The following is a 56434-nucleotide window of genomic DNA, read 5'->3' on the forward strand; positions in this document are numbered from 1 at the left end:
GGGTGACCAGCACCGTGTCGCCGACGCGCACCGAGACATTGCCGGAGGTGCCGACCACCAGTCCGTCCGCCACCGTCCGCCGGGCCGTGGCGACGAGGGCCTCCCAGGCCTCGGCCACCTCCTGGTCCGCCCGTCCGCCCGTCGATCGCGTCACAGTCACCAGCTCCTCCCCGCAGGCCTCGTGCACTCCTGCCGTCCCGTCGACGGCCGATCCCCGGCGATCCTGCCAGGCACGTCTCCGCAGAGCATCGGCGCGGGCACGGAGCGGAAGGTGGTGTCCCTCGTTCCGGTCACTGTGGCGCCCTTCCCAGTTCATCTTCCGTTCACTCTGGTTACCTACGTTCGACCAGCCAATGACCTCGAACGATTGCCTGGGTAAATGGAAAGCTTCTCGCTGATCCTCGCGATTGTGGTGGTAACCGCACTCGCGTTCGATTTCACGAACGGTTTCCACGACACCGCGAACGCGATGGCAACGACCATTTCGACCGGTGCGCTCAAGCCCAAGGTGGCGGTGGCGATGTCCGCCGTCCTCAACCTTGTCGGCGCCTTCCTCTCGGTGGAGGTCGCCAACACGATCTCCAAGGGTCTCGTCGACGAGACCGGCATCCGTCCCGAGGTCATCTTCGCCGCCCTCGTCGGCGCGATCCTCTGGAACCTGCTGACCTGGCTGGTCGGGCTCCCGTCCAGCTCCTCGCACGCCCTCATGGGCGGCCTGATCGGTGCCGCCGTCGCCTCGGCCGGCGTCGGCGCGGTGCACGGCGACGTGCTCGTCACCAAGGTCCTCCTCCCGGCGATCGCCGCCCCGCTCGTCGCGGGCATCGCGGCGATGCTGGGCGCGCGGCTGACGTACCGGCTCGGCCGCAAGGCCGACGGCAAGGCCGCCGCGAAGGGGTACCGCGCCGGGCAGATCGCCTCCGCCGGCCTCGTCTCGCTGGCCCACGGCACCAACGACGCCCAGAAGACGATGGGCATCATCACCCTGGCCCTGGTCGCGGGCGGCGCCCTCGCCCCCGACTCCGACCCGCCCATGTGGGTCATCCTGTCCGCGGGCATCGCCATCGCGCTGGGCACCTACCTCGGCGGCTGGCGCATCATCCGCACGATGGGCAAGGGTCTGACCGACCTCCAGCCGCAGCAGGGCTTCGCCGCCCAGACCAGCGCCGCCACGGTCATCCTGGCCTCCTCGCACCTCGGCTTCTCCCTCTCCACCACGCACTCGGTCTCCGGTGCGGTGATGGGCGCGGGTCTCGGCCGCAAGGGCGGCGTGGTGCGCTGGTCCACGGCGACCCGGATGTTCGTCGCCTGGGGCCTGACCCTGCCGGCCGCGGCCCTGGTCGCCGCGATCGCCGAGTGGGTCTGCGGCCTGGGCGACTGGGGCACCGCCGTCGTGGCCGTCTTCCTGGTCGCCTCCAGCGCCGCCATCTGGAAGATCTCCCGGCGCGAGGTCGTCGACCACACCAACGTCATCGACGAGCCCGAGCCGTCCGGTGTGGTGACCACGGCGATGGCCGCGGTCTCCCCGCCGCCGACCGGGGCGGCCGAGGAACTGGCCGTCGCCGTCCCGGCCGCCGCGACCGACGCCAAGTCCCCGTCGGCCACCACCACCGTCTGAGCCCGCCCCCGGGTACGAAGGAAGAAGCGAACCTCCATGAGCATCGACTGGGCAGCTCTAGGCTCCGTCTTCGGAGTCAGCCTCGTGTCCACCGTGGTCCTGGTGGGCCTGTTCACGCTCGGCATCGCCGGCCTCTCCCGCCAGGAGCGGGCCACCGCCCAGGGCGGCTCCGCGGCCCTCGCGGTCACCGGCGCGTACGCGTGCTTCGCGGCCTGCGCGGCGGCGGTGGCGTACGGCATCTACCTGATCGTCGCCTGAGCGTCGCGCGAACGATCACCGCACACCCGTGAGGCGGGGTGCGGGACGGACACCCACCGTCCCGCACCCCGCCTCTTCGCGTGCCGGCGCACACCACCCGCGTGTGGGGCTTCGCACACTCCCCCGTCGCAGGTCAACGCCAGGTTGACGGGTGTTCGCGGGCCGTGGTGGACTGCCGGAGCCATTACGGCGGCAGGAGAGGAAGCCCGGTGCGATTCCGGCGCGGTCCCGCCACTGTGACCGGGGAGCCCCTCCCCGGAAGCCAGGAACTCTCACCGCCGGTCTCTTCCAGCCAGGGCGCGGACACCCTGAGTGAGGACGTATCGCCATGCGCGGCTGCCGTTCCAGGTACACCGGCGACTCCGGGTGCCCCAGCGACACCCTCCCCCGCCCCGCGGCCGGCTGAGCCGTGCGCGCCGAACGCGTCTTCGCGTACGGCGCCGCCGCCGGCCTCCTCGGCGACCTCCTCCTCGGCGATCCGCGCCGCGGGCACCCGGTCGCCGCGTTCGGCCGTGCCGCCGGTGCCGTGGAACGGGTGCTGTGGCGTGACCACCGGGGCCGGGGCGCGCTGCACACCGCCCTGTGCGCCGGTGGCGCCGCCGCCCTCGGGGCCTCCGCCGCACGCGCCGTACGCCGCTCCCCCGCCGCCTCCGTCGCACTGACCGGCGCGGCCACCTGGGCCGTCGTCGGCGGGACCTCGCTCGCCCGGGAGGCCCGCTCGATCGGGCAGGCCCTGGAGGCCGGTGACGTCGAGGCGGCCCGGGCGCGGCTGCCGCACCTGTGCGGACGGGACCCGCAGGCCCTGGACGCCGACGGGATCGCCCGGGCCGTCGTCGAGTCCGTCGCCGAGAACACCTCGGACGCGGTGGTGGGCGCCCTGGTGTGGGGCGCCGTCGCCGGAGTGCCCGGACTGCTCGGCTTCCGCGCGGTGAACACCCTGGACGCCATGGTCGGCCACAAGTCCGCCCGGTACCGCCGGTTCGGGTGGGCCTCGGCCCGGCTCGACGACCTCGCGGGCTGGCCCGGCGCCCGGCTGACCGCCGTCCTCGCCACCGTCGCCGGCGGCGATCCGCGGGGCGCCGTGCGGGCGTGGCGTGCCGACGCCGGGCGGCACCCGAGCCCCAACGCCGGCCCCGTGGAGGCGTCGTTCGCGGGCGCCCTCGGCGTGCGGCTCGGCGGGACGCTCTCCTACGGCGGGCGGGTGGAGCACCGGCCCGTCCTCAACGGGGCCGCCGGCCGCGCCGTACGGGCCGGTTCCGGCGACATCGACCGGGCCGTCCGGCTCTCCCGGCGCGTGGGCTGGCTGGCGCTGGGCGTGTGCGCCGGCGCACGGCTGCTCGCACGCCGGGCACTCACGAAGGGACGTGACTCATGAGCGGTGGCCTCCTCGTCGCCGGCACCACCTCCGACGCCGGCAAGAGCGTCGTCACCGCCGGGATCTGCCGCTGGCTGGTGCGGCAGGGCGTCAAGGTCGCGCCGTTCAAGGCGCAGAACATGTCGCTGAACTCCTTCGTGACCCGCGAGGGCGCGGAGATCGGGCGGGCGCAGGCCATGCAGGCGCAGGCGTGCCGGGTGGAGCCGACCGCGCTGATGAACCCGGTGCTGCTCAAGCCGGGGGGTGAGCGCAGCAGCCAGGTCGTGCTGCTCGGCAAGCCGGTCGGCGAGATGAGCGCCCGCGGCTACCACGGCGGGCGCCAGCGCCGGTTGCTCGGCACGGTGCTGGACTGCCTGGCCGAGCTGCGGGGCACGTATGACGCGGTGATCTGCGAGGGGGCGGGCAGTCCGGCCGAGATCAACCTGCGCCGGACCGACATCGTGAACATGGGGATCGCCCGGGGCGCCGGGTTCCCCGTGCTGGTCGTCGGCGACATCGACCGCGGGGGCGTCTTCGCCTCCTTCTTCGGCACGGTGGCCCTGCTGTCGTCCGAGGACCAGGCGCTGGTCGCCGGGTTCCTCGTCAACAAGTTCCGGGGCGACGTGTCGCTGCTGGAGCCCGGCCTGGACATGCTGCACGGCCTCACCGGGCGGCGTACGTACGGTGTGCTGCCCTTCCGGCACGGCCTCGGGATCGACGAGGAGGACGGACTGCGCGTGTCCCTGCGCGGGACGGTGCGGGAGTCGGTCGTCGCGCCGCCGGTCGGCGAGGACGTGCTGCGGGTCGCCGTGTGCGCCGTCCCGTTGATGTCCAACTTCACGGACGTGGACGCGCTCGCCGCCGAACCCGGTGTCGTGGTGCGGTTCGTGGACCGGCCGGAGGAGCTGGCGGACGCCGATCTCGTGATCGTGCCGGGCACCCGCGGGACGGTCCGGGCCCTGCGGTGGCTGCGGGAGCGCGGGCTCGCGGACGCCCTCGTCCGCAGGGCCGCAGAGGGCCGCCCGGTGCTCGGGATCTGCGGGGGCTTCCAGGTGCTCGGCGAGCACATCGAGGACGACGTCGAATCGCGCGCCGGGCACGTGGACGGGCTCGGAGTACTGCCCGTGCGGGTGCGGTTCGCCCGCGAGAAGACCCTCACCCGGCCGGTCGGCGAGGCCCTCGGCGAGCACGTCGAGGGGTACGAGATCCACCACGGGGTCGCCGAGGTGACCGCTGGCGTCCCTTTCCTGGACGGCTGCCGGGTCGGGCAGACCTGGGGCACGCACTGGCACGGCTCGCTGGAGTCGGACGGCTTCCGGCGGGCGTTCCTGCGCGAGGTGGCCGCCGCCGCGGGCCGCCGCTTCGTGCCGGCCCCCGACACCTCGTTCGCCGCGCTGCGCGAGCAGCAGCTCGACCTGCTCGGCGACCTGATCGAACACCACGCGGACACGGACGCGCTGTGGCGGCTCATCGAGTCCGGCGCGCCGCAAGGACTGCCCTTCATTCCACCGGGAGCACCCGCATGAGCACTGTGTTGTTGTTGTCGACCGCCGACACGGACCTGCTGGCGGCCCGCGCCTCCGACGCCGGCTACCGGATCGGCAACCCCACCCGGGTCGACGTGCGGGAGGAACTGCCCGCGCTCGTCGAGGGCGCCGACCTCGCCGTCGTACGGCTGCTGGGCGGCAAGCGGGCCTGGGAGGACGGGCTCGCCGCGCTGAAGACCGCCGGCGTCCCGACCGTCCTGCTGGGCGGCGAGAGCGTGCCGGACGCGGAGCTGATGGCCGAGTCCTCGGTACCGGCCGGCGTGGTGGCCGAGGCGCTGCGCTACCTGGTCGAGGGCGGCCCCGACAACCTCACCCAGCTCGCCCGGTTCCTCTCCGACACCGTGCTGCTGACCGGCGAGGGCTTCGACGAGCCGCGGAAGATGCCGGAGTACGGCGTCGACGGGGAGCGCCCGTTCACCGAGGGCCGCCCGACGGTCGGCGTGCTCTTCTACCGCGCCCACCAACTGAGCGGCAACACCGCCTTCGTGGACACGCTCTGCGACGCGATCGAGGCGCACGGCGCCAACGCGCTGCCCGTGTACTGCGGTTCGCTGCGCGGCGCGGACGCCGGGCTGTACGAGCTGCTGGACCGGGCCGACGCCCTGGTCGCCACCGTCCTCGCGGCGGGCGGCACGCACGCCTCCGAGGCCTCGGCGGGCGGCGACGACGAGGCCTGGGACATCGGCGCGCTGGCCGACCTGGACGTCCCGGTGCTGCAAGGGCTCTGCCTGACCACGTCGAGGGCCGCCTGGGAGGCCTCGGACGCCGCCCTCTCGCCCATGGACGCGGCGATGCAGGTCGCGATCCCGGAGTTCGACGGGCGGCTGGTCACCGTGCCGTTCTCCTTCAAGGAGCAGGGGCCCGACGAGGTTCCCGTCTACGTCGCCGACCCCGAGCGGGCCGGACGGGTCGCCGGGATCGCCGTGCGGCACGCGGCGCTCGGGCACAAGGCGAACGCCGACAAGAAGCTCGCGCTGGTCTTCACCGCGTACCCGACCAAGCACTCCCGCGTCGGCAACGCGGTCGGCCTCGACACGCCGGCCTCGGCGGTGCGGGTCCTGGACGCGCTGCGGGAGGCGGGGTACTCGCTCACCGACTACCCCTCCGGTGGTGACGAGCTGATCCACCGACTGATCGAGGCGGGCGGCCACGACGTCGAGTGGCTGACCGAGGACCAGCTCGCAGCGGCGCCCGCACGGGTGCCGCTGGCCGACTACCGGGCCTGGTTCGGGACGCTGGACCCCGCGCTGCGGGACGCGATGACCGAGGCGTGGGGCGAGCCGCCGGGTTCGCTGTACGTCGACGGGGACGACATCGTGCTCGCCGCGCTGCGGTTCGGGAACGTCGTCGTGATGATCCAGCCGCCGCGCGGCTTCGGCGAGAACCCGATCGCGATCTACCACGACCCCGACATGCCGCCGTCCCACCACTACCTGGCGGCCTACCGGTGGCTCGACCACACCTTCGGGGCCGACGCGGTCGTGCACATGGGCAAGCACGGCACGATGGAGTGGCTGCCGGGCAAGGGCCTCGGCCTGAGCGCGGGCTGTGCGCCGGACGCCGTGCTGGGCGACCTGCCGCTGATCTACCCGTTCATCGTCAACGACCCCGGTGAGGGCACCCAGGCCAAGCGGCGCGGCCACGCCACGGTGGTCGACCACCTGGTTCCGCCGATGGCGCGGGCCGACACCTACGGCGACCTGGCCAAGCTGGAGCAGCTGCTCGACGAGTACGCGCTCGTCTCCGACCTGGACCCGGCCAAGGCGCCGGCGGTCCGCGCGCAGATCTGGACGCTGGTGAAGGCCGCCGAGCTCCACCACGACCTGCACGTGGACGACCAGCCGGACGACGACGCGTTCGACGAGTTCGTCATGCACATCGACGGCTATCTGTGCGAGATCAAGGACGTGCAGATCCGCGACGGCCTGCACGTCCTCGGCGGTGGCCCGGTCGGCGAGCCGCGCGTGAACCTCGTCCTCGCGGTGCTGCGGGCCTCGCAGGTGTGGGGCGGGCAGGCCAACGCGCTGCCGGGCCTGCGGGCGTCCCTCGCCGAGCACTTCGGCCTGGTGGAGAAGGAGCTGCTGGCCGAGCCGGGCGCCCCGGTGAAGGTGCCGGTGGAGCTGACCGACCTGGTGGACGGTCCGGCGCGCTCGGCCGCGGACGCGGTGGACCTGCTGGAGCAGCTGTGCCGGCGGTGCGCGGAGGGGATGGAGTCCCGGGAGTGGGACGTGGCCGCCGTACCGGCCCTGGTGCGGGAGGTGCTGCGCACCGAACTCCCCGAGGCGGTGCGGGTGCTGGAGTTCGCGTGCCGGGAGGTCGTGCCGCGGCTCGCCCGGACGACGGACGAGATCGACCACATCCTGCGGGCCCTGGACGGCGGTTACGTCCCGGCCGGGCCGTCCGGTTCGCCGACCCGCGGGCTGGTCAACGTGCTGCCGACGGGACGGAACTTCTACTCCGTCGACCCGAAGGCCATCCCCTCCCGGCTGAGCTGGGAGGTCGGCCAGTCCCTCGCGGACTCCCTGATCCAGCGCTATCTCCAGGACACGGGTGAGTACCCGAAGTCCGTCGGCCTCACGGTGTGGGGCACGTCGGCGATGCGCACCCAGGGCGACGACATCGCCGAGATCCTGGCGCTGCTGGGCTGCCGTCCCGTCTGGGACGACGCCTCGCGCCGGGTGACCGGCTTCGAGGTCGTGCCCCCGGCCGAGCTGGGCCGGCCGCGCGTCGACGTCACGGTGCGCATCTCGGGCTTCTTCCGGGACGCGTTCCCGCACGTCGTGGGGTTGATCGACGACGCGGTGCGGGCGGTGGCGGAGCTGGACGAGCCCGCCGACCAGAACTACGTCCGCGCGCACGCCGACGCCGACACCGCCGAGCACGGCGACCGGCGCCGGGCCACGGCCCGCATCTTCGGCTCCAAGCCGGGCGCGTACGGCGCCGGTCTGCTGCCGCTGATCGACGCCCGCAACTGGCGCTCCGACGCGGACCTCGCCGAGGTGTACGCGGTGTGGGGCGGCTACGCGTACGGGCGCGGGCTCGACGGGCGGGCGGCGCGCGGGGACATGGAGACGGCGTTCCGGCGGATCGCGGTGGCGGCGAAAAACGTCGACACGCGCGAGCATGACATCGCGGATGCTGACGACTACTTCCAGTATCACGGCGGCATGGTCGCCATGGTGCGGCACCTGACGGGGGCCTCCCCCGAGGCGTACGTCGGGGACTCGGCCACCCCGGACCAGGTGAAGACGCGGACGCTGGGCGAGGAGACGCACCGGGTCTTCCGCGCGCGCGTCGTCAACCCGCGCTGGATGAGTGCCATGAGAAGGCACGGCTACAAGGGTGCATTCGAGATGGCGGCGACCGTGGACTATCTCTTCGGCTACGACGCCACGGCCGGGGTCGTGGACGACTGGATGTACGAGAAGTTGTCGGCCGAGTACGTGTTCTCGCCTGAGAACCAGGAGTTCATGCGGAAGTCCAACCCCTGGGCCCTGCGCGGCATCACGGAAAGGCTCCTGGAGGCGGCGGACCGCGGGCTGTGGGCGGAGCCGGACCAGGAGACCCTGGACCGGCTTCGGACGATCTACCTCGAGCTCGAGGGAGATCTGGAGGGAGACTCGTGATCTCCCAATGGATCCCCGCAACGGCGGGGAGCAGTCGACAAGCTCGTGCTCTCGGGTGTCGACGTTCGGACCATCCCCGCGTCTGCGGGGAGCGCTTCTTGACCATGCCAGTTCGACAGCCAGCGCTTGCCGCGCCCTGGCATGAATCACCCGGAGGAGTGATCACTGCATGAGCACGCCCTATCCCTTCACTGCTGTCGTCGGCCAGGACGACCTGCGCTTGGCTCTGCTCCTCAACGCTGTGAGCCCTGCGGTCGGCGGTGTGCTCGTCCGTGGTGAGAAGGGCACGGCGAAAAGTACAGCGGTGCGCGCCTTGTCGTCCCTATCGCCGGAGGTCACGGTCGTCCCCGGATGCCGCTTCTCCTGTGATCCCGCATCCCCCGACCCCGCCTGCCCGGACCGGCCGCACGGGACGGGGGCGTCTCAGTCGCGGCCGGCCCGGATGGTGGAGCTGCCCGTCGGCGCCTCCGAGGACCGGCTGGTCGGCGCCCTCGACATCGAGCGAGCGCTTGCCGAGGGCGTGAAGGCGTTCGAGCCGGGGCTGCTGGCACAAGCGCATCGCGGGATCCTCTACGTCGACGAAGTCAACTTGTTGCATGACCACTTGGTCGACCTCCTGTTGGATGCTGCCGCGATGGGCGCCTCGTATGTCGAACGCGAGGGTGTCTCCGTGCGTCACGCGGCCCGCTTCCTGCTCGTCGGGACCATGAATCCCGAAGAGGGCGAGTTGCGCCCCCAACTGTTGGACCGCTTCGGGCTGACGGTGGAGGTCGCCGCCTCGCGCGAGCCCGACCAGCGCGTGGAGGTGGTACGGCGCCGGCTGGCCTACGACGACGACCCGGCCGGCTTCGCCGCGCGCTGGGCCGACGAGGAGGCCGCCGTACGGGCGCGGATCACGGCGGCGCGGGAACTGCTGCCGTCGGTGCGCCTCGGCGACGGGGCGCTGCGGCAGATCGCGGCGACCTGTGCCGCCTTCGAGGTGGACGGCATGCGAGCCGACATCGTGATGGCGCGGACGGCGACGGCTCTGGCGGCCTGGGCCGGGCGCACCGACGTGCTCGCCGAGGACGTGCGGCAGGCCGCGCTGCTGGCCCTGCCGCACCGGCGGCGGCGCAATCCGTTCGACGCGCCGGGGCTGGACGAGGACAAGCTCGACGAGACGCTGGAGGAGTTCGCCGGGCCGGGCGACCACGGCGGGGAGGGCGACGACGATCCGGACCCGGGTCCGGACGGCCCCGGCGGCCCCGGCGGGCAGCCCGAGCCCGACGACGCCCCGCAGGGCGACGGTGACACCGCCGCGCGCCCCGAGGCCGGGGAGGGCGGGGAGCCGCAGCCTTCCGGTGGTGCCGGTGAGCAGTCGCCGGCGCGGGCCGCCGAGCCGTTCCGCACCAAGGTGCTGAGTGTGCCGGGGCTGGGCGAGGGCGCCGCCGGTCGGCGGTCGCGGGCCAGGACCGAGCACGGGCGGACCACCGGGGCCCGGCGGCCCCGGGGGGCGCTGACCAAGCTGCACCTGGCCGCCACCGTGCAGGCCGCCGCCCCCCACCAGCGGGCGCGCGGCCGGTCGGGGCGCGGGCTGGTGGTGCGCCGGGACGACCTGCGGCAGGCGAGCCGGGAGGGCCGTGAGGGCAACCTCGTGCTGTTCGTCGTGGACGCCTCCGGGTCGATGGCGGCGCGGCAGCGGATGAGTGCCGTGAAGGGTGCCGTGCTGTCGCTGCTGCTCGACGCCTACCAGCGGCGGGACAAGGTGGGGTTGGTGACCTTCCGGGGTGCGGCCGCCGACGTCGCGCTGCCGCCGACCTCGTCGGTGGACGCGGCCGCGGTGCGGCTGGAGTCGCTGCCGACGGGCGGACGGACGCCACTGGCGGCGGGGCTGCTCAGGGCGCACGAGGTGTTGCGGGTCGAGCGGCTGCGGGACCCGGCGCGGCGGGCGCTGGTCGTGGTGGTGACGGACGGACGGGCCACGGGTGGCCCGGAGCCGGTGGTGCTGGCCGGGCGCGCGGCGCGGCTGCTCGCGGCCGAGGGCACCGCGTCCGTGGTCGTGGACTGCGAGTCGGGGCCGGTGCGGCTCGGGCTGGCCGGGCGGCTCGCGGGTGAGCTGGGCGGGACGGCGGTGACGCTGGACGAGTTGCGGGCTGACTCGATCGCCGGGCTGGTCAAGGACGTTCAGGGCAGCAGGAGGGCCGCGTAATGCCGCAGGGACAGCCGAGTGTGATTCCGGACGACGGGCTGACGACCCGTCAGCGCCGCAACCGCCCGCTGGTCGTGGTGCACACGGGCGTCGGCAAGGGCAAGTCCACCGCCGCCTTCGGGCTGGCGCTGCGCGCCTGGAACCAGGGGTGGCCGATCGGGGTGTTCCAGTTCGTCAAGTCGGCGAAGTGGAAGGTCGGCGAGGAGAACGCGCTGCGCGTGCTGGGCGCCTCCGGCGAGGGCGGGTCGGTCGACTGGCACAAGATGGGCGAGGGCTGGTCCTGGGTCCAGCGCGACGCGCAGATGGACAACGAGGAGAAGGCCCGGGAGGGCTGGGAGCAGGTCAAGCGGGACCTGGCGGCCGAGACGTACAAGCTGTACGTGCTGGACGAGTTCGCCTACCCGATGCACTGGGGGTGGGTCGACACCGACGAGGTGGTGTCGGTGCTGCGCGACCGGCCGGGGACCCAGCACGTGGTGATCACCGGGCGGAACGCGCCGGAGAAGCTGGTGGAGTGCGCCGACCTCGTCACCGACATGTCCAAGGTCAAGCACCCGATGGACGCCGGGCAGAAGGGGCAGAGGGGCATCGAGTGGTGACCTCCGCCGCATCCGCCGTGCCCCGGCTGGTCGTCGCCGCGCCCTCGTCGGGCAGCGGCAAGACCACCGTCGCCACGGGGCTCATGGCCGCGTTCGCCGGGCGCGGGCTCGCCGTGTCGCCGCACAAGGTCGGGCCGGACTACATCGACCCCGGGTACCACTCCCTCGCCACCGGGCGGGCGGGGCGGAACCTCGACGCCTACCTGTGCGGGCCCGAGCTGGTCGGGCCGCTCTTCCTGCACGGCGCGCGCGGGTGCGACATCGCCGTGGTCGAGGGGGTGATGGGGCTGTACGACGGGGCCGCCGGGGAAGGCGAGCTGGCGTCCACCGCGCAGGTGGCGAAGCTGCTCGGGGCTCCGGTGGTGCTGGTCGTGGACGCGTCGTCGCAGTCCCGGTCGGTGGCGGCGCTGGTGCACGGGTTCGTGTCCTGGGACCCGGAGGTGCGGATCGGGGGCGTGATCCTCAACAAGGTGGGCTCGGACCGGCACGAGGCGCTGCTGCGGGAGGCGCTCGACTCCGTCGGGGTGCCGGTGCTGGGAGTGCTGCGGCGGGTGCCGCAGGTCGCCACGCCGTCGCGGCATCTGGGACTGGTGCCGGTCGCCGAGCGGGGGGCGGCGGCGGTCGACGCCGTGGCGGCGATGGCGGCGCAGGTCTCCGACGGTTGTGATCTGGAGGCGTTGGCGGCGCTGGCGCGGGCTGCGGGTCCGCTGCCGGGGGGCGCCGCCCCCTGGACCCCCGGGCCCGGGCCCGCGCCCTCCCGGCACCCGGCTCCATCGGACGGGACGTCACCACCACGCGTCGCCGTCGCCGGCGGGCCCGCCTTCACGTTCTCCTACGCCGAGCACACCGAACTGCTCGCCGCCGCCGGGGCGGAGGTCGTCACGTTCGATCCGCTGCGGGACGAGGAGCTTCCCGAGGGGACCGCGGGGCTCGTCGTCGGAGGCGGTTTTCCCGAGGTGTACGCCTCCGAGCTGTCGGCCAACGAGCCGCTGCGCAAGGCCGTCGCCGAACTCGCGCTGAGCGGCGCTCCCGTCGCCGCCGAGTGCGCGGGCCTGCTGTACCTGTGCCGGGAGCTGGACGGGTCGCCGATGTGCGGGGTGCTGGACGCCTCCGCGCGGATGACCGGGCGGCTGACGCTGGGCTACCGGGACGCCGTGGCCGTGAGCGACAGCGCGCTGGCCGTCGCGGGGACGCGGATGCGGGGCCACGAGTTCCACCGGACCGTCGTGGAGCCGGGGGCCGGGGCGGCTCCGGCGTGGGGGGTGCGGGCGCCCGAGCGGCGCGTCGAGGGATTTGTGGAGCGCGGTGTGCACGCGAGTTATCTGCACACGCACTGGGCGTCCGAGCCCGGTGTCGCCCGTCGGTTCGTGGAGAGGTGCCGGACGTCATGAGCAGCAGGCTGATCGGTGTGGGGGTCGGGCCCGGGGACCCCGAGCTGGTGACCGTCAAGGGCGTCAACGCGCTACGGGCCGCCGACGTCGTCGTGGTGCCCGTCATGGCTGCGTCTGACGGAAAGGACGGCGGGGAGCGGGGGCGGGCCGAGGCGACGGTGCTGCACTACGCGCCCGCCGAGAAGGTCGTCCGCGTCGTCTTCGCGCTGAACGAGCGCGCCGACCGGGCCCGTCGTGAGGCGGCCTGGGACGCGGCCGGGCAGCGGGTGGCCGAGCTGTTGCGCACGCGGGGCACCGTCGCCTTCGCCACCATCGGCGACCCCAACGTGTACTCGACCTTCACCTACCTCGCGCAGACCGTCGGCGAGCTGGTGCCGGGCACTCTCGTGGAGACCGTGCCGGGCATCACCGCCATGCAGGACCTCGCGGCCCGTTCGGGTGCCGTGCTGACCGAGGGCACCGAGCCGCTGACGCTGGTTCCGGTGACCGCCGGAGCCGCCGTGCTGAAGGACGCGCTGAACGGGCCCGGCACGGTCGTCGCCTACAAGTTCGGCCGGCAGGCGGCCGAGGTCGCCGAGGCGCTGCGGGAGACCGGGCGGCTGGACGACGCGGTGTGGGGGTCGGCGCTGGGACTGCCCGAGGAGTCCGTGCGGGCCGCGGCGGAACTGGACGGTGGCCCGCTGCCCTACCTGTCGACGCTCATCGCGCCCGCCCGGCGCGAGGGCGGCCGGGGCGGGAAACTGTGAGCGTCCGCGGTGGGGGCGCCTCATTCGGCGACGCCCACCACCAGCCAGATGAACGCTGCGCCCGCGACCGTGCACAGCAGGGTCGAGCGGGCGGGGTGCCGGTGATGGGCCTCGGGGAGGATCTCGGCCGCGGCGAGGTAGAGCAGGACGCCGCCGAAGAGGCCGAGGTAGGCGCCGAGGGCCTGCTCGGGGATGGTGAACAGCAGGGTCGAGGCCGCGCCGAGCACCGGGGCGCAGGCGTCGGCGAACAGCATCGCCACGGCCCGGCGGCGGGCGTTCCCGTACAGGCTGGTCAGCGTGTAGGTGTTGAAGCCGTCGGCGAAGTCGTGGGCGATCACGGCCATCGCCACCGCCGCGCCCATGCCGCCGCCCACCTGGAAGGCCGCGCCGATCGCCACGCCGTCCATCGCGCTGTGCCCGACCATCGCGGCAGCGGCCGTCAGGCCCACCTGGGGCGAGCGGTGCGTGTGCTCGTCGGCGCCGTGCGCCGCGCGGCGGGCCGCCAGCAGGCGCTCCACCAGGTGTGCCAGCAGGAAGCCGGCGACGAAGAGCAGCAGCGCCTCCGGCACGCCGAACACCTCCTCGCCCGCCGCGTCCAGGGCCTCGGGCAGCAGGTCGAGGCCGACCACGCCCAGCATCAGGCCACCGGCCAGCCCCAGGACCAGGTGGCGCCGGTCGGTCACGCGCTGTGCCGTCCAGCCACCGGCCAGGGTCATCAGGAACGCGCCGAGCGCGACGAAGACCGCCATGGGCCCTTGCTATCGGATCGGGGCGCGTATCCGTGCGCACGACAGCAGCAACCGCAGTAAATATGCGTAGGAGAGGACCGATTCCCATGGCTTCCGAGGACTCCGTGGCACCCGAGGTCTCGGCGGCACCCGCCGCCGCGGCCGGGGACCCCACCGGCAAGGTGACCTTCGTCGGTGCCGGGCCGGGCGCCGCCGACCTGCTGACGTTCCGCGCCGCGCGGGCCATCGCCGAGGCCGACGTCGTGATCTGGGCGGCCAGCCTGGTCCAGGAGGAGGTGCTGGGGCATGCCCGTCAGGACGCGGAGGTCCTGGACTCGGCGACGATGTCGCTGGAGGACGTCGTCGCGGTCTACCGGCGGGCCCGTGCGGAAGGGCTGCGGGTCGCCCGCATCCACTCCGGCGATCCGGCCCTGTGGGGCGGGACGCAGGAGCAGCTCGACCGGTGCGCGGAGATCGGCATCGCGACCGAGGTGGTGCCCGGCGTCTCCGCCTTCTCGGCGGTGGCCGCGCTGGCGCAGCGGGAGCTGACCGTCCCGGAGGTCGCGCAGTCCGTCGTCCTGACCCGGCTCGGCGGCGGCAAGACGCCGATGCCGCCCGGGGAGGAGGTCCGCGAGTTCGCGAAGCACGGCACCACCATGGCGGTCTTCCTGTCGGCGGCCCGCAGCGGCCAGCTGGTGCGGGAGCTGCTGGAGGGCGGCTACCCGACCGAGACGCCGGTCGTCGTCGCCTACCAGGCCACCTGGCCGGAGGAGCTGGTCGTGCGGTGCACGATCGGCACGCTGGAGGAGACGGTCAAGGAGCACAAGCTCTGGAAGCACACCCTGTTCCTGGTCGGCCCGGCCCTCGACGCGCACGGCACCCGCTCGCACCTGTACCACCCGGGGCACTTCCACGGCTATCGCAAGGCCGACCCCGAGGCGCGCCGGGAGCTGCGCACGCGGGGCGCGAGCACGTGATCACGGTGGTGGGCATGGGGGCCGGCGAGCCTCCCGCCGGGGACGTCGCCGCCGGTGCCGCGCTGGTGGTCGGTGGACGGCGCCATCTGGACGCCGTACGGCTGCCGGCGGGGGCCGAGCGGGTCGTCCTCGGGGCGTTGGCGCCGGCCCTGGACACGATCGCGCAGTACGTCGCGAAGGAGCGGCCGGTGGTCGTCCTGGCCTCCGGCGACCCGGGGTTCTTCGGCATCGTGCGGGCGCTGGCCGAGCGGTTCGGGCCCGAGCGGCTCGACGTGCGGCCCGGTGTCTCCTCGGTCGCGGCCGCCTTCGCGCGGGTCGGGCTGCCGTGGGACGACGCCGTGGTGGCCAGCGCGCACGGGCGGGACCTCAGGACGGCGGTGAACGTGTGCCGGGCGCACCCGAAGGTCGCCGTGCTGACCGGGCCCGGGGCGGGTCCGGCGGAGCTGGGCGCCGCGCTGCGGGGCGACGATCGGGTGCTGTTCGTCGCCCGCGCGCTGGGCTCCGCCGGGGAGCGCGTGGAGCGGGTGACGCCCGCCGAGGCCGCCGACCGGGACTGGGGAGCGGCGGTGAGCGTGGTGCTGTGCCTGGACGAGGCGCGGGCGCTCGGGCCGACGCGGACCCTCGCCGGAGCCCGGCCGGGGTGCGCCGGACGGGACGGATGGGCCGGCTGGGCCCTGGACGAGACCGAGTTCGCCCACCGCGACTCGATGATCACCAAGTTCGAGGTGCGCGCGCTGGCGCTGGCCCGGCTCGGGCCGCGCCCCGGTGACCTGGTGTGGGACGTCGGGGCGGGGTCGGGGTCCGTGGCCGTGGAGTGCGCGCGGCTGGGTGCCGCCGTCGACGCGGTGGAGAAGACAGCGGACGGCGCCGAGCGCATCCGCGCCAACGCCGCCGCGCACGGCGTCGACGTCCGCGTGGTGCACGGCACGGCGCCCGGGGCGCTGTCGGACCTGACGGACCCCGACGCCGTGTTCGTCGGCGGGGGCGGGCGCGAACTGCCCGCGGTCGTCGCGGCCTGCGCGCGGCGCGCCCGGCGTGCCGTGGTCGTCGCCCTGGCCGCGCTGGACCGGGTGCCGGCGGCCCGCCGGGCGCTGCTCGACGCCGGGCTGGAGTGCGACGGGGTGCTGTTGCAGTCGTCCCGGCTCGCCCCGCTGCCGGGGGACGTGACCCGGCTCGCGGCGGCCAATCCCGTGTTCCTGCTGTGGGGCGTGAGGCCGCACAGCCGTACCGAAGGAGTTTCCCCTTGATCGGCCTGATCTCCGCCACCGCGGCGGGAGCGGCCGCGCGGGACCGGCTGGCCGCCGCCTGGCCGGACCGCACGCGCGTCTACGAGGGTCCCGTCGCGGACGCCGTACGGACCGCGTTCGCCGAGTGCGAGCGGCTGGTGTGCTTCCTGGCCACGGGGGCCGTCGTCCGGCTCGTGGCACCGTTGCTGGACGACAAGCGGACCGACCCCGGGGTCGTCTGCGTGGACGAGGGCGGACGGTTCGCCGTGTCGCTGGTCGGCGGCCACGGGGGCGGCGCCAACGACCTCGCCGTCGCGGTCGCCGGGGTGCTGGGCGCCGAGCCGGTGGTGACGACGGCGACGGACGCCGTGGGACTGCCGGGACTGGACACCCTCGGGATGCCCGTGGAGGGCGATGTCGCCGGGGTGTCGCGGGCCCTGCTCGACGGTGTGCCGGTCGCGCTGCGCGCGGAGGTGCGGTGGCCCCTGCCGCCGCTGCCCGTCACCGACGAGGGCGCGTACACGGTCCGGCTGACCGACCGTCTGGTGGAGCCCGCCGGGCGCGAGGCCGTCCTGCGTCCGCCGTCCCTGGTCGTCGGCGTCGGCGCCTCCAGGGGGGCGCCGGTCGACGAGGTGCTCGGGCTGGTCGAGGAGGCGCTGCGGGACGCCGGACTGTCCGCCGCGTCGGTCGCCGAACTGGCCACCGTGGACGCCAAGGCGCAGGAGCCCGGGATCGTCGGGGCCGCCGAGCGGCTGGGCGTGCCCCTGGTGACGTACGCCGCCGGGGAGCTGGCGGGCGTCGAGGTGCCCAACCCCTCCGACGCGCCGCTCGCGGCGGTCGGCACGCCGTCGGTCGCGGAGGCGGCGGCGCTCGCGCGGGGCGGCGAACTCCTCGTCCCCAAGCGCAAGTCGGCGTCGAGTCCGGCGATGGCCACCTGTGCCGTCGTACGGCGGCCGGGGCGCGGGCGGCTCGCGGTGGTCGGGCTCGGGCCGGGCGCCCGGGACCTGGTCACGCCGCGCGCGCAGGCCGAGTTGCGGCGGGCTTCGGTGCTGGTCGGTCTCGACCAGTACGTCGACCAGATCCGCGACCTGCTGCGGCCCGGTACCCGGATCCTGGAGTCGGGGCTCGGTGCCGAGGAGGAGCGGGCCCGGACCGCGGTCGAGGAGGCCCGGCGCGGACACGCCGTCGCCCTGATCGGCAGCGGGGACGCCGGGGTGTACGCCATGGCGTCGCCCGCGCTGGCGGAGGCGTCCGACGACATCGACGTGGTCGGGGTTCCCGGGGTGACGGCGGCGCTGGCGGCCGGGGCGATCCTGGGCGCGCCGCTCGGCCACGACCACGTGTCGATCAGCCTGTCCGACCTGCACACGCCGTGGGAGGTCATCGAACGGCGGGTGCGGGCGGCGGCCGAGGCGGACCTCGTCGTGACCTTCTACAACCCGCGCAGCCGGGGCCGGGACTGGCAGCTGCCCAAGGCGCTGGCGATCCTCGCGGAGCACCGGGAGCCGACCACGCCGGTCGGGGTCGTGCGCAACGCGTCGCGCGCCGACGAGTCCAGCCGCCTGACCACGCTCGCCGCCCTGGACCCGGCGGCGGTCGACATGATGACGGTCGTGACGGTGGGCAACACCGCGACCCGGGAGATCGCCGGGCGCATGGTGACCCCGCGCGGCTACCGCTGGCAGGAGCGGGCCGAGTGAGCCCGGTGGCGCCCCCCCCGTCGGGCCGCCCGCCGTGAACGACGAGTCCGAGAGGGGTGGTCCGGCGGTCGCGCCGAACGCCCTGCCGCACCACCCCCTTCCGTCCGAGAAACCCGAGGAGAAACTGTGACCACCCCGCCCGCCCTGCTCATCGCCGGACACGGCACCCGGGACGAGGCCGGAGCCGAGGCGTTCCGCGACTTCGTGCGCGAGCTGGGCCGCCGCCACCCCGAACTGCCCGTCGCCGGCGGGTTCATCGAACTGTCGCCGCCGCCGCTCGGCGAGGCGGTCGCCGAGCTGGTCGAGCGCGGGGTGCGCCGGTTCGCCGCGGTGCCGCTGATGCTGGTGTCCGCCGGGCACGCCAAGGGCGACATCCCGGCGGCGCTCTCCCGCGAGAAGGAGCGCCACCCCGGCATCTCGTACACCTACGGACGTCCGCTGGGCCCGCACCCCGCGCTGCTGCGGGTGCTGGAGCGGCGCCTGGAGGAGGCCGTCGACCCCTCCTGGGACCGGTCCGAGGTGACCGTGCTGCTGGTGGGGCGCGGTTCGACGGACCCGGACGCCAACGCGGAGGTGTTCAAGGCGGCGCGGCTGCTGTGGGAGGGACGCGGGTACGGGGCGGTGGAGACGGCGTTCGTGTCGCTGGCGAAGCCGGACGTGCCGGGCGGCCTGGAGCGGTGCGTGCGGCTGGGGGCGCGGCGGGTCGTGGTCCTGCCGTACTTCCTGTTCACCGGCATCCTCCCGGACCGGGTCCGGCACCAGACCGAGGAGTGGGCCGCGGCGCACCCGGAGACCGACGTGCGTTCGGCGGACGTCATCGGGCCGGAGCCGGAGCTGCTGGACCTGGTGTGGGAGCGGTACGAGGAGGCCGTCGGGGGCGACCTGCGGATGAACTGCGACTCCTGCGTGTACCGGATCGCGCTGCCGGGGTTCGAGGACAAGGTGGGGCTGCCGCAGCAGCCGCACTTCCACCCCGACGACGACGGCCACCACCACCACGGGCACCATCACGGGCATGGACACGCACACTCCCACGCCCACTGAGGGCCCGGCCGTCGACCTCGACCTGCGGCACCACGGGGACGCCGAGGTCCGCGACGACGGCTCGGCGCTGGTGGACCTCGCGGTGAACGTCCGCGCGGACACGCCCCCGGTGTGGCTGCGCGAGCACGTCGCCGCCTCGCTCGGCTCCCTCGCGGCCTACCCGGACGGGCGGGCCGCGCGGGCGGCGGTGGCGGCACGGCACGGGCTGCCGGTGGAGCGGGTGCTGCTGACGGCGGGCGCGGCGGAGGCGTTCGTGCTGCTGGCGCGGGCGCTGAAGGTGAGCCGGCCGGTCGTGGTGCACCCCCAGTTCACGGAGCCGGAGGCGGCGCTGCGGGACGCGGGACACACGGTCGGCCGGGTGCTGCTGAGGGAGGCGGACGGCTTCCGGCTGGACCCGGCCGCGGTGCCCGAGGAGGCCGACCTGGTGGTGGTCGGCAACCCGACGAACCCGACGTCGGTGCTGCATCCGGCGGACGCCGTCGCGGAACTGGCCCGCCCCGGGCGGACGCTGGTCGTGGACGAGGCGTTCATGGACGCGGTGCCGGGTGAGCGGGAGGCGCTGGCCGGGCGCACCGACGTGCCCGGGCTGGTCGTCCTGCGCAGCCTCACCAAGACGTGGGGGCTGGCCGGGCTGCGCATCGGGTACGTCCTGGCGGCCCCGGAGACGATCACGGAGCTGGAACGCGCCCAGCCGCTGTGGCCGGTGTCGACGCCGGCGCTGGCGGCCGCCGAGGCGTGCGTGGCGCCGCGGGCGCTGGCGGAGGCCGCCCACGCCGCGCACCGCGTCGCCGTGGACCGGGCGCATCTCGTCTCCGGACTCACCCGGTTCGCCGCCGGCGGAGTGCGGGTCGTCGAACCGGCCGCGGGCCCCTTCGTCCTGGTCCGTCTCCCGCACGCCGCCGCGGTACGCCACCGGCTGCGCGATCTCGGGTACGCGGTGCGGCGCGGGGACACGTTCCCGGGTCTGGGCGAGGAGTGGCTGCGCCTCGCGGTACGGGACCGGGCGACGACGGACGGCTTCCTGCGGGCGCTGGAGCGGGCGGTGGCGGAACCGGCCTGACCCGGACGGCGGGCGGGGCGCCGACCCCGAAGGACGGCACCGCCGCGCCCCACGTGCGCGGCGGTGCCGCCCGGCCCGGAGGTGCGGCGTGCACGGCACGGCGGTCTCCACGGCAAGGCGGTCTCCACCGCACGGAGGGGGGCACCCCCCGGCGTACGGCCCGCCCCCTCGCCCTCACCCCCGCCCGCGGTCACCCGCCCGGACGGTCACCCGCGCCGGCGCCGGGCCAGCAGCAGGGAGCCGCCGCCCGCCAGGACCAGGGCCGCTGCCCCGGCGGCGAGGTACGGGGTCGCCGAACTGCCCCCCGTCTCGGCGAGGTCGGCCTCGGCGCGGGCGCCCTGGGGCCGGACCTCGGCGGCCGGTTCGGCCTCCTGCTCGGCGGGGGGCTCGTCGGCCTTCGCCGGAGGCTGCTCGGCTTCCGGGGCCGCCGGGGACTCACAGGTCGCCTTCGCCAGGGTCAGGGTGCCGTCGACCTCCGCGACGTTCAGGTCCAGCGGGTCGACGGACACCTTGAGTTCGAGCGCGGTGGCGGCGGCCGTACGGGAGGTGGTCTCCGTCCGGGACAGGTCGAGCCGCACCTCGCCGACACCGGGGACCTCGACCTCCGTCGTCCCGCCGGTGGTCAGGGTGACCTTCTTGCCGAGGACCGTGACCGGGCCCAGCAGGTTCGCGTCGGCGACCGGCTTCTTCCCGGCCTCGCACGTCGCGGTGGAGGTGACCTGCTCGACCTCGACCACCGACAGCAGCGGCAGGCCCGGGACGTGGAGCCGTGCGCGGGCGAGGTTCGCGCGGCCCTCGCTCTTCGCCGCGGTCGCCGTCGCCGCGGACTCGGCCACGTCGGCCCGCAGGACGCTGAAGGCCCTGCCCCCGTCGACGCCGTCCAGCCGCGCGGTCAGCGCGGTCTTCCGGGCCGTCTCGGGCGCGTGCACCTCGTTGAGGGTGACCGCGAGCGGGACGTTCACGGTCTTGTTGAGCAGGGACACGTCCAGCCCGGTACGCAGGACGGTGGCGCTCGCGCGGCCGTGGTCGCCGGTCGCCTGTGCGGTGCCCGCGCCGGCCAGGGCCGCGGGACCGGCGGCCAGGACCGTGGCCGCCGCGACGGTGACGAGACGGCGTGCGGGCATGCGGAAGGTGTTGCCGTTCAAGGTGGTGGGACCCCCAGTGAGACATGCGTGCGGGACACGCATGAGCGACATGCTCGGGACCCGCACAGAATGTCCTCGCGCCCGCCCGACCGTCAGCGATCCCGGGGCACTTCACCCCTTCGTGGGGTTTCCGCCCGCGCTTTCGAATCCTCCGGCACGGGTGTTCCCCGCGTCACCCCGGACGGCTAACCGACCACCCGTCCGTTCAGCACCACCCGGCGCGGAGCGGCGAGCACGCGCACGTCCGCGCGCGGGTCCTCGTCGAACACCACCAGGTCCGCCGGCGCGCCCTCCTCCAGGCCGGGACGTCCGAGCCAGCGCCGGGCGGCCCAGGTCGTCGCGGCGAGGGCCTCCACGGGCGGGATGCCGGCCGTCACCAGCTCGGCGACCTCCGCGGCGGCCAGACCGTGGGCCAGGGCCCCTCCCGCGTCGGTGCCGACGAAGACCGGGACACCGGCGTCGTAGGCGCTCCGCACGGTGTCGTAGCGGCGCTCGTGGAGCCTGCGCATGTGGGAGGACCAGCGGGGGAACCGGGACTCGCCGCCGTCCGCGAGCGCCGGGAAGGTGGCGATGTTGACCAGGGTCGGCACGATGGCGACGCCCCGCTCGGCGAAGAGGGGGATCGTGTCGTCGGTCAGGCCCGTGGCGTGCTCGACGCAGTCGATGCCGGCCTCGACGAGGTCGCGCAGCGAGTCCTCGGCGAAGCAGTGGGCGGTGACGCGGGCGCCCAGGCGGTGGGCCTCCGCGATCGCCGCCTCCACGGCGCCGCGCGGCCAGCAGGCGGACAGGTCGCCGAGGTCGCGGTCGATCCAGTCGCCGACCAGCTTCACCCAGCCGTCGCCGCGCCGGGCCTCCTGCGCGACGTACGCCACCAGGTCCTCGGGCTCGACCTCCCAGGCGTAGTTGCGGATGTAGCGCCGGGTGCGGGCGATGTGCCGGCCGGCCCGGATGATCTTCGGGAGGTCCTCGCGGTCGTCGATCCAGCGGGTGTCGGAGGGCGAACCCGCGTCACGGATGAGGAGGGTGCCCGCCTCCCGGTCGGTCAGCGCCTGCTTCTCGGCGACGTCCTCGGGGACGGCGCCGTGCCGGTCGAGGCCGACGTGGCAGTGGGCGTCGACCAGGCCGGGCAGCGTCCAGCCCGTGACGGTGCGGACGTCGGCCGCACCCGCGGGACGGTCGTAGGAGATCCGGCCGTCGACCACCCACACCTCGTCGCGGACCTCCTCCGGCCCGACCAGCACCCGACCCTTCACGTGCAGCACCGTGCGATCGCTCATGTCCCGCACCCTAGACCGGTGCGGCGGGGTGTTCGAAGGCCGGTCACCGGGCGGCCGCGCGGGCCTGCCGCCCGGCCGCCCGCCGGGCGGCGACCGCGCCCGCCACGGCGGTCAGGGCGAGCACGGCGGCCCCGGGGTTGGCGTAGCCGGGGATGTCGGCGGAGTCGTAGCCGCCGCCGTCCGTGGTCTCGCAACGGAAGCGCAGGGGCAGCAGGGAGGCGTCGTAGTCGATCACCCGCTCGGACAGCTCCTGGGACACACCGGTGCGGCAGGGCCGCATCGGCGAGGAGCCCGTGCCCCCGTCCTCCGCCTCCATCACCGCGAAGCCCACACACAGCGCGCCCCAGGCGTACAGCAGGACGGCACCCGCGCCGGCGACCCCGGCGACGGCACGCCAGGGCGCGCCCGCCCCGGGCCGCCCGGGAGCCGCGGGACGGGCCGCGGGGTAGGGGCGGCGCCCGAACGTGTCGGCGTTTCGGCCGAGGACGACAGCCGTCACCACGGCGATGGCCACGAGCAGCAACAGAACGGACACGAGGCCGAGTTCATCAGGCCGACGATCGTTCCGGCTGTGGCGGAAGCCACAATTCCGGGCGTGAGGGTGTCGCAACGGAAACCCTCCGCGCGAGTGGTGACGCGGGCCATGGTTACTCTCGACTCCGTACGCGCCGTACACCTGCCCGTTACCGAAGAGAGCACCGCCGTGACCCACCCCTTCCTGGACCTCGCCCCGCTGAGCGCCGGCCGTTTCGCCGCGATCGAGGACCGGGTGGCGCGCCTGCTCGGCACCGGACAGGACGTCGTGATCATGCAGGGCGAGGCGCTGCTGCCGCTGGAGGGCGCGATCCGCGCCGCCGCCGGGCCGGGCACCGTCGCGCTGAACATCATCACGGGGCCGTACGGGCAGACCTTCGGGAACTGGCTGCGGGACTGCGGCGCGACCGTGCACGACCTCGCCGTGCCGTTCCACACGGCCGTCTCCGCCGAGCAGGTCCGCCGGGCCTTCGCCGAGCACCCGGAGATCGACTTCGTGTCCCTGGTGCACGCGGAGGCGGCGACCGGGAACACCAACCCGGTCGCGGAGATCGGCGAGGCGGTGCGGGAGCAGGGCGCGCTGTTCTACCTGGACGCCGTGGCCTCGGTGGGCGCCGAGCCGGTGCTGCCGGACGCGTGGGGCGTGGACCTGTGCGTCATCGGCGCGCAGAAGGCGATGGGCGGTCCGGCCGGCGTGTCGGCGGTGTCGGTGAGCGAGCGGGCCTGGGCGCGGATGGCGGCGAACCCGCACGCCCCGCGCCGGTCGTACCTCTCCCTGCTGGACTGGAAGGAGCGCTGGATCGACGGCGGGCGCAAGGCGCTGCTGCACGCTCCGGCGCAGTTGGAGATGCTCGCGCTGGAGGCGTGTGTGGAGCGCATCGAGGCGGAGGGCCCGGAGACGGTGAGGGCGCGGCACGCCTCGGCCGCGGCGGCCACCCGCGCCGGTGCGCTCGCGCTGGGGGGCGGCCTGGAGCCGTACGTGCACGAGGCGAGGGACGCGGCGCCGGTCGCGACGACGCTGCGGGTGCCGGCGGGCACCGACGCGTCGGAGCTGGTGGCCCGTGCCCTGGCCTCCGACCCCACGCTGCCGCTGGCCGCGGGCGGGGGCGCGCTGGCGAAGGAGATGGTCCGGGTCAACCACTACGGCCCGGACGCGACGCCCGGGGCCGTGCAGGGCTGCCTGGCGGCACTGGGTGCCGCGCTGGCCGAGGGCGGGGTCGGGACGGACCTGGGTGCGGCCCGGCGCGCCGCCGAGTCCGCCTGGGAGGCGCGGAGCGGCGCAGGCCTTTTCGGGGCGTGAATTCGCGGAATTTGCCGAAGTCATCAAAAGCGAATTCGGCAATTCTTCGGAGTACAGCCATCCGTGTTCTTCTGCCCGCTTTCCCCGAGCCTAAACTCTAAGATTTCGATAAGTTCGAGACCGGCATTTCGGACACGCGTCGCACAGGTTACATGATTGTGACCCGTTACACATGCTGACCGATTCGCGCCGTTCGTCCAGGTCAAATCATCCCAAAGTGTCGCCGTTTCGCGCGGTGGCACGCGCCCGCGTGATATCACACGACACGTGCATGCGTAACCCCGTCCGGCGATGCAATTTCGATTTTCGCTGGGTAATTTCATTTGCATGACTGCCGCGCAAGCAGACCTGCAAATCGATCGTCCGAGAGTGGCCGACGGCGCCGCCCTGTGGCGGATAGCCAAGGACTCGAAGGTCCTCGACGTGAACTCGTCCTACAGCTATCTGCTCTGGTGCCGTGACTTCGCGGCGACCTCGGCGGTCGCCCGCGACGGGCACGGCGTGCCGGTCGGCTTCGTGACCGGCTACGTGCGGCCCGACCAGCCGGACACGCTGCTCGTGTGGCAGGTGGCGGTGGACGAGGCGTACCGTGGTCGGAAGCTGGCGGCTTCGATGCTCGACGGGCTTGCCGCCCGGACCCTCGCGGAGTGCGGGACGACGACCGTGGAGACCACCATCTCCCCCGACAACACCGCTTCCCAGCGGCTGTTCACCTCGTTCGCCGAGCGCCACGGCGCCCCGCTGGAGCGCGAAGTCCTCTTCGACACGGACGCGTTCCCCGACGGGCCGCACGAGCCCGAGGTCCTGTACCGCATAGGCCCCCTCGGCGGCCCGGCCCGCGGCTGACCGCCCGGCGGGCGCCCTCGCCGCCCGGCCCCCAGACTTCCCGGCCCGGACCGCACCGGTCCCACCGGATCCGTACGACCTTCCTCTCCCACCCTCACCCCACGAGGAGCGATTCGTCGTGACCATCACCCAGCCCGACCTCAGTGTCTTCGAAACCGTCGAATCCGAGGTGCGCAGCTACTGCCGCGGCTGGCCCACCATCTTCGACCGTGCGGTCGGCAGCCGCATGTACGACGAGGACGGCCACGAGTACCTGGACTTCTTCGCCGGAGCGGGCTCGCTCAACTACGGGCACAACAACGCCGTACTGAAACGCGCGCTCATCGACTACCTGGAGCGGGACGGCGTCACGCACGGTCTCGACATGTCGACGACGGCCAAGCGCCGCTTCCTGGAGACGTTCCAGAACACGATCCTGCGCCCGCGCGACCTGCCGTACAAGGTCATGTTCCCGGGCCCGACGGGCACCAACGCCGTGGAGGCCGCGCTGAAGCTGGCGCGCAAGGTGAAGGGGCGCGAGTCGATCGTGTCCTTCACCAACGCCTTCCACGGCATGTCGCTCGGCTCGCTCGCCGTGACCGGCAACGCCTTCAAGCGGGCCGGCGCCGGCATCCCGCTGGTGCACGGCACGCCGATGCCGTTCGACAACTACTTCGACGGCACCGTCGAGGACTTCCTGTGGTTCGAGCGGCTCCTGGAGGACCAGGGCTCCGGGCTCAACAAGCCGGCCGCCGTGATCGTGGAGACCGTGCAGGGCGAGGGTGGCATCAACGTCGCCCGGCCCGAGTGGCTGCGCGCCCTGTCCGAGCTGTGCGAGCGCCAGGACATGCTGCTCATCGTGGACGACATCCAGATGGGCTGCGGCCGTACCGGCGCCTTCTTCTCCTTCGAGGAGGCGGGCATCACGCCGGACATCGTCACCGTCTCCAAGTCGATCAGCGGCTACGGCCTGCCCATGTCGCTCTGCCTGTTCAAGCCGGAACTGGACGTCTGGGAGCCGGGCGAGCACAACGGCACCTTCCGCGGCAACAACCCCGCCTTCGTGACGGCGACCGCCACGCTGGAGGCGTACTGGGCCGACGGGTCGGCGATGGAGAAGCAGACCCGTACCCGCGGTGAGCAGGTCGAGCAGCACATGATCGCCATCACCGAGGAGAACCTCGCCGACGTCAAGGAGTACCGCGGCCGCGGCCTGGTCTGGGGCCTGGAGTTCCACGACAAGGACCGCGCGGGCCGGATCGCCAAGCGCGCCTTCGAGCTGGGGCTGCTCATCGAGACGTCCGGCCCCGAGAGCGAGGTCGTCAAACTGCTGCCCGCGCTGACCATCACGCCCGACGAGCTGGACGAGGGCATGAAGACCCTCGCCCGCGCGGTGCGCGAGACCGCCTGACACCCCCACCTTCCGGCGCCTTCGACCGCGCGGCCGAAGGCGCCGGGGACCCTGCACACCCTTCACCTAGGAGGCATCGCAACACCGTGATCGTCCGTTCGTTCAAGGAGATCGAAGGCACCGACCGGCACGTGAAGTCGGCGTCCGGCACCTGGGAGAGCAAGCGCATCGTCCTCGCCAAGGAGAAGGTCGGCTTCTCCGTGCACGAGACGATCCTCTACGCGGGTACGGAGACGTCGATGTGGTACGCGAACCACATCGAGGCCGTCGTCTGCACCCAGGGCGACGCCGAGTTGACCGACCGCGAGACGGGGAAGACGTACCACATCACCCCGGGCACGATGTACCTCCTCGACGGCCACGAGCGGCACACGCTCAAGGTCAAGGAGGACTTCCACTGCATCTGTGTCTTCAACCCGCCCGTGACCGGACGGGAGGACCACGACGAGAACGGCGTCTACCCGCTGCTCACCGAGGAGGTGTGAGTCATCGTGACCATCACGACCACGAACATCACCGATCTCTACCCCACCCGCGGCGCCACCGAGGTGGCCACCCCCCGCAAGGACCCGGTCGTCTGGGGCTCCCCGGACACGCCCGGTCCCGTCTCGGCCGGTGAGCTCCAGTCCCTGGACCGCGACGGCTTCCTGGCCGTCGACCAGCTCATCGGGCCGGACGAGGTCGCCAGGTACGCGCGGGAGCTGGAGCGGCTCACCTCCGACCCGGCCATCCGCGCGGACGAGCGCTCCATCGTGGAGCCGCAGTCCAAGGAGATCCGGTCCGTCTTCGAGGTGCACAGGATCAGCGAGGTCTTCGCCGAGCTGGTGCGCGACGAGCGCGTGGTCGGGCGGGCCCGGCAGATCCTCGGCTCGGACGTCTACGTCCACCAGTCCCGGATCAACGTCAAGCCGGGCTTCGGGGCCAGCGGTTTCTACTGGCACTCGGACTTCGAGACCTGGCACGCCGAGGACGGCCTGCCGAACATGCGGACGATCTCGGTCTCGATCGCGCTCACCGAGAACTACGACACCAACGGCGGTCTCATGATCATGCCGGGGTCGCACAAGACGTTCCTCGGGTGCGCGGGGGCCACGCCGAAGGACAACTACAAGAAGTCCCTGCAGATGCAGGACGCGGGGACGCCGTCCGACGAGGCGCTGACCAAGATGGCGTCGGAGTACGGCATCAAGCTGTTCACCGGCAAGGCCGGCTCGGCGACCTGGTTCGACTGCAACTGCATGCACGGTTCGGGCGACAACATCACGCCCTTCCCGCGCAGCAACGTGTTCATCGTGTTCAACAGCGTGGAGAACACGGCCGTCGAGCCGTTCGCGGCGCCCATCCGGCGCCCGGACTTCATCGGCGCGCGGGACTTCACTCCGGTGAGGTGACCCGCATCTGATCCCGGGCAGGGGCCTCTTCGTGTGGGACGGGAGGCCCCTGCCCGATGCGTGTCCCGGGCCGGCTGTCCCGTCGCGGGAGACCCGGCCCGGGTCTCCCGTTCCGGCGCTCGCGGTCCCGCCGTCTCAGTCCGCCAGTACGTCGAGCAACCGGTCGACGTCCGCCGGCGTGTTGTACACGTGGAAGGCGGCCCGCAGGTTGCCCGCCCGGTCCGAGACCTGGATCCCCGCCCGGCCCAACTCGCCCTGTCGACGGCCGAGTCCGGGCACGGACACGATCGCGGAACCGGGCGCGGGCACCGGCGCGTGGCCCAGGGAGGCCAGCCCCGCGCGGAACCGGTCGGCGAGGGCCGTGTCGTGGGCGTGCACGGCGTCCACGCCGAGTTCCTCGATCAGGGCCAGTGAGTGCCGGGCACCCGCGTACGAGAACAGGGCGGGACTCTCGTCGAAGCGCCGTGCGGAGTGCGCGAGTTCCGCGACGGGGCCGTAGCAGCTGTCCCAGGGACGCTCCCCGGACGCCCACCCGGCGAACAGCGGCGTCAGCCCGGCAGCCTCGCCCAGGTCCTCGGGTACGACGAGGAAGGTGACGCCGCGCGGGCAGAGCAGCCACTTGAAGGCGACCCCGGTCACGAAGTCGAACTCCCCCGCGGCCTGCGGCAGCCACCCGCTGGACTGCGAGACGTCGATCAGGGTCCGCGCCCCGTGCGCCCGGGCGGCGTCCCGCAGCGCCGTCAGGTCGGCGATCCGGCCGTCGGCCGACTGGACGGAGCTGACCGCCACGAGCGCGGTGTCCGGCCCCACCGACTCGGCGATCCGCTCCAGCGGCACACCGCGCACCTTCAGGTCCCCGCGCATGTGGAAGGGGTTGACCAGGGAGCTGAAGTCGCCCTCCGCCGTGAGGACTTCGGCGCCCGCGGGCAGCGAGGCGGCGACGAGCCCACTGAACGTGGCGACCGACGCCCCGGCCGCGACCCGCCTCGCGGGCACCCCCACGAGCCGGGCGAAGACGGACCGGGACGCCTCGACGTCGGCGAACATGTCGAGCGGCTGCCCCTGGGCCGCGGACACCGCCGCGTCACCCATCGCGGCGAGGGCCCGGGCGGGGAGCAGACCGGTGCCGGCGGTGTTCAGATACGTGGTCTTCGGGTCGAACTCGGCTCGGACGACATTCTCGAAGCGGTTCTCGAAGCTCTCCATGGCACCACTGTGCGGCCACGGGACCTCCCCGTCCATTGCGTCTTTCTACGCCGTTTCTCCAAGCAATGCTTATGGGTAGGGCGCCACCTGGGGTTCTTCAGTCCCGGGGGACCGCGCACCCGTCCGGACCGCACGCCTCGGCGTCGCCGTCGCCGATCGGCTCCAGGGACGTGCGCTCGCCCCACGCCTGCGTCAGCGCCCGGGCGAAGACCTCCGCGGGCTGGGCACCGGAGACGCCGTACGCCCGGTCGAGCACGAAGAACGGCACGCCGGTGGCGCCGAACCGCGCGGCCTCGCGCTCGTCGGCGCGCACCTCCTCGGCGTAGGCGGCGGGGTCGGCGAGCACCGCGCGGGCGGCGTCCGCGTCCAGTCCCACGGCGACGGCCAGCTCCACCAGCCGCTCGTCGTCGGCGAAGACGGACCGCTCCTCGGCGAAGTTGGCGCGGTAGAACGCGTCCAGCAGCGCCTCCTGGCGCCCGTGCTCCTTGGCCAGGTGCAGCAGCCGGTGCATGTCGAAGGTGCTGCCGTGGTCCCGGTCCCGGGTGCGGTAGTCCAGGCCCTCGGCGGCGGCCTGCGCGCCGAGGTTGTCCTCACCGGCCCGCGCCTGCGCCTCGCTCATGCCGTACTTGGCGGTGAGCATCGTCAGCACCGGCTGGACGTCGTCCTTGGCCCGCCCGGGGTCCAGTTCGAACGACCGGTGCACCACCTCGACCCCGTCGCGGTGCGGGAAGGCCGCGAGCGCCTTCTCGAAGCGGGCCTTGCCCACGTAGCACCACGGGCAGGCGATGTCGCTCCAGATCTCGACGCGCATGTCTCGGCTCTTCTCCAGGTCGTACGGGTACGGAGGCCCTCTCCGCCGTGTACGTGAACGTTCAAGCAGCGGACCTCATTCCCCGTCCACGTCGAAGCGCAGGAACAGGTGGTGGTCGCCGTCACCCGGGGGCCTGTCCGGGTCGGGGACCCAGCCCTGGCGGCCGTAGAAGGCCCGGGCGCGCCGGTTGCCGGCGTGCACGTCCAGGACGGCCGTCCGCCTGCCGTCGGCGCGCCACTGCTCCACGCAGGCGGTGTGCAGGGCGGTGCCGATGCCCGACCGCCAGCGGCCGGGGTCGACGTGGAACTGGAACAGCTTCACCGTGTCCGCCGGTCCGTCCGCCGGCACCCGGAAGGAGGCGATGCCGACGAGGCCGCCCCCCGCCACGGCGCCCAGCACCTGCCCGTCGGCCCGCAGGGCGGCCCCGCGCCAGGCGGCGACCCAGTCGGTCCCGTCGTCGGGGAGCCCGTCCGGGTAGTACGTCGCCCGGGCCCGGGCGTGCAGGGCGGCCACGGTCTCGGCCTCGGCGGAGAGGACGGTGCGGATCACCGGGCCGGCGGACAGGTGTTCGTCGATCATGCACGGGAGGACGTGGAGCCGTGCGCTCCGGTTGCCTCAGCTGCCGTCGCGCAGGTCGGCCGGCCACCCCGGGCGCAGTTCCAGACGGTCGTACGTCACCACGCACCCCTCCCCCGTCGGCGCCTGGGCGAGGAAGCCGACCAGGGCCGCGCCCGTCTCCTCCTCGTCCCCCAGCGTGAACAGCCGGACGAACGTCCAGCGTTCGCCGTCGACGGAGGCGTGGAAGGCGAAGGCCCGCCCGGACCGGCTGACCCGCAGCCACACCGTGTTCCCGTCCACCGGGAAGGAGTTGCAGTCGTCGGAGTGCCCGCGGGTGACCACCGTGCAGACGGTGGGCACGTCCGGGGAGTACTCCAGGCACAGCTTGGCCCAGGCCCGCTCACCGACGTGGACGTAGAGCACCCCGGCGTCGAAGGCGCCCTGGAAGCCGACGGTGACGCGGGCGATCAGCTGGAAGTCGCCGTCGGGAGCGCCGAGCAGCCGGGGTGCGTCGGAGGCGGGCTCCAGCCCCTCACCGGTCGGCGGCACGAAGCGGTCCTGCCTCGCCCCGGCCCTCCCGGTGAGGACACCGTCCTCGTAGGACCAGGCGCCGTCGGGGCCGTACGGGCGCAGCGGGAAGGGCAGTTCGGGGAGTTCGAGAAGCATGGTGCGATCCTCTCAGGCCCGGGGACGCGCCCCGGGCGCGGGCTGCGACGACGAGCGGCCGCGCCCGCACGGGGCGCGGCCGGGTGGCGTCTACCGCTCCAGGACGCCGTTGAACCTGCGGGGGAGCCCCAGCGGGTTGTCGTCCCGCAGTTCGGGCGGCAGCAGCGCCTCGGGCGTCCCCTGGTAGGCGACCGGCCGCAGCCACCGCTCGATCGCGGTCCCGCCCACCGACGTGGACGTCGACGTCGTGGCCGGGTACGGGCCCCCGTGGTGCTGGGCCGCCGCCACGGCGACACCCGTGGGCCAGCCGTTCACCAGCACCCGCCCCGCGAGCGGTGTCACCTCGGCGAGCAGCTCGGCCCCCCGGCCCTCGCCCGCCGCCTCCTCGGCGGAGAGCTGCACGGTCGCCGTGAGGTTGCCCGGCAGCCGGGACAGCACGCCCCGCACCTCGGTCTCGTCCTCGTAGCGCACCACCACGGTGACCGGCCCGAAGCACTCCTCCAGCAGCAGGTCGTGCGCGCCCTCCTCGGTCAGCCGCCCGGCCGGCACGGTCAGGAACCCGGCGCTGACGGTGTGCTCGCCGCCCGCGCCCGGCGTCACCGGGGAGTCCACGTCGGGCAGCGCGGCGCGCTCGGCGACCCCGGCGACGAAGTTGTCCCGCATGCGGTGGTCGAGCAGCACACCGGCGTCGGTGTCGCTGACGGCGTCCGTGAGCGACTTGACCAGGCCGTCACCGGCGGCGCCCGCCGGTACCAGGACCAGGCCGGGCTTCACGCAGAACTGGCCGACGCCCAGCGTCATCGAGCCGGCCAGCCCCGCGCCGATCGCCTCCGCCCGCTCGGCCGCCGCCGCCTCCGTGACCACGACCGGGTTCAGCGAACCCAGCTCGCCGTGGAAGGGGATCGGGACCGGACGCGCCGCCGCCGCGTCGAACAGCGCGCGGCCGCCCCGGATGGACCCGGTGAAGCCCGCACCGGCGACCAGCGGGTGCTTGATCAGCTCGATCCCGGCCTCGAAGCCGTGCACCAGGCCGACGACGCCCGCGGGGATGCCGTGCCGGGCCGCGGCCCCGCGCAGCACCCTGGCGACCAGCTCGGACAGGGCCGGGTGGTCCGGGTGGGCCTTGACGACGACCGGGCAGCCCGCGGCGAGCGCGCTCGCGGTGTCGCCGCCGGGGACGGAGAAGGCGAAGGGGAAGTTGGAGGCCGAGTAGACGGCGACGACGCCGAGGGGCACCTTGTAGCGGCGCAGGTCCGGGATGGGCGGGGTGGCCGTGTCGTCGGGGTGGTTGACGACGACCCCGAGGAACTCGCCCTCGTCGACGATGTCGGCGAAGGCCCGCAGCTGGTAGCAGGTGCGGGCGAGTTCCCCGGTCAGCCGGACCGGGCCGAGCGCGGTCTCGGCGTCGGCCACCTCGACGAGGGTGCTCTCGGCCGCCTTCAGCTCGTCGGCGGCGGTGCGCAGGAAGGCCGCGCGGACGGTGCGCTCGGCGAGGGCCGCGCGCGTCGCGTGGGCGGCGCGGACGGTGGAGTCCACCTCCTGGGCCGTGGCCTCCACCGCGACCTGTTCACGCTGCTTCCCGGTACGGGGGTCGACACTCCAGACTGGTGCTGCTGCCACCGAGGGTCCCTCCACGTGCTCTGCAACGGACTCGTTCGATATGCTGAACGCTGTCTCTGATGATGAATATGCTGTTGGAGACTATTTCCCGCCGAACGAAGGGGTCAAGGGCGATGTCGGCTGGCGAGACGGGGGGCGGAGCGCAGGTCAAGTCCGCCGTGCGGACGGTTGAACTGCTCGAGTACTTCGCCGGACGCCCCGGCATGCACTCCCTCGCGTCGGTCCAGGAGGCCGTCGGGTATCCCAAGTCCAGCCTCTACATGCTGCTGCGCACGCTCGTGGAGCTGGGCTGGGTGGAGACGGACGCGACGGGCACGCGGTACGGCATCGGTGTGCGGGCGCTGCTGGTCGGCACCTCGTACATCGACGGCGACGAGGTGGTGGCGGCGGCGCGGCCGACGCTGGACCGGCTCTCCGACGACACGACGGAGACCATCCACCTCGCGCGCCTCGACGGCACGAACGTCGTCTACCTGGCCACCCGTCAGTCGCAGCACTACCTGCGGCCGTTCACCCGGGTCGGCCGCCGGCTGCCCGCGCACTCGACCTCCCTCGGCAAGGCCCTGCTGAGCACCTACGGCGACGAGCAGGTCCGCAAGATGCTGCCCGAGACGCTGCCCGCGCTGACCGAGCACACCATCACCGACCGGGAGAAGCTCATCGAGGAGCTGCACCAGGTGCGGGAGCAGGGCTTCGCGGTGGACCGCGAGGAGAACACGCTGGGGCTGCGCTGCTTCGGCGTCGCGGTCCCCTACCGGACCCCGGCGCGGGACGCGATCAGCTGCTCGGTGCCGGTGGCGAGGCTGACGCCCGCGCACGAACAGATGGTCAAGGACGCGCTGTTCGACGCACGGGACCGGCTGACGCTGGCCACGCGTAGGCTCTGAACCATGCACATCGCACTGCGCGCGGTCCACGACAGTGATCTGCCCGTCTTCTTCCGGCAGATGAACGACCCGGAGGCCCTGCGCATGGCGGCCTTCACCCCCGCCGACCCGGCCGACCGGGACGCCTTCGACGAGCACTGGCGCAAGATCAGGGCCTCGTCCGACATCGTGCGGACCATCCTGGGCGACGGTGACGTCGTCGGCAGCGCCGCGGTGTACGGCGAGCCGGGCGAGCGCGAGGTGACCTACTGGATCGACCGGGCGTACTGGGGGCGGGGGGTGGCCACGGCGGCGCTGCGGGCCCTCCTCGCGGAGGTGCGGGACCGCCCGCTGTACGCGCGGGCGGCGGCCGACAACACCGGGTCGCGGCGCGTGCTGGAGAAGTGCGGCTTCGAGACGAGCGCCCGGGCCCGCGGGTTCGCCCCGGCGCGCGGCGAGGTGATCGACGAGGTCGTGCTGCACCTCGCCGAGTGACCCGGCGCCGGTGAGGCCGGGTTCATGAACGGACGATGAGAAATCGGGCGCACGGGAACGTTTCCCCCCGGCCCGCTCGTCCTGCTGGCGGGATGAACAAGACGATCAGGCGCGCCTCGGTCTTCACGCTGCTCCTGGTGTTCGCTCTGCTGGTCAGGGCGACCTGGGTGCAGTTCTACGACGGCCGGGCGCTCGCGGACAGCAAGGACAACCGGCGCAACGCGATCGAGACGTACGCGGAGCCGCTGGGGAACATCATCGTGGCCGGCCGGTCCGTCACCGGCTCGGCGCCGACGGAGGGGAGCGACCTCGCGTACAAGCGCACGTACGAGGACGGAAAGCTCTACGCGGCGGTGACGGGCTACGCCTCGCAGGCGTACGCGCCGACGCAGTTGGAGGGCATCTACCAGGACGTGCTCAACGGCACCGACCCGCGGCTGAGGACCGTGATGGACACCGTCACCGGCAAGCGCGCCGAGCCGGGGAACGTGGTCACGACCATCGACCCGGCCGTGCAGAAGGCCGGGTTCGACGCCCTGGGCGAGACGAAGGGCGCCGCGGTCGCGATCGACCCGAGGACGGGCGAGATCCTGTCGGTCGTGTCGACCCCCTCGTACGACCCGACGTCGCTCACCGACGCCAACACGGCTGGCGAGGCGTGGCAGGAGCTCACCGAGGACCCGGACAAGCCGCTGACCAACCGCGCGCTGCGCCAGCCGCTGCCGCCTGGCTCCACGTTCAAGCTGGTGGTGGCGGCCGCCGCGCTGGAGAACGGGCTGTACGGGTCGGTGGACGAGAGGACCGACAGCCCGGACCCCTACCGGCTGCCGGGCACCACGACGGACCTGTCCAACGAGAACCCGGACGCTCCCTGCGAGAACGCCACGATCCGCACCGCGCTGCAGTACTCCTGCAACAACGTCTTCGCGAAGATGGCCGTCGACCTCGGCCAGGACGAGGTGCGGGCCATGGCGGAGAAGTTCGGGTTCAACGACACGTCGCAGGACGTGCCGGTCCGGGCGTACACCAGCGTGTTCCCGAAGGACATGAACAGCTCGTCGACCGCCCTGACGGGCATCGGCCAGTTCGACGTGACGGCGACCCCGCTCCAGATGGCGATGGTCTCCGCGGCCCTCGCAGGCGGCGGCGAGCTGGTCTCCCCGCACATGGTGTCGCAGGTCACCGACAGCGGCGGCGACGTCCTGGAGGACCACTCCGACGCGGACTCCCGGCGGATCGTCGACACCGACACCGCCGAACAGCTCCAGTCGGCCATGCGGACCGTCGTCGAGGAGGGCACGGGATCGAACGCGCGGATCCCCGGGGCGACGGTCGGCGGCAAGACGGGTACCGCCCAGCACGGCGAGAAGAACAGCAAGACGCCGTACGCCTGGTTCACCTCCTACGCCAAGTCCGACTCCTCGGACGAGGAGGTCGCCGTGGCGGTCGTCGTCGAGCAGTCCGACGCGGCCCGCTCCGAGGTCAGCGGCAACGGTCTGGCGGCCCCGGTGGCCAAGGCGATGATGGAGGCGGCGCTCAAGGACTAGCACCGCCCGGCGGGTTCGGTCCCTCACACGGCGTTCGACGCACCGACCGTACGGTGCGTCGGACGCTGCTACAGTCCGGACTCCGGCCCGGCGCACGGTTGTTCGACGCCGGGGCAGCCGCCGCGAGGAGGGTCCGCCCGTGGGCACAGTCGTCGACGACGCCGCCTCCGCGGAGTTCCACGCCTTCTTCGAACGCCACTACGCCGAACTCTCCCGGCTCGCCCACCTGCTGACGGGCGAGCCGGACGCCGCCGACGACCTCGCGGCGGACGCCCTGCTCGCCCTGTGGCACCGCTGGGACCGGGTCCGCGCGGCCGACCACCCGGTGGCGTACGCGCGCGGGGTCGTCGCCAACCTCGCCCGCACCCGCATCCGCACCGCCGTGCGCGAGCGCAGACGCGTCGCGCTCTTCTGGGCGCAGCGCGAGGAGCGGACCGAGAACCCGGACGTCGCGGGCGTGGTGGACGTGCAGGAGGCGCTGCGCCGGCTGCCGTTCCGCAAGCGGGCGTGCGTGGTGCTGCGGCACGCCTTCGACCTCTCCGAGAAGGAGACGGCGCTGGCCCTGGGGGTCTCGGTGGGTACGGTGAAGAGCCAGACGTCGAAGGGCGTGGCCGAGTTGCAGCGGTTGCTCGACACGCGGGCGGCTCCGGGGCAGGTGCAGGCGGCGTTCGCGCGCAGCGGTGGGGCCGCGGGGAGGAACCGATGACCGGGCGGCGGGACGTGGACGAGGAGCTGCGCTCCCGGCTGCGCGAGGCGGCCGGGGCGCACCGGCCCGACCGGGCGCGCATCCTGGCCCGGGTCGAGCGCGGCAGGGCGGGCGGGGAGCGTCCCGGTCCCCACCGGGCGACGCGTGCGCCGCTGCCGGGCTGGGCGCGGGTGGCCGGTGCGGCGGCCGCGGTGGCCGGGGTCCTCGCGGTCGGCGGGTACGCGGTCGCGTCGGCGGTGAAGGACGACGCTCCCGCGCAGCGCTCGGTGGCCACCTCGCCGACGCCGGCGCCCAGCCCGTCGCCGGACGCCGCCGCGAGCGACGCGCCCGTCCCGCCCACCGGTCCGACGCCGAGCGGCCCCTCCGGATCGAGGGCCCCGGACTCCCCCGCGCCCCCGCGGCCGCCGGCCGCCACCGCGACGGCGACGGCCCGCCCGCCCGCGTCCGCCGCCGTGGACGGACCGCTGTGGTCGGACGGCTCGGTGGACCCGCACAGCAACGACTTCTGGGCGCAGAGCAACCTCACCCTGAGGACGGACGTGCCCCTGACCGCGCTCACCGTCGAGCTGCGGGTCGCGCAGACCGGCGGGGTCGCCTCCACCGGCGCCTGGCGGACGCTGCCGGAGGAGGACTTCACCTTCACGGTCGACGAGCGGGACGGTTTCCTCGTCCACCGGTGGACGCTCGAGCGGGGCCGGACGGTCCCGGCGGGCGAGTGGATGTTCGCCGGGCAGTACCACCACGAGCGCGGCGGCCGGGACGCGCGCGGCGACCGCTACACCGTGACGGCCGCCGCCGGCTCCGAAGGGCTCTCGGTGGAGGGCGACTTCGCGACCGGCGACGGCGGCTCCTGACGGCGACGGGTGACGGCAGCGGCGGGTGGCTACGGGCGGAGGACGGCGGGCGGCGACTCGCGGAAAAAACCTCGCGCGGCACGGCAACCTTCTCCCTCCCCGGTGGCGACCAGGAAGCGCAACGACCTCACCCGCGCGGACCGACCGTCCGAGCGCCCCTGGTCCGCCGGCCCGCCCCCCGGGCCGGTCGCGTGCCGTCCGAGCCCTTACTCGGCCGGCCGCCGAACGCCTCCGCCGGTGACGACCGGCGGGGGCGTTCCTCTGGGCGCGGGTGCCTCCGGGACACGTCGGACGGGTCAGCGGTGCCGGGTGTACGGCCGCCAGTCGCCGAGGTAGGCCTCCCGGGTGTGCGAGGCGGCCTCGGCGCGGGTGAGCTGGGGCCGGTTCTCCGGGACGGTCACCGCGGCGCCGGGACCGGTGTTGCGGTACTCGCGGAACCGCTGCTGCTGCCAGGGGTACGTCTCCCGCATGTCGGCGTAGGGCGCGACCGCGTCGATGCCCGCACCGAGGCGGGTCTCGCGCACGGTGAGCATCGGCCGGGCGGTGACGTCGGAGCTGGGCACCCAGGGGCGGGCCAGCTTGTAGTAGCCGTCGGGTGCCTCGCTGCCGACGCTGCCGTGCGTCACCAGGTAGCCGCGCGGGTTGGCGCCCGCCGTGGACGGCGCGAACACGAAGCCGTGCGGGGCGCCGGGCAGGTCGGTGCGGAGCAGGGTGCGGAAGTGGCAGTGTTCGAACACGGCCGTGGCCCGCCCGAAGACGAAGTCGACGTCACCCTCGACGTGGCAGTGGGCGTAGTACTGGCGGGCGAAGTGGCCGAGGTCGCGGCTGTCGGCGTAGAGGGTGTCCTGGTGGCCGAGGAAGCGGCAGTGGTGGAAGGCCGTGCGGTCGCCCATGGCCTTGAGGGCGACGGCCTGGGTGCCGGTCCAGCCGGGGTGGTCGGCGCGCAGCCAGTCGTTGGCGAAGGTGATCCAGCGGGCGGTGAAGCCGTCGGCCCGCACGGTGGTGGTGGCCGAGCCGCTGGTGCCGTAGGTGCCGGAGCCGTCCGGCTTGGGGGTGCCGGCGGCGTTGTCGAAGACGATGACGACGTCCCGCGCGTCCCGCGAGGCGCCGATCCAGGTCGCCCCGGTGCGGTCGGCGTCCACGGAGACCGTCTCGCGGTAGGTGCCGGGGGCGAGGACCAGCGTCCAGCCGTCGCCCCGGGCCGCGTCCACGGCGGCCTGTACGGAGGTGAAGTCGCCGCGGCCGTGCGGGTCGACGTACAGGGTCCGCGGGGTGCGGCGGGCGGCCGGGGAGCCGTACCGGCCGAAGGGACGCGGGCCCGGCCGGGGGCCGGCGGCGGCGGGGGCGGCCGTGGCGCCCAGGGCGGCGACCGCGCCGGCGGTGGTCAGGAGGAAGCCTCTGCGGGACGGGGCGGCTCGGTGCATGCGGTGCTCCTCGCGGTGCGGGGGGGGTGGGAGGGCCGGGGCGGTGCGGGCGCCCCGGCCCGGTTCGGGGCGGCGTCGGCGCGGGCGGGCCGCGTCAGCGCAGGCGGCCCGCACCCGCTCCGTGGTCGACGACGAGGGGGACCGCCCAGGCCGGGAGGACCTGGGTGCGCAGGGTGGGCGTCCAGCCCGCGCCGGACCGGAGGGTCTCGGCGGGGATCTCCGCGTTGTGCACGGCGATCAGGTCGACGCCGCGGCCGTTGACGCGATTGTGCGCCGCGGTGACCGGCGCCTCGCTCCACTTCTTCAGCACCTTCGCCGGGCTGACGCCCTCCGGCAGGGTGAAGGCGTTGTGCTCGGCGACGAGCTGGGACTCCTTGCCGATGCCGAAGCTGTAGGCGTAGTCCTCGCCGGCCACGAAGTGGTTGTTGTAGACGTCGACCTGACCGAAGCGGACCCGCGGCGCGCGCTCCACCAGGTCCTTGAACAGGTTGTGGTGGAAGGTCGTCCTCAGGTGCCCACGGTCACCGACGGCGGTGGACTCGCTGTCGCTGTTGCCGATCAGGATCGTCTTGTCGTGCTCGGTGAAGACGTTCCAGGAGGCGGTGACGTGGTCGGCGCCGCGCACGATGTCCAGCTGGCCGTCGTGCTGCTGGTACAGCATGCCGAAGTGGGTGGGCGCCGCGCTGTCGGGGTGCTCGCCGTCGGTGAAGGTGTTGTGGTCCAGCCAGACGTGGGTGGAGCCGTACACGACGGCGCTGTCGTACTCGGAGTTCCAGTTGCCCTGGTCGCCGTCGGTGGGGTCCCACTGCGGGAAGCAGTCGACGGGGCTCTCGAAGGTGAGGTTGCGGACGATGACGTTGTCCACGCCCTTGATCTGGAGGCTGGCGCCCTTGATGCCGGCGTCGCGGCCGACGCCGATGATCGTGGTGTTGGCGGGGACGTTCGCCTTGATCGCCTGGTCCTGCCGGGCGGCGGAGGCGCGGCGCAGGCCCTCGGGGCTGCCGTCGGGCTCGGCGCTGAGGTCGGTGTCCAGGCCCCACACCTCGGGGGCGTACTTCTCCAGGTAGGCGTCGAAGTCGTAGCCGGGCGCGGCGAAGGCCTCGCAGCCCTCGGAGACCGCGTCGACCGTGCCCTTCACCTTGATGATCCTCGGCGCGGTGCCCTCGACGGCGAGGGCGGCCTTGAAGGCGGCCCAGGTGGTGACGGTGTACACGCGCTCCGGGGCGGCGTCGGACCCACCGGTGGTACCGGTGCCGTGGGAGGCCCAGCCGTCGTTGGCCGGCAGGGTCTGGCGGGCGGTGTCGCGCGGGTGGTGGTGGCCGGGGCGCGCCTGTGCGGTGGCGGCGGTCAGGGTCAGCACCAGGGCGGTGCAGCCGGCCAGCGCGACGGCTCTTCGGGTGGCATGCCCATGCCATGCGGACGTGTTCATGGTGCGGCTCCTGTTCGTGTGCGGTTCCGGGGACGGGCGCGAGCGGGTCAGGCGGTGACGGGCGGGGGCCAGTCGATCCGGGACGCGGGGATCTCCTCGTCCAGCCGGCGCACGTCCCGGTGCGCCAGCACCCGCGTGCGCAGCAGCTCCCGTACGACGAGCCGGGCGACCTCGATGGCGCCGGGCGGGTTGAAGTGGGTGTTGTCCTGCTCGGTGGCGGTCCAGTTGAAGTACGTCTTGGTCGTCTCGGCACCGAGCCGCTGCCACAGCGCGAGGGACAGCGCCTGCACGTCGAGGAGCGCCACGCCCTCCTGCCGCGCGAGGGCCCGCATCGCCGCCGGGTACTCCCCGTGGCTCGGCTGTGCGGTGCCGGCCGCGTCGAACCGCCGCCGCTCCACGGGCGTGGCCAGCACCGGCCGCGCCCCGCGGGCCCGCGCGCCGTCGACGTACAGCCGCAGGTGGTCCTGGTACGTCGTCCAGGGCTCGGTGTGCCGGCTGGGGTCCTCGGTCTTCTCGTCGTTGTGGGCGAACTGGACGAGCAGGAGATCACCGGGCCGGATCAGGGCGAGGACGGCGTCGAGCCGGCCCTCGTCCACGAAGCTCTTGGAACTGCGCCCGTTCACCGCGTGGTTGGCGACGGGCCGGTCCCCGCGGAGGAAGAACGGCAACGCCATGCCCCACCCGGTCTCGGGCGCGGCGTCGGCGTACTTCTGCGCGGCGGTGGAGTCGCCGGCGATGTGGAGGGTGCGGTGGCGGTGCCCGCCGGCCCGAGCGGTCCCGGCGGCGGCGAACGCGAGGGGAAGGGAGGCCGCGGCGGCCGCGGCGACTTGTCTTCGGGTGAGTGACACGCCGGAGTGCCTTTCAGGAGTCGGGTGAGGAGGGGGACGGTTCCCCGCGGGGCGCGGTGCGGGGTGGCGCGCGGCCGGCCGGGGGCGGTCCGCGCGTCACGGACCGCCCCGCGGCGAAACCCGGGAACGGCTAGCCCATCTGCTCGGTCCACTCGGCCTGCGCCTCGTTCAGCTCCTCCGCCATCGTGTCGAGGAACGACTTCGCGCTCATCTTGCCGAGCAGGACCTTCTGGAGGTTCGGCTCGTTGTCCGCCTTGGAGACCGTGTTCCAGTCCGGCAGGTAGTACGGCAGCTGGACGATGGTCGTGGACCCGTCGTTCAGCGCGTCCGCCGCGAGCTTCGTCGGCTCGGCCTTCTGGATCCAGTCGTCCTTCGCCGCGTCGGTGTGCGACGGCACCTGCCCGGCCGACTCGTTGAACTTCGAGTTCTGCTCCGGGGAGGTGGCGAACTCGATGAACTTCCAGGCGGCGTCCTTGTTCTTGGAGCTCTTGAAGATGCCGAGGCCGTCGACCGGGTTGGAGACCTGGACCCGCTTGCCGGAGGCGCCCACCGGCTGCGGGATGCCCCGGAACTTGTCGACGCCGAGCGCCTTCACGTGGTCCTGGTAGGAGCCCAGGTTGTGGTTGAGCATGCCGATGGTGCCGGAGTCCCACTGCGCGACCATCTTGGCGAAGTCGTTGTTGACGTCGGCGGCCGGCGTGGCCTTCTTGTAGAGGGCCGCGTACTTCTCCAGCGCCTCGACGTTCTTCGGGTCGTTGACGGTCGTCTTCTTCTTGCCGGCGTCCCAGAACGAGGTGATGCCGGACTGGCCGTACATCGCGTCGAGCGCCTGGGCGATGGAGCCGGAGCCGCCGCGGATGGTGTAGCCGAACTCGTTCTTGCCCGCGTTCGTGAGCTTCTCGGCGGCCGTGTAGAAGGCGTCCCAGGTCGTCGGCGCCTCCAGACCCGCCTTGTCGAAGAGGTCGGTGCGGTAGTAGAGGACGCCGTTGTTCGCGGAGGTCGGCACCGAGTACAGCGTGCCGTCGCCACCGCCGGCCGCCTTCAGGGACTCGACCATGTCCTTGTTGAGCTTGCCGTTCAGGGAGGACCCCGTCAGGCGGTCGTCCAGCGGCTCCAGCGCGTCCTGGGCCGAGAACCCGGCGAGCATCGCCGCGCCGACACCGCCGACGTCCGGCAGGCCGCCGCCCTGGATGGCGGTGTCGACCTTGGACTGGTACTCGGTCGCGGCGATCCCGACGTACTCCACGTCGATGTCCGGGTTCGCCTTCTCGAAGTCGGCGATGATCTCCTTCCAGACCTCCGTGCGGATACCGCCGTTGTTGTCCCAGAAGACGACCTTCCCCTTGCCGCTGCCCTCGGCTCCCTTGTCGCCGCCGCCCCCGCTGCCGTCGTCACCGCAGGCGGTGGCGGTCAGCGCGAGCACGGCCCCGAGGGCGACGGCGGCGGTCGTCCGGCGCCCGGCGGTGCTTCTGCTGCTGCGCATGCTGATCTTCATTGGTCGGCTCTCTTCTTCTGGATCCAACGGAGGGATGAACGAAGCGGTGCACGAAAGCGGTGAACGGGCTGAGCACGTGGGGGGAGGTCGCGGGCCGGTGCGCGGGGACGGTCAGAGGGGGGTGATCCGGAACCGGGTGAAGGTGGCCGTGCCGGCGTGTCCCTCGCCGTCGGGCGCGAGGGCGAACAGGCCCAGCAGGGCGCCGACCCAGCGCCAGGGGGTGGCGGCGAAGACCTGGCCGGTGGGGTGCGGGCCGTCTCCCAGGTCGTACAGGAACCGGCAGCGCGCGTCCGGGCCGGCCTCGATCCTGAGCCGTACCCGCCCCTCGGGCACCGGGCGGGGGTGGTCGGCGTCCCGTTCGGCCTGAGCGACCGACTCGGCGAACCGGTGCACGAGGTGCACGGTCCCGTCCTCGGCCCGCTGGAGCCCGATCCAGCGGTAGGCGTCGCCGAGCACCGCGAGCCCGGCCCGGGCCCCCGGCTCGCCGTCGTCCAGGCGCAGCTCCACCTCGACGACCGAGGGGTCGCCGGGCAGCCGCTGCGTGAGCACGTTCGCCGACCGGCGCAGGTCGTGCGCGTCGGCCGAGCGGACGCAGGCGAGCCGCAGGCCGTCCCCGGAGTGCTGGGTGGCCCAGCCGTCGCGGGGGTTGGCCGTCCACGACCACTGGCGGCCGAAGCGTCCGCCGGGGAAGTCGTCGTCGGTCGCGGGCGCGGCGGGCGGCTGCGGCGGCAGGGCGGGGCGCGGGTGTTCGGCGACCGGGGCACCGCCGTCGCCCAGCACCGGCCAGCCGTCCGGGCCCCAGGTCATCGGCTGGAGGTGGACCACCCGCCCGTACGCCCCGCGCTGCTGGAAGTGCAGGAACCAGTCCTCGCCGGACCCGGTGCGCACCCAGCCGCCCTGGTGGGGGCCGTTGACGTCGGTGTCCTTCTGCTCCAGGACGATCCGCTCCTCGTAGGGCCCGAAGAAGTCCCGGGAGCGGAAGGCGCCCTGCCAGCCGGTCTCCACTCCCCCGGCGGGCGCCAGGATCCAGAACCAGCCGTCGTGCCGGTAGAGCTTGGGGCCCTCCAGGGTGAACCAGCCGGGGAGGCGGTCACCGTCGACGATCACCTCTCCCTCGTCGAGGAGGGTGGTGCCGTCGGGGCTCATGCGGTGGCCGGTGAGGCGGTTCTTGATGCCGGAACGGGATCTGGCCCAGGCATGCACGAGGTAGGCCTCGCCGGTCTCCTCGTCCCACAGGGGGCAGGCGTCGATCAGTCCCTTGCCCGCCTTGAGCAGGTGGGGCGTGGTCCACGGCCCGCGGATGTCGGGGGCGTTGACCTGGAACACCCCCGTGTCGGGGTCGCCCCAGAAGATCCAGAAGCGGCCGGCGTGGTGGCGCAGGGACGGAGCCCACACGCCGCAGTCGTGCCGCGGCACCGCGAAGGCCCTCGGCGGCTCCAGCCGGGCCAGCGCGTGCCCCACCAGCGTCCAGTTGACCAGGTCGCGGGAGTGCAGGAGCGGCAGACCGGGGGCGCGGCCGAAGCTGGAGGCGGTCAGGTAGAAGTCGTCGCCGACGCGGACGACGTCCGGGTCGGACCAGTCGGCGTTCAGGACGGGGTTGGTGTAGGTCCGGGCGGTCTCGGGGGTCACGGGCCCACCGCCTTCCGTACGAGGGTCGCGGCGCCGTCGGGGTCGAGCGGGCCGTCGGCGACGACGGTGACGATCCTGCGGACGAGGGTGTCTCCGGGGGCGATCGCCCGGCGCTCGTCGTGGGCGAGGGAGGAACCGACGCCCGGGTACTCCTCGGTGCGCACGAACCACGGGTCGCGCCGGGTCCGCTCGGTGGCCCCGGCGAACACCAGCGACCAGGTGTCGCCGGTCAGGGCGAGCCAGTCGGCGCGGCGGCCGTGCACCTCCCGTTCGCCCTCGTGCTCGGCGGTGAAGACCCGGGGGGCGGCGTCCTCCTTGCGGGCGCGCCAGAAGAAGCCCCCGTAGGCGGCGCCGGGGCGCCCGTTGGTGGCGGGGCTGCCGAGGGTGAGCGCGCCCTGGGTGACGTTGGTGAGGGAGAAGGTGAAGTCCAGCGCCCAGGCGGTGGGGGTGAGTCCGGTGGCCGCGACCGTGCGCCGCTCGCGCAGCAGCTCGACGCCGGCGGCGACCCACCGCAGCTCCTCGACGAACCCGTCGGGGTCGCGGAGCTGGAAGGCGGTGTGCCGCTGCGCGCCGTGGTTGTCCAGCTCGGTCGGCCCCTGGTCCCGGACGTAGGTGCGCCCGCCCCAGAAGTTGTGCCCCTCGACGTCGGGAACGGCGACACCGACGCCGAGGTGATGGAGGTGGTCGGCGGGGCGGGACTCGGTCACGGCCGTGCCGGCCAGGGTGGTGACGGGGTGCAGGTGGGGGCGTGGGGAGAGCCGGGCGGGCAGCTCGGGCCGGACCAGGTACCGGCCGACGGGGCGGCCCGCCACGCGCAGTACCGGGGAGTCGTTGCCGGTCATCGGGTGCTCACCTCGATCAGCGGGCGCTCGGTGCGCGGCGCCCAGGGCGCGCCCAGTTCGGAGTAGAGGGACAGGGTGTCGGCGGCGGCGGCCACCAGCGCGTCGATGCCGGGGACCACGCGGCGCGACTCGCCGGGGACGCGGTGCCAGGCGGAGTCGGGCAGCGGCTCGGGGTCCGGGGCCCGGCGGATCGCCTCGACGACCTTCATGAAGGCGCCGGTCCCCTCCGGCGGGACCAGCAGGCCCGCGCCGGTGGTGAGGTGGTCGACCAGGTTCTCCAGCAGGTCGGTGCGGCCGTACTCGAACTCCTCGGGGCCGTGGCCGCCCCGCTGGAGCAGGACGCGGTCCTGCTTGTACCAGAAGGTGACGCGGCCGCGGCTGCCGTGTACCAGCACGTAGGGCTCGCCGGCCCGCTCGGCGCACAGGGTGGCGGCGACGGTCACGGGGTGCCCCTGCGCGGTGGTGATCCGTACGCAGGAGGTGTCGTCGGCCTCGATGTCGTTGGCGTGGCTCAGCTCGGTCTCGATGCCGTCGACGTCCTCGGCGCGGGTGCTGCCGCCGAGCGCGAGGGCGGTGGCGACGGCGTGCGCGAGGGGGTTGGTCAGCGCCCCGTCGATCACGTCGGCGCCGTCCATGCGCCGCCGTCCCGACCAGGGCGCCCGGCGGAAGTAGGCCTCGTCGCGCACCCACGCCCCGGCCCCGCCGATGCCCCGCACCTCGCCGATCGCCCCCTCGGCGATCAGCGCGCGGACCGCCGGCACGGCGTGCGAGCCCAGCGACTGGAAGCCGATCTGGCAGACGACGCCGGCCTCGGCGACCCCGTCGGCCATGCGCCGGAACTCGGCGTACGAGGGTGCCGGGGGCTTCTCCAGCAGCAGGTGCACGCCTTTGCGGGCCGCGGTCAGGGCGAGGTCGGTGTGGGTGGGGATCGGCGTGCAGACGACGGCGATCCGGGCGCCCGTGGAGTCGAGGAGGGCGCCGAAGTCGGCGGACTGCTCGGGTACTTCCCCGCCGGCCTCCTGCTCGGTCAGCGGGGTCAGCTCGCAGACGCCGGCCAGCCGGACGAGCCCCGCCCGCTCCAGGCGGCGGATGTTGGCGAGGTGCCAGCGGCCGTGGCCGCGGGCGCCCGCGAGGACGACGGGTATCCGGCTCATCCCTTCACCGCCCCCGCGCTGAAGCCGGTGATCAGCCACTTCTGGATGAAGGCGAAGACGAGCACCACCGGCACGGCCGCGATGATGCCGCCGGCCGCGAGCGCGCCGAGGTCGACGCTGTCCGCGCTCATCAGGGTGTTGAGGCCGACCGGGATGGTCTGCTTCTCCTGGTTGTTGAGGAACATCAGGGCGAACAGGAAGTGGTTCCAGGAGTGCACGAAGGCGAAGGAGCCGACGGCGATCAGTCCCGGCCGCAGCAGCGGCAGCACCACGACCCGGAAGGCCCGGAAGCGCCCGCAGCCGTCGACCCAGGCCGCCTCCTCCAGGGAGTACGGCACGTTCTTGATGAAGTTGCTGATCAGGATCATCGACAGCGGCAGCTGGAAGACCGTCTCGGCGATGATGACGCTGCCGAGCGAGTTGATCATCTGCAGTCCGGCGAAGATCTCGAAGAGCGGGACCAGCAGCAGCGCGCCGGGCACGAACTGCGAGCAGAGCAGGGCGAGCATGAAGGCCCGCTTGATCCTGAAGTCGAACCGGGCGAGGGCGTAGCCGCCGGCCAGCGCGACCAGCGTGGTCATCACGAGGGTGGCGAGACCGACGTACACGCTGTTCTGGAAGAAGGTGCCGAAGCTCCGGTCGGTCCACACCTTCTCGAAGTGCTCGAAGGTGACCGGCCAGGGCACGAGGGAGGTCGACCCCGCCGGGCGCAGCGCGAAGAGCAGGATCCAGTAGAACGGGATCAGGGTGAAGACGAGGTAGACGCCGAGCGGCAGGTAGATCTGCCAGCGGGGGACCTCGTCCCAGGCGGGACGGCGCTTCTTCGCCGGGCGCGGCGGTTCGTGGTCGGCCCGTGCGGGCGCGGGGGCGGGCGCGGTGGCCGCTTCGGTGATCATTTGTTGTCGCCTCCGAACTTGCTCAGCCGCAGGTAGACGATCGAGCAGAAGAGCAGGATCACGAACGCGACCGTGGTGAGGGCCGACGCGTAGCCGAAGTCGTGGGCGTCGACGCTGGTGTTGGCGATGTACAGCGGCAGTGTCGTGGTCACTCCCGCGGGTCCGCCGCCGGTCAGGGTGTAGAGCAGGTCCACGTTGTTGAACTCCCACACCGCGCGCAGCAGCGTGGACAGGATGATGGCGTCCTTCAGGTGCGGCAGCGTGATGTGCCAGAACTGCTTGAGCCGGCTCGCCCCGTCGACCTCGGCGGCCTCGTACAGGTCCTTCGAGACGGACTGGAGGTCGGCGAGGATGAGGATCGCGAAGAAGGGGACGCCTCGCCAGAGGTCGGCGACGACCGCCGCGGAGAAGACGGTCGAGGTGTCCGACAGCCAGCTGGTGCCGTACTCGCCGATGCCCATGTCGGCGAGGTAACGGGTGATGCCGGTCTGGGAGTTGTAGAGCAGCACCCAGATCGCGGAGGTCAGCACGCCGGAGACGGCCCACGGGGAGAAGACCAGGGCGCGGCCGATGCCCCGGCCGACGAAGGTCTGGTTGACGATGAGCGCCAGGGCCAGGCCGAAGAGCAGTTGCAGTCCGACCTCGACGAAGACCCACTTGGCGCTGAAGACCAGGGTGTCCCAGAACACCGGGTCGTCGGTGAAGATCCTGGTGAAGTTGTCGAGGCCCGCGAAGCCGTTGCGCCACGGTTTGGTGGGGTTGTACTCCTGCAGGCTGTAGTAGAAGACGCTGATCACCGGGTAGGCGATGAAGCCCAGCATCAGCAGGGCGGCCGGTGCGATCAGCAGGTACGGGAGCCTGCGCGGGGTGGCGGAGGCACGGCGCCGCCGGGGTGGCGCGGGCTCTTTCGCCACGGCTGCGGCTTGGGCCATGACAGATCTCCGTTCTGGTACGTCGTGCGCGGGTCGTGCAGGAAGCGCTTTCTGCGGGTGCAGGGGTGTGCGGAGGTCTTCCTCCGCACCGGGGGGGGTCAGCCGGCGTACGGGTCCCGCACCTTGCCGGGGCGGGCCAGGAACTCGAAGTCGCAGCCGGTGTCGGCCTGGGTGATCTGTTCGTTGTAGAGGGCGCCGTAGCCCCGCTCGTAGCGGGCGGGCGGCGGTGTCCACTCGGCCCTGCGGCGCTCCAGCTCCGCGTCGTCCACGCCCAGGTGGAGGGTGCGCGCCTCGACGTCGAGGGTGATGGGGTCGCCGGTGCGCACCAGGGCCAGCGGTCCGCCGACGTACGACTCGGGTGCCACGTGCAGCACACACGCGCCGTAACTCGTGCCGCTCATGCGGGCGTCGGAGATCCGGACCATGTCGCGCACGCCCTGCTTGAGCAGGTGGTCGGGGAGGGGCAGCATCCCGTACTCGGGCATGCCCGGCCCGCCCTTGGGGCCGGCGTTGCGCAGGACGAGCACGCTGTCCGCGGTGATGTTCAGGGACGGGTCGTTGATGGTCCGCTGCATCGTCCGGTAGTCGTCGAAGACGACCGCCGGGCCGGTGTGCTTGAGCAGGTGCGGTTCGGCGGAGATGTGCTTGATGACGGCGCCGTCGGGGCAGAGGTTGCCGCGCAGGACGGCGACCCCGCCCTCGTCCGCGACGGGGTTGTCCCGGAGGCGGATGACGTCGTCGTCGTGGACGCGGGCGCCTGCCAGCTGTTCCCGCATCGTGTCGTGCGAGACGGTGGGCCGGTCCAGGTGGAGCAGGTCGGTGATGCGGGAGAGGAAGCCGGGCAGGCCGCCGGCGAAGTGGAAGTCCTCCATCAGGTACGTCTGTCCGCCGGGGCGGACGTTGGCGAGGACCGGGACCGTGCGGGCGACGCGGTCGAAGTCGTCCAGGGTGAGGGTGACGCCCGCGCGGCCCGCCATGGCGATCAGGTGGATCACCGCGTTGGTGGAGCCGCCGAGGCCGAGGACGGTGGTGACGGCGTCCTCGAAGGCGTCGGCGGTGAGGATGTCGCTGAGCCTGCGGTCCTTGTGGACGAGTTCGACGACGCGCAGCCCCGCGGCGGCGGCCATCCGGTCGTGGCCGGAGTCGACGGCCGGGATGCTGGAGGCGCCCGGGACCGTGACGCCGAGGGCCTCGGCGGCGGCGGTCAGCGTGGACGCCGTGCCCATGGTCATGCAGTGGCCGGGCGAGCGGGCCAGGCCGCTCTCCAGTTCCTGCATCTCGCAGTCGCCGATCAGGCCGGCCCGCTTGTCGTCCCAGTACTTCCACATGTCGGTGCCGGAGCCGAGGGTCTCGCCGCGCCAGTGCCCGGGCAGCATGGGCCCGGCGGGCACGAAGACCGCGGGCAGGTCCACCGAGGCGGCGCCCATGAGCAGGGCGGGGGTGGACTTGTCGCAGCCGCCCATCAGGACGGCGCCGTCGACCGGGTAGGAGCGCAGCAGTTCCTCGGTCTCCATGGCGAGGAGGTTGCGGTAGAGCATGGGGGTCGGCTTCTGGAAGGTCTCGCTGAGCGTGGAGACCGGGAACTCCAGCGGGAAGCCGCCCGCCTGCCAGACTCCCCGCTTGACCGCCTGGGCGCGGTCGCGCAGGTGGACGTGGCAGGGGTTGATGTCGGACCAGGTGTTGAGGATGGCGATGACCGGCTTGCCGAGGTGCTCCTCGGGCAGGTAGCCGAGCTGGCGGGTGCGGGCGCGGTGGCTGAAGGAGCGCAGGCCGTCCGTGCCGTACCACTGGTGGCTGCGGAGCTGCTCCGGGGGCCTCACGCCGACCACCCCGCGACGATGAGGGCGACCTCGGCGCGCTCGTCCTCGGGCAGCGGCCTGCTCGGCGGGCGGACCTCCCGGCGGCACAGGCCCAGCGAGGCGAGGGCCTCCTTGACCACGGTGACGTTGTTGGCGGAGCCGTCGGCGGCGCGCAGTTCCTCGAAGCGGCGGATCTGCTCCCAGACCTTCATGGCGGCCGCGTAGTCACCGGCCCGGAGCGCCTCGATCATGTTGAGCGAGACGGCCGGGGCGACGTTCACCAGCCCCGAGGTGAAGCCGGTGGCGCCGGCGGAGAAGTACGAGGGCGCGTACGGCTCGGCCAGCCCCGCGATCCACACGAAGCGGTCGAGGCCGGCGTCGCGGGCGAAGGCGGCGAACCGGGCGGCGTCCGGCACCGCGTACTTCACGCCGATGACGTTGGGGCAGGCGTCGGCGAGTTCGGCGAGCCGGGCGCCGGGGAGCCGGGCGTTGCGGATGTAGGGCACGACGCCCAGTGCGGGCACGGCCTCGGCGATGGCGCGATGGTAGTCGACCCAGCCGCTCTGGGCGACGTAGGGGTGGACGGGCTGGTGGACCATCACCATGGTGGCGCCCAGGTCCCGGGCGTGCCGTGCGGAGGCGACCGCGGTGGGTACGTCGTGGCCGACGCCGACCAGGATCGCGGCGCGGTCGCCGGCCTCCTGCACGGTCAGCTCGGCCACCAGGCCCCGCTCGGCCGGGGTCAGGGCGTAGAACTCGCCGGTGTTGCCGCCCGGGGTGAGGGTCGTGATGCCACCGTCGAGGAGACGACGCAGCAGGGCCCGGTAGGTGGCGGGGTCGACGGTGCCGTCCTCGGCGAACGGGGTCACCGGGATCGCCACCACGTCGGCCAGGGCCGCCCGCTGGGTCTCGAACGTCGCTGTCATGCCTGACCGTCCTCTTCCTGGGCCTGGGCTCCCGCTGAGGGGAAGGCCCGCTCGACGAAGGACGCGATGTGGGCGTGGAGGGCGCGGGCCGCGCCGTCCGCGTCACCGGCGAGGGCGAGGCGCAGGATCTCCTGGTGCTCGCAGGCCTCCCGCTCCCAGGAGGGGTCGGCGGCCCAGGCGACGGCGGAGACGAGGGCCGCCTGGTCGCGGACCTCGTCGAGCATCCGGCCGAGCAGCGGGTTGCCGCACGGCACGTACAGGGCGCGGTGGAACTCCCGGTTGGCGAGGGAGCGTTCGGCCGTGTCGGTGGCCCGGTCGGCGCGGGTGAGCGCGTCCGTCGCGGCCTCCAGGGAGGCCCCGCGGCGCACGGCGCGCCGCAGCGCCTCGGGCTCCAGGAGCAGCCGCACGTCGTAGACCTCGCGCGCCATGTCCGCGTCCACCATGCGCACCGTGACGCCCTTGTACTGGCTCATCACGACCAGCCCGGTGCCGGCCAGCGTCTTGAGCGCCTCGCGCACCGGTGTCTTGGACACCCCGAACTGCGCGGCGAGGTCGGTCTCGACCAGGGCCTGGCCGGGGGTGAGCCGGCCGGTGAGGATGCGGCGTTTGATCTCCTCCAGCACGTACTGCGTGCGGGAGGGGATCGGCGTGGGCACAGAGGTCATGCGCGCCTCTCGGAGTCTCGCGTCGGATGCGCGGGCCGGATGCCGCGTGCCGGGTCCCGGGGGAGCCCTCGCGTATCTGATCTCGCGTATCGCGTCTCATATATGACGTACGGAGTACGACGCGTTGAAGGTAAGAGGGGCGCGGAGCCACGTCAATGCTTCTGACAAAGGAAGTTGGGGGCGGTACGTCGGCGGAGGTCGAGGGCGGTACGTCGTCCTCAGGCGGGCCGCGTCCAGCCCGGGTCGCGTCCGCTGAGCCCCACCGCCCGGTCCAGGAGCGGGGCGTCGGCGGGGACGGGGACGACGGGACCGAACATGCCGGTGTCCCGGTCGGCCTCCTCGGCCGCGGCCGCGAGCAGGCCGTACGACGCCTGGAGGGCGGCCGGGTCGGGCCGGTACTCCTGGCCGGTCGCGCGGGCCAGGTCCCAGCCGTGGATCACCAGCTCGTCGGCGGCCACCGCACCGGCGACCTCGCCGGGCAGGTCGATACCGCCGGCCCGGGTCATGCCGGTCCAGGCGTCCGGTGCGCGCCACGCCTCGGCGAGTTCGGCGAGCGCCTTGCCCAGTTCCTCGCGCCAGCCGGGGCCGATGTCCGCCGCGGCCCCTCCGGGGTCGGTGTCGGTGGTGCCGCCCAGATCCTTGCGCGCGGCGTCGCGGAAGGCGGTGGCCAGACCGGTCAGGTGGCCGAGCAGGTGGCGGACCGCGAGGTCCGGGCACGGGGTCGGGTCGTCGAGCCGCCCCTCGGACACGCCCTCGGCGAGGCGGGCGAGCACCAGGGTCTGCGGGGTGAGGTCGAGGGTGGGGGTGCCGTCGGTCATCTGCTGCTCCTCGGGGACGCGGGCCGTCTCCGGACGGCCCTCTGAGGAGACAGACCGATCCCGGCCGCGAAACTCATCGGCTCCCGGGGCTCGTTCCAGGTCATGTGCCCGATGTCCGGGCCCGCCCCTCAGGACCACGATGACCAGGCATGACGGCAAGGACGACACACAAGAGGAAGACGACACCCGGGACCTGGCCCGTGGTCCGCGTCCTGCGCGACCGCAACGCGGGCCTGTACCTCACCGGGCTGGTGGTGTCCGGCTTCGGCACCTCCGCGCTGTGGCTGGTGTCCGGTGTCTGGGTCAAGGACCTCACCGGCTCGGACGGACTGGCGGCGCTGTGCATGCTCGCGATGTGGGCGCCGACCCTGGCGGGACCGGCGCTGGGCACGCTGGCCGACCGCGTCCGCCGCAAGCCCCTGCTGATCACCCTGAACCTGCTGATGGCCGCCCTCCTGCCCGCCCTGTTCGCCGTGGACTCGCCGGACGCGGTGTGGCTGCTGTTCGCGGTGCTGTGCGTCTACGGCGCGGTCGGCGTCGTCCACGACGCGGCCGAGTCGGCGCTCGTCGCCGCGGCCGTCGACCGGCGTCTGCTCGGCGACTTCAACGGGCTGCGCATGACCGCGGGCGAGGGGATGAAGCTCGTGGCGCCGCCGGTGGGGGCGGCCGTGTACGCGGCGCTCGGCGGCACGGGCGTGGTGGCACTGGACGCGGTGACGTTCGTGCTGGCCGCGGGCGTGTGCGCGGCCCTGCGGGTCGAGGAGGAGAGGCCTCGGCGGCCCGCGACCGACTGGCGGCGGCGGACGGCGGAGGGCGCCCGGTACCTGTGGGGCCACCCGCGGCTGCGCCCGCTCGTCCTCGCGGGCGGCGCCATGATGCTCTGCGCGGGCGTCGCCGGACCGACGGTGTACGCCGTGGTCGACGCCCTGGGCCACTCCCCCGCCTACGCCGGTGCGCTGTACGCCGCCCAGGGCGCCGGCTCGCTGCTGATCGGGGTGGTGGCGGGGCCCGCGCTGCGGCGTCTGGGCGAACGGCGGTTCGCGGCGGCCGGGATCGCGCTGCTGGCGGTGGCGCTGGCGGTGCGGGCGGTGCCGTACGACGCGGTGGCCCTGGCGTCCGGCGCCGCGGCCGGGGCGGGGATGCCGGCCGTGCTCGTCGCCGCCCTGACCGCGGTGCAGCGCGCGACGCCGGGGGAGCTGATGGGCCGGGTCACGGCCACAGCCAACTCCCTGATCTTCGTGCCCAACGTGTTCGGGCTGGCGGTGGGGGCGGTGCTGGTGGAGCTGGTCGACCTCCCCGTGCTGCTCCTCGTCCTCGGAGCGGCGCTCCCGGCGGCGGCGCTGCCGCTCGCCCGACGACCGGCCCTCACCGACGCCCCCGGGTCACCCCTGGCCACCGAGCCCACCTGAGCCGCACGACGCCGTGCGGCAGAGCACGGTCCCCGGCTCGACCCGGACGGACGCCGTCCACTCACCGCCGCACCCTGCGCCCGGTGCGCCCCGTCGCGCCCCGCGGAAGGGCACGGCCGCCTCCGCCCGCGTCGCCCCATCGGGGCCGGCCCGCGCCGCCCGGCGCCCCGCTCACCGCCCCGCCAGTCCCGCCAGTCCCGACCGCACCGCCTCCAGATCCGCGTCCGACGCCAGCCCCGCGTGGTACAGCCGCAGCTCCGTCGCGCCCCGTTCGCGCGCGTGTGCCGCGTCCTCGGCGAGGGTGTCCGGGCGGCCGCCCATGCCGGAGACGACGGTGAGGTTGGCGGCGAGGACGGCCCCGGCGCGGCCCTGCTCGGCGAACGGCGCCAGCAGGCCCGCGCCGCCCGTGCAGGGCACGACGACCCCGTCCGCCACGGAGAGGATGTGCGCGGGGTCGACGCCGGCGTTGGCGCCGCAGTGGTACGACACCGGGTCGGCGTGCAGCAGGACCTGGAAGTCGTCGGGCGCGGCGGCGCGCACGGCCCCGACCGCGGCCTCCTGGAGGGTGCGGGCGGTCCCGTCCCGCCACGCGCGCGTGGCGTTCGCCGAGGCTTCCCCGAGGAGTTTCTCCACGCCCGCCCAGCCGCCGTCCGACGGCGCCGTCCCCCGCCACACCGGCTCCAGCGCGGCCCGCACCCCGGCGGCCAGCGCGTCGGCGTCGACGCCCTGGTCCCCGTACCCCTCCCGGCAGTGCGGGCAGAAGCACAGCGACATCAGGTACTGCCCGGCGTCCCCGAGGCCGACCCCGCCGGTCTTGTCGTGGGCGTGCAGGTGGGCGAGCCCGTACCAGCCGAGGGACTCCAGTTCGGTCCCCCGCGCTCCCGGCCGTACCGCGGCCTCGGCGGCCAGGTCGGTGAGGTACGCGCGCGTGGCGGGCTGCGCGATGCAGGGCGCCCACGGGTAGCGGTCGCCGTAGGCGTTGACGACCGAGGTGTGCGGCCGCTCGGCGCCGAGGCGGGAGTTGTGGGCGAGGACGACCCAGGTGTGCACCTCCAGACCCGCGTCCGCGAGCGCGGCGGCGGCCTCGCCGTACGCGTCGCCGGGCGCCCAGTCGCCGGCCTCGTAGGGGCGCGGTGCGCGGCCCTCCCAGCGGGCGGGGTCCGGCGGGTAGAGGACGGCGGCGTACTCGGCGGTGACGACGCGGTGGCGCGGGTGGCGGGGGGTGAGGGCGCGGGTGGAGTGGTAGGCGGCGGCGAGCGTCGCCTGTGCCACGCCGGTCCCCGCGACGCGGGCGGCGGCGTCCGGGTCTCCGTTGACGTCCCAGGGGTAGAGGAAGGCCGAGGTCTTCACCGGGTCTCCTCGCCGTCGAGCAGCGCGTAGCCCCGCTCGATCACCTCGGCGAGCTGCTTCAGGTGGTCCTCGGCCGGTTCCTGGAGGGGCGGCCGGACCTCCCCCACGTCCAGGCCGCGCAGCCGGACGCCGGCCTTGACCAGCGCGACGGCGTACCCGCGGCCCTGGGCGCGGAGTTCGACGAACGGCCGGTAGAAGCCGTCCAGCAGGCGGTGCGCGAGGGCCTCGTCGCCCGAGCCGAGCGCCCGGTGGAAGGCGAGGGCGATCTCGGGGGCGAAGCAGAACACGGCGGACGAGTAGAGGGTGACGCCGAGCGCGCGGTAGGCGAGCTGGGTCTGCTCGGCGGTCGGCAACCCGTTGAAGTAGAGGAAGTCGCCGGGCACCTCGGTGCGCACGGCGCTGACCACCCGCTGCATGAGGTCGAGGTCGCCGAGGCCGTCCTTGAGGCCGACGATCCCCTCCGTGCGGGCCAGTTCGACCACGCTCCCGGGGGTGAAGACGGCGTTGTCGCGCTGGTAGACGATCACCGGCAGGGAGGTCGCCGCGGCCACCTCGCGGTAGTGCCGCAGCAGCCCTTCCTGCCCGGCGAGCACCAGGTACGGCGGCATGGCGAGCAGCCCGTCGGCGCCGGCCTCCTCGGCGAGGCGGGCCCAGCGCACGGCGAGGGCGGTGCCGTAGCCCGCGCCCGCGAGGACCGGCACCCGCCCCGCGGTCTCCTCGACGGCCGCCCGGACGCAGGCCTGGAACTCCTCGGGCGTCAGCGCGTGGAACTCCCCGGTGCCGCAGCAGGCGAAGACGGCCGACGCCCCGGCCTCGACCCCGCGGCGCACGTGCGTGCGGAAGACGTCGAGGTCGACCTCGCCGCCGGGTCCGTACGCCGTGACGGGAAAGAACAGCGGTCCGCCCGGGGCGGTGAGCCGGGTGGCGAGAGGGGCTGAGGTCACGGGCGCTCCCCATTCAAGATCTGCGTCATATTCATGATCTGCGTCCATATTTCTGAACGCGCCCACGCTAAGCCGCCTCATCAACACCGTCAAGAAGGCCAGCCCTTGACGGCTGACCACGGGTTCCTTAGCGTGTCCACGCATATGAACGTCAGCCGCTCATGCGTACGGCCGACGGTCCAGGAGCACCACAGGAGACCTAGGAGCCCCGAGGATGCCCGCTCCCCGCACCGTTCTGCTCACCGGCGCCGCCGGCGGCCTCGGCACCCTGATGCGGAACCTGCTCCCCGCCTTCGGCTACGAGCTGCGCCTGCTCGACCTGCGCCCGATCGAGGGCGAGCCGGACGCGATCGTCGCCGACCTCGCCGACCGGGCGGCCCTGCGGGAGGCGGTCCGGGGCGTCGACGCGATCATCCACCTCGCGGGCATCTCCCTGGAAGCCCCCTTCGAGAAGATCCTGAAGGCCAACATCGAGGGCACCCACCACCTCTACGAGGCCGCCCGCGAGGAGGGCGTCGACCGCATCGTCTTCGCCTCCTCCAACCACGCCGTCGGCTACACCCCGCGCCCCCGCGGGGACGACCCGCTCATCCCCGTCGAGAC

51 protein-coding genes and 1 riboswitch (2 of these 52 running past the window's edge) are annotated in these 56434 nt (G+C 73.7%); of the genes, 26 read left to right on the forward strand and 25 right to left on the reverse strand.

Going from position 1 to position 56434, the window contains the following annotated elements; genetic code table 11:
• A protein-coding gene (locus tag ACGF5T_RS28400; RefSeq protein WP_356607692.1) for a class II aldolase/adducin family protein crosses the window boundary here: on the reverse strand, positions 1-154 show its start. The gene continues 518 nt to the left of window position 1, outside the view; 154 of the gene's 672 nt are visible here — the first part of the coding sequence; it begins with the start codon at positions 152-154; the stop codon falls past the left edge of the window.
• A gap of 225 nt (positions 155-379) precedes the next feature.
• Here ACGF5T_RS28400 and ACGF5T_RS28405 point away from each other — a divergent pair, with 225 nt between their 5' ends.
• From ACGF5T_RS28405 to cobI, 9 genes are all read left to right on the forward strand, one after another.
• Entirely contained in the window at positions 380-1615 is a 1236-nt protein-coding gene (locus ACGF5T_RS28405; protein WP_366766273.1) for an inorganic phosphate transporter, read from the forward strand.
• Positions 1616-1651: 36 nt separating this feature from the next.
• Positions 1652-1873, forward strand: coding sequence for a hypothetical protein (locus tag ACGF5T_RS28410; RefSeq protein ID WP_356607696.1), 222 nt, complete (start codon positions 1652-1654; stop codon positions 1871-1873).
• Positions 1874-2023: 150 nt separating this feature from the next.
• A riboswitch (cobalamin riboswitch) is annotated at positions 2024-2166 on the forward strand.
• Positions 2167-2282: 116 nt separating this feature from the next.
• Positions 2283-3248, forward strand: a complete 966-nt coding sequence (locus ACGF5T_RS28415; protein ID WP_366766272.1) for a cobalamin biosynthesis protein — start codon at positions 2283-2285, stop codon at positions 3246-3248.
• A complete protein-coding gene (locus ACGF5T_RS28420; protein ID WP_366766271.1) occupies positions 3245-4753 on the forward strand; it encodes a cobyric acid synthase in 1509 nt (502 codons plus the stop codon). The genes ACGF5T_RS28415 and ACGF5T_RS28420 overlap by 4 nt, the downstream gene beginning before the upstream one ends.
• Positions 4750-8400, forward strand: a complete 3651-nt coding sequence (cobN, locus tag ACGF5T_RS28425; RefSeq protein WP_366766270.1) for a cobaltochelatase subunit CobN — start codon at positions 4750-4752, stop codon at positions 8398-8400. The genes ACGF5T_RS28420 and cobN overlap by 4 nt, the downstream gene beginning before the upstream one ends.
• 169 nt (positions 8401-8569) lie before the next feature.
• Complete coding sequence (locus ACGF5T_RS28430) at positions 8570-10588, forward strand: putative cobaltochelatase (protein ID WP_366766269.1); 2019 nt, start codon at positions 8570-8572, stop codon at positions 10586-10588.
• Positions 10588-11187, forward strand: coding sequence for a cob(I)yrinic acid a,c-diamide adenosyltransferase (gene cobO / locus ACGF5T_RS28435; RefSeq protein ID WP_361016183.1), 600 nt, complete (start codon positions 10588-10590; stop codon positions 11185-11187). The genes ACGF5T_RS28430 and cobO overlap by 1 nt, the downstream gene beginning before the upstream one ends.
• Positions 11181-12578: a cobyrinate a,c-diamide synthase gene (locus ACGF5T_RS28440; protein WP_356607707.1), complete on the forward strand. Its 1398-nt coding sequence runs from the start codon at positions 11181-11183 to the stop codon at positions 12576-12578. Before cobO ends, ACGF5T_RS28440 begins: the two co-directional genes overlap by 7 nt.
• Entirely contained in the window at positions 12575-13324 is a 750-nt protein-coding gene (cobI, locus tag ACGF5T_RS28445; protein ID WP_361016179.1) for a precorrin-2 C(20)-methyltransferase, read from the forward strand. The genes ACGF5T_RS28440 and cobI overlap by 4 nt, the downstream gene beginning before the upstream one ends.
• A gap of 20 nt (positions 13325-13344) precedes the next feature.
• Here cobI and ACGF5T_RS28450 read toward each other — a convergent pair whose 3' ends face one another.
• On the reverse strand, positions 13345-14073 hold the full coding sequence (locus ACGF5T_RS28450; RefSeq protein ID WP_366766268.1) for a ZIP family metal transporter: 729 nt from the start codon (positions 14071-14073) through the stop codon (positions 13345-13347).
• 86 nt (positions 14074-14159) lie between these two features.
• Here ACGF5T_RS28450 and cobM point away from each other — a divergent pair, with 86 nt between their 5' ends.
• The 5 genes from cobM to cobC all read left to right on the forward strand — a co-directional run bounded on the left by cobM (position 14160) and on the right by cobC (position 20059).
• Positions 14160-15029, forward strand: a complete 870-nt coding sequence (gene cobM, locus ACGF5T_RS28455; RefSeq protein WP_356607712.1) for a precorrin-4 C(11)-methyltransferase — start codon at positions 14160-14162, stop codon at positions 15027-15029.
• Complete coding sequence (gene cbiE / locus ACGF5T_RS28460; protein ID WP_356607714.1) at positions 15026-16276, forward strand: precorrin-6y C5,15-methyltransferase (decarboxylating) subunit CbiE; 1251 nt, start codon at positions 15026-15028, stop codon at positions 16274-16276. The genes cobM and cbiE overlap by 4 nt, the downstream gene beginning before the upstream one ends.
• Positions 16273-17955, forward strand: coding sequence for a precorrin-3B C(17)-methyltransferase (gene cobJ / locus ACGF5T_RS28465; protein ID WP_356607716.1), 1683 nt, complete (start codon positions 16273-16275; stop codon positions 17953-17955). The genes cbiE and cobJ overlap by 4 nt, the downstream gene beginning before the upstream one ends.
• Before the next feature lie 126 nt (positions 17956-18081).
• Positions 18082-18999, forward strand: coding sequence for a sirohydrochlorin chelatase (locus ACGF5T_RS28470; protein ID WP_356607718.1), 918 nt, complete (start codon positions 18082-18084; stop codon positions 18997-18999).
• Entirely contained in the window at positions 18971-20059 is a 1089-nt protein-coding gene (gene cobC / locus ACGF5T_RS28475; RefSeq protein ID WP_366766267.1) for an Rv2231c family pyridoxal phosphate-dependent protein CobC, read from the forward strand. The genes ACGF5T_RS28470 and cobC overlap by 29 nt, the downstream gene beginning before the upstream one ends.
• A 206-nt stretch (positions 20060-20265) precedes the next feature.
• Here cobC and ACGF5T_RS28480 read toward each other — a convergent pair whose 3' ends face one another.
• From ACGF5T_RS28480 to ACGF5T_RS28490, 3 genes are all read right to left on the reverse strand, one after another.
• The gene (locus ACGF5T_RS28480) at positions 20266-21204 is read right to left on the reverse strand and encodes an SCO1860 family LAETG-anchored protein (protein ID WP_361016168.1); all 939 of its coding nucleotides are present in this window, start codon (positions 21202-21204) and stop codon (positions 20266-20268) included.
• A gap of 185 nt (positions 21205-21389) precedes the next feature.
• Positions 21390-22481: an amidohydrolase family protein gene (locus ACGF5T_RS28485; protein ID WP_361016166.1), complete on the reverse strand. Its 1092-nt coding sequence runs from the start codon at positions 22479-22481 to the stop codon at positions 21390-21392.
• A gap of 43 nt (positions 22482-22524) precedes the next feature.
• Positions 22525-23016 (reverse strand): hypothetical protein, encoded by a 492-nt coding sequence (locus ACGF5T_RS28490; protein WP_356607726.1) that lies wholly within the window; start codon positions 23014-23016, stop codon positions 22525-22527.
• Between the two features lie 168 nt (positions 23017-23184).
• Between ACGF5T_RS28490 and ACGF5T_RS28495 the strand changes: the two genes are divergently transcribed.
• The 5 genes from ACGF5T_RS28495 to thpD all read left to right on the forward strand — a co-directional run bounded on the left by ACGF5T_RS28495 (position 23185) and on the right by thpD (position 27942).
• Entirely contained in the window at positions 23185-24315 is a 1131-nt protein-coding gene (locus ACGF5T_RS28495; protein WP_356608151.1) for an aminotransferase class V-fold PLP-dependent enzyme, read from the forward strand.
• A gap of 327 nt (positions 24316-24642) precedes the next feature.
• Positions 24643-25161, forward strand: coding sequence for a diaminobutyrate acetyltransferase (gene ectA / locus ACGF5T_RS28500; RefSeq protein WP_356607728.1), 519 nt, complete (start codon positions 24643-24645; stop codon positions 25159-25161).
• Between the two features lie 118 nt (positions 25162-25279).
• Positions 25280-26551: a diaminobutyrate--2-oxoglutarate transaminase gene (ectB, locus tag ACGF5T_RS28505; protein WP_356607730.1), complete on the forward strand. Its 1272-nt coding sequence runs from the start codon at positions 25280-25282 to the stop codon at positions 26549-26551.
• An 86-nt stretch (positions 26552-26637) separates the two neighbouring features.
• Complete coding sequence (locus ACGF5T_RS28510; RefSeq protein ID WP_356607732.1) at positions 26638-27036, forward strand: ectoine synthase; 399 nt, start codon at positions 26638-26640, stop codon at positions 27034-27036.
• A gap of 6 nt (positions 27037-27042) precedes the next feature.
• The gene (gene thpD / locus ACGF5T_RS28515) at positions 27043-27942 is read left to right on the forward strand and encodes an ectoine hydroxylase (protein ID WP_356607734.1); all 900 of its coding nucleotides are present in this window, start codon (positions 27043-27045) and stop codon (positions 27940-27942) included.
• A gap of 135 nt (positions 27943-28077) precedes the next feature.
• On the opposite strand, the gene ACGF5T_RS28520 is transcribed toward thpD, so the two are convergent.
• From ACGF5T_RS28520 to ACGF5T_RS28540, 5 genes are all read right to left on the reverse strand, one after another.
• Positions 28078-29184 carry an aminotransferase class V-fold PLP-dependent enzyme gene (locus tag ACGF5T_RS28520; protein ID WP_366766266.1) on the reverse strand — a complete coding sequence of 369 codons (1107 nt, stop codon included), beginning with the start codon at positions 29182-29184 and terminating at the stop codon, positions 28078-28080.
• Positions 29185-29245: 61 nt separating this feature from the next.
• Complete coding sequence (locus tag ACGF5T_RS28525) at positions 29246-29959, reverse strand: DsbA family oxidoreductase (RefSeq protein WP_361016159.1); 714 nt, start codon at positions 29957-29959, stop codon at positions 29246-29248.
• A gap of 75 nt (positions 29960-30034) precedes the next feature.
• Positions 30035-30538: a GNAT family N-acetyltransferase gene (locus tag ACGF5T_RS28530; RefSeq protein ID WP_366766265.1), complete on the reverse strand. Its 504-nt coding sequence runs from the start codon at positions 30536-30538 to the stop codon at positions 30035-30037.
• A 36-nt stretch (positions 30539-30574) separates the two neighbouring features.
• Positions 30575-31183, reverse strand: a complete 609-nt coding sequence (locus ACGF5T_RS28535) for a DUF1349 domain-containing protein (RefSeq protein WP_356607741.1) — start codon at positions 31181-31183, stop codon at positions 30575-30577.
• A 90-nt stretch (positions 31184-31273) separates the two neighbouring features.
• Positions 31274-32803, reverse strand: a complete 1530-nt coding sequence (locus ACGF5T_RS28540; protein WP_366766264.1) for an aldehyde dehydrogenase (NADP(+)) — start codon at positions 32801-32803, stop codon at positions 31274-31276.
• 113 nt (positions 32804-32916) lie between these two features.
• Between ACGF5T_RS28540 and ACGF5T_RS28545 the strand changes: the two genes are divergently transcribed.
• The 5 genes from ACGF5T_RS28545 to ACGF5T_RS28565 all read left to right on the forward strand — a co-directional run bounded on the left by ACGF5T_RS28545 (position 32917) and on the right by ACGF5T_RS28565 (position 37271).
• Positions 32917-33690, forward strand: a complete 774-nt coding sequence (locus ACGF5T_RS28545) for an IclR family transcriptional regulator (protein ID WP_053128744.1) — start codon at positions 32917-32919, stop codon at positions 33688-33690.
• 3 nt (positions 33691-33693) lie between these two features.
• Complete coding sequence (locus tag ACGF5T_RS28550; protein ID WP_356607746.1) at positions 33694-34164, forward strand: GNAT family N-acetyltransferase; 471 nt, start codon at positions 33694-33696, stop codon at positions 34162-34164.
• Positions 34165-34256: 92 nt separating this feature from the next.
• Entirely contained in the window at positions 34257-35711 is a 1455-nt protein-coding gene (locus tag ACGF5T_RS28555; RefSeq protein WP_366766263.1) for a penicillin-binding transpeptidase domain-containing protein, read from the forward strand.
• Between the two features lie 139 nt (positions 35712-35850).
• A complete protein-coding gene (locus tag ACGF5T_RS28560) occupies positions 35851-36417 on the forward strand; it encodes a SigE family RNA polymerase sigma factor (RefSeq protein ID WP_356607750.1) in 567 nt (188 codons plus the stop codon).
• Positions 36414-37271, forward strand: a complete 858-nt coding sequence (locus tag ACGF5T_RS28565; protein ID WP_366766262.1) for a hypothetical protein — start codon at positions 36414-36416, stop codon at positions 37269-37271. Before ACGF5T_RS28560 ends, ACGF5T_RS28565 begins: the two co-directional genes overlap by 4 nt.
• A gap of 296 nt (positions 37272-37567) precedes the next feature.
• On the opposite strand, the gene ACGF5T_RS28570 is transcribed toward ACGF5T_RS28565, so the two are convergent.
• From ACGF5T_RS28570 to ACGF5T_RS28630, 13 genes are all read right to left on the reverse strand, one after another.
• Positions 37568-38695: a pectinesterase family protein gene (locus ACGF5T_RS28570; RefSeq protein WP_366766261.1), complete on the reverse strand. Its 1128-nt coding sequence runs from the start codon at positions 38693-38695 to the stop codon at positions 37568-37570.
• Between the two features lie 94 nt (positions 38696-38789).
• Entirely contained in the window at positions 38790-40124 is a 1335-nt protein-coding gene (locus ACGF5T_RS28575) for a polysaccharide lyase family 1 protein (protein WP_361016148.1), read from the reverse strand.
• A 47-nt stretch (positions 40125-40171) separates the two neighbouring features.
• Entirely contained in the window at positions 40172-40972 is an 801-nt protein-coding gene (locus tag ACGF5T_RS28580) for a rhamnogalacturonan acetylesterase (RefSeq protein WP_361016146.1), read from the reverse strand.
• A gap of 130 nt (positions 40973-41102) precedes the next feature.
• Positions 41103-42467, reverse strand: coding sequence for a sugar ABC transporter substrate-binding protein (locus tag ACGF5T_RS28585; protein ID WP_356607759.1), 1365 nt, complete (start codon positions 42465-42467; stop codon positions 41103-41105).
• Positions 42468-42578: 111 nt separating this feature from the next.
• Positions 42579-44096, reverse strand: a complete 1518-nt coding sequence (locus ACGF5T_RS28590; protein WP_366766260.1) for a family 43 glycosylhydrolase — start codon at positions 44094-44096, stop codon at positions 42579-42581.
• A complete protein-coding gene (locus ACGF5T_RS28595) occupies positions 44093-44938 on the reverse strand; it encodes a PmoA family protein (RefSeq protein ID WP_366766259.1) in 846 nt (281 codons plus the stop codon). Before ACGF5T_RS28595 ends, ACGF5T_RS28590 begins: the two co-directional genes overlap by 4 nt.
• Positions 44935-46092: a Gfo/Idh/MocA family oxidoreductase gene (locus tag ACGF5T_RS28600; protein ID WP_366766258.1), complete on the reverse strand. Its 1158-nt coding sequence runs from the start codon at positions 46090-46092 to the stop codon at positions 44935-44937. Before ACGF5T_RS28600 ends, ACGF5T_RS28595 begins: the two co-directional genes overlap by 4 nt.
• Positions 46089-46988 (reverse strand): carbohydrate ABC transporter permease, encoded by a 900-nt coding sequence (locus ACGF5T_RS28605; protein ID WP_361016139.1) that lies wholly within the window; start codon positions 46986-46988, stop codon positions 46089-46091. Before ACGF5T_RS28605 ends, ACGF5T_RS28600 begins: the two co-directional genes overlap by 4 nt.
• On the reverse strand, positions 46985-47920 hold the full coding sequence (locus ACGF5T_RS28610; protein WP_356607768.1) for a sugar ABC transporter permease: 936 nt from the start codon (positions 47918-47920) through the stop codon (positions 46985-46987). Before ACGF5T_RS28610 ends, ACGF5T_RS28605 begins: the two co-directional genes overlap by 4 nt.
• 98 nt (positions 47921-48018) lie before the next feature.
• A complete protein-coding gene (gene araD / locus ACGF5T_RS28615; protein WP_356607770.1) occupies positions 48019-49740 on the reverse strand; it encodes an L-arabinonate dehydratase in 1722 nt (573 codons plus the stop codon).
• The gene (locus ACGF5T_RS28620) at positions 49737-50645 is read right to left on the reverse strand and encodes a dihydrodipicolinate synthase family protein (RefSeq protein WP_366766257.1); all 909 of its coding nucleotides are present in this window, start codon (positions 50643-50645) and stop codon (positions 49737-49739) included. Before ACGF5T_RS28620 ends, araD begins: the two co-directional genes overlap by 4 nt.
• Entirely contained in the window at positions 50642-51310 is a 669-nt protein-coding gene (locus ACGF5T_RS28625; protein WP_356607774.1) for a GntR family transcriptional regulator, read from the reverse strand. The genes ACGF5T_RS28620 and ACGF5T_RS28625 overlap by 4 nt, the downstream gene beginning before the upstream one ends.
• A gap of 218 nt (positions 51311-51528) precedes the next feature.
• A complete protein-coding gene (locus tag ACGF5T_RS28630) occupies positions 51529-52128 on the reverse strand; it encodes a TIGR03086 family metal-binding protein (protein ID WP_356607776.1) in 600 nt (199 codons plus the stop codon).
• Positions 52129-52277: 149 nt separating this feature from the next.
• Here ACGF5T_RS28630 and ACGF5T_RS28635 point away from each other — a divergent pair, with 149 nt between their 5' ends.
• Positions 52278-53537, forward strand: a complete 1260-nt coding sequence (locus ACGF5T_RS28635; protein WP_356607778.1) for an MFS transporter — start codon at positions 52278-52280, stop codon at positions 53535-53537.
• A gap of 171 nt (positions 53538-53708) precedes the next feature.
• Here the strand turns inward: ACGF5T_RS28635 and ACGF5T_RS28640 are convergent, their stop codons facing one another.
• Positions 53709-54887, reverse strand: a complete 1179-nt coding sequence (locus tag ACGF5T_RS28640; RefSeq protein WP_366766256.1) for a hypothetical protein — start codon at positions 54885-54887, stop codon at positions 53709-53711.
• Positions 54884-55831 carry a 5-dehydro-4-deoxyglucarate dehydratase gene (locus ACGF5T_RS28645; protein WP_356607782.1) on the reverse strand — a complete coding sequence of 316 codons (948 nt, stop codon included), beginning with the start codon at positions 55829-55831 and terminating at the stop codon, positions 54884-54886. The genes ACGF5T_RS28640 and ACGF5T_RS28645 overlap by 4 nt, the downstream gene beginning before the upstream one ends.
• A gap of 214 nt (positions 55832-56045) precedes the next feature.
• Between ACGF5T_RS28645 and ACGF5T_RS28650 the strand changes: the two genes are divergently transcribed.
• Positions 56046-56434 carry the beginning of an NAD(P)-dependent oxidoreductase gene (locus ACGF5T_RS28650; protein WP_356607783.1) on the forward strand. It continues 421 nt past the right edge of the window, so the window shows 389 of its 810 coding nt (coding positions 1-389); it begins with the start codon at positions 56046-56048; its stop codon lies off the right edge, out of view.

The sequence above is a fragment of the Streptomyces sp. NPDC047853 genome, from assembly GCF_043204535.1.
Taxonomy (GTDB): Bacteria; Actinomycetota; Actinomycetes; order Streptomycetales; family Streptomycetaceae; genus Streptomyces.

What these genes read in the sequence shown, in the direction of transcription:
- ACGF5T_RS28405 (WP_366766273.1), top strand. Translation starts at nt 380, where the DNA reads ATGGAAAGCTTCTCGCTGATCCTCGCGATTGTGGTGGTAACCGCACTC.
- ACGF5T_RS28410 (WP_356607696.1), top strand. Translation starts at nt 1,652, where the DNA reads ATGAGCATCGACTGGGCAGCTCTAGGCTCCGTCTTCGGAGTCAGCCTC.
- ACGF5T_RS28420 (WP_366766271.1), top strand. Translation starts at nt 3,245, where the DNA reads ATGAGCGGTGGCCTCCTCGTCGCCGGCACCACCTCCGACGCCGGCAAG.
- cobN (WP_366766270.1), top strand. Translation starts at nt 4,750, where the DNA reads ATGAGCACTGTGTTGTTGTTGTCGACCGCCGACACGGACCTGCTGGCG.
- ACGF5T_RS28430 (WP_366766269.1), top strand. Translation starts at nt 8,570, where the DNA reads ATGAGCACGCCCTATCCCTTCACTGCTGTCGTCGGCCAGGACGACCTG.
- cobO (WP_361016183.1), top strand. Translation starts at nt 10,588, where the DNA reads ATGCCGCAGGGACAGCCGAGTGTGATTCCGGACGACGGGCTGACGACC.
- cobI (WP_361016179.1), top strand. Translation starts at nt 12,575, where the DNA reads ATGAGCAGCAGGCTGATCGGTGTGGGGGTCGGGCCCGGGGACCCCGAG.
- ACGF5T_RS28450 (WP_366766268.1), bottom strand. Translation starts at nt 14,073, where the DNA reads ATGGCGGTCTTCGTCGCGCTCGGCGCGTTCCTGATGACCCTGGCCGGT.
- cobM (WP_356607712.1), top strand. Translation starts at nt 14,160, where the DNA reads ATGGCTTCCGAGGACTCCGTGGCACCCGAGGTCTCGGCGGCACCCGCC.
- cobC (WP_366766267.1), top strand. Translation starts at nt 18,971, where the DNA reads ATGGACACGCACACTCCCACGCCCACTGAGGGCCCGGCCGTCGACCTC.
- ACGF5T_RS28485 (WP_361016166.1), bottom strand. Translation starts at nt 22,481, where the DNA reads ATGAGCGATCGCACGGTGCTGCACGTGAAGGGTCGGGTGCTGGTCGGG.
- ectA (WP_356607728.1), top strand. Translation starts at nt 24,643, where the DNA reads ATGACTGCCGCGCAAGCAGACCTGCAAATCGATCGTCCGAGAGTGGCC.
- ACGF5T_RS28520 (WP_366766266.1), bottom strand. Translation starts at nt 29,184, where the DNA reads ATGGACGGGGAGGTCCCGTGGCCGCACAGTGGTGCCATGGAGAGCTTC.
- ACGF5T_RS28525 (WP_361016159.1), bottom strand. Translation starts at nt 29,959, where the DNA reads ATGCGCGTCGAGATCTGGAGCGACATCGCCTGCCCGTGGTGCTACGTG.
- ACGF5T_RS28530 (WP_366766265.1), bottom strand. Translation starts at nt 30,538, where the DNA reads ATGATCGACGAACACCTGTCCGCCGGCCCGGTGATCCGCACCGTCCTC.
- ACGF5T_RS28535 (WP_356607741.1), bottom strand. Translation starts at nt 31,183, where the DNA reads ATGCTTCTCGAACTCCCCGAACTGCCCTTCCCGCTGCGCCCGTACGGC.
- ACGF5T_RS28545 (WP_053128744.1), top strand. Translation starts at nt 32,917, where the DNA reads ATGTCGGCTGGCGAGACGGGGGGCGGAGCGCAGGTCAAGTCCGCCGTG.
- ACGF5T_RS28550 (WP_356607746.1), top strand. Translation starts at nt 33,694, where the DNA reads ATGCACATCGCACTGCGCGCGGTCCACGACAGTGATCTGCCCGTCTTC.
- ACGF5T_RS28555 (WP_366766263.1), top strand. Translation starts at nt 34,257, where the DNA reads ATGAACAAGACGATCAGGCGCGCCTCGGTCTTCACGCTGCTCCTGGTG.
- ACGF5T_RS28565 (WP_366766262.1), top strand. Translation starts at nt 36,414, where the DNA reads ATGACCGGGCGGCGGGACGTGGACGAGGAGCTGCGCTCCCGGCTGCGC.
- ACGF5T_RS28570 (WP_366766261.1), bottom strand. Translation starts at nt 38,695, where the DNA reads ATGCACCGAGCCGCCCCGTCCCGCAGAGGCTTCCTCCTGACCACCGCC.
- ACGF5T_RS28575 (WP_361016148.1), bottom strand. Translation starts at nt 40,124, where the DNA reads ATGAACACGTCCGCATGGCATGGGCATGCCACCCGAAGAGCCGTCGCG.
- ACGF5T_RS28585 (WP_356607759.1), bottom strand. Translation starts at nt 42,467, where the DNA reads ATGAAGATCAGCATGCGCAGCAGCAGAAGCACCGCCGGGCGCCGGACG.
- ACGF5T_RS28595 (WP_366766259.1), bottom strand. Translation starts at nt 44,938, where the DNA reads ATGACCGGCAACGACTCCCCGGTACTGCGCGTGGCGGGCCGCCCCGTC.
- ACGF5T_RS28600 (WP_366766258.1), bottom strand. Translation starts at nt 46,092, where the DNA reads ATGAGCCGGATACCCGTCGTCCTCGCGGGCGCCCGCGGCCACGGCCGC.
- ACGF5T_RS28605 (WP_361016139.1), bottom strand. Translation starts at nt 46,988, where the DNA reads ATGATCACCGAAGCGGCCACCGCGCCCGCCCCCGCGCCCGCACGGGCC.
- ACGF5T_RS28610 (WP_356607768.1), bottom strand. Translation starts at nt 47,920, where the DNA reads ATGGCCCAAGCCGCAGCCGTGGCGAAAGAGCCCGCGCCACCCCGGCGG.
- ACGF5T_RS28620 (WP_366766257.1), bottom strand. Translation starts at nt 50,645, where the DNA reads ATGACAGCGACGTTCGAGACCCAGCGGGCGGCCCTGGCCGACGTGGTG.
- ACGF5T_RS28625 (WP_356607774.1), bottom strand. Translation starts at nt 51,310, where the DNA reads ATGACCTCTGTGCCCACGCCGATCCCCTCCCGCACGCAGTACGTGCTG.
- ACGF5T_RS28630 (WP_356607776.1), bottom strand. Translation starts at nt 52,128, where the DNA reads ATGACCGACGGCACCCCCACCCTCGACCTCACCCCGCAGACCCTGGTG.
- ACGF5T_RS28635 (WP_356607778.1), top strand. Translation starts at nt 52,278, where the DNA reads ATGACGGCAAGGACGACACACAAGAGGAAGACGACACCCGGGACCTGG.